The 55,442-nt window shown below is 71.2% G+C and carries 56 protein-coding genes and 1 pseudogene (1 of these 57 running past the window's edge); 18 read left to right on the forward strand and 39 right to left on the reverse strand.

The window, feature by feature from the left end; translation table 11 throughout:
* Nucleotides 1-459: 459 nt before the first annotated feature.
* The 7 genes from NLX86_RS26945 to NLX86_RS26975 form a co-directional block, all read right to left on the reverse strand.
* A complete protein-coding gene (locus tag NLX86_RS26945; RefSeq protein WP_254374393.1) occupies nt 460-1,353 on the reverse strand; it encodes a cytochrome c biogenesis CcdA family protein in 894 nt (297 codons plus the stop codon).
* 6 nt (nt 1,354-1,359) lie between these two features.
* Nucleotides 1,360-1,956 (reverse strand): redoxin family protein, encoded by a 597-nt coding sequence (locus tag NLX86_RS26950; protein WP_254374394.1) that lies wholly within the window; start codon nt 1,954-1,956, stop codon nt 1,360-1,362.
* 87 nt (nt 1,957-2,043) lie between these two features.
* Nucleotides 2,044-2,868 carry a Crp/Fnr family transcriptional regulator gene (locus NLX86_RS26955; protein ID WP_254374395.1) on the reverse strand — a complete coding sequence of 275 codons (825 nt, stop codon included), beginning with the start codon at nt 2,866-2,868 and terminating at the stop codon, nt 2,044-2,046.
* Nucleotides 2,869-2,954: 86 nt separating this feature from the next.
* The gene (locus NLX86_RS26960; protein WP_254374396.1) at nt 2,955-3,443 is read right to left on the reverse strand and encodes a hypothetical protein; all 489 of its coding nucleotides are present in this window, start codon (nt 3,441-3,443) and stop codon (nt 2,955-2,957) included.
* A 110-nt stretch (nt 3,444-3,553) separates the two neighbouring features.
* Nucleotides 3,554-4,342: a methyltransferase domain-containing protein gene (locus NLX86_RS26965; RefSeq protein WP_254374397.1), complete on the reverse strand. Its 789-nt coding sequence runs from the start codon at nt 4,340-4,342 to the stop codon at nt 3,554-3,556.
* Nucleotides 4,339-5,910 (reverse strand): radical SAM protein, encoded by a 1,572-nt coding sequence (locus NLX86_RS26970; protein ID WP_254374398.1) that lies wholly within the window; start codon nt 5,908-5,910, stop codon nt 4,339-4,341. The genes NLX86_RS26965 and NLX86_RS26970 overlap by 4 nt, the downstream gene beginning before the upstream one ends.
* 100 nt (nt 5,911-6,010) lie before the next feature.
* A complete protein-coding gene (locus NLX86_RS26975) occupies nt 6,011-6,406 on the reverse strand; it encodes a MauE/DoxX family redox-associated membrane protein (RefSeq protein WP_254374399.1) in 396 nt (131 codons plus the stop codon).
* 118 nt (nt 6,407-6,524) lie between these two features.
* On the opposite strand from NLX86_RS26975, the gene NLX86_RS26980 reads away from it, so the two are divergent.
* Together NLX86_RS26980 and NLX86_RS26985 are read left to right on the forward strand one after the other, a co-directional pair.
* The gene (locus NLX86_RS26980; protein ID WP_254374400.1) at nt 6,525-7,550 is read left to right on the forward strand and encodes a DUF3179 domain-containing protein; all 1,026 of its coding nucleotides are present in this window, start codon (nt 6,525-6,527) and stop codon (nt 7,548-7,550) included.
* Nucleotides 7,547-8,203 carry a hypothetical protein gene (locus tag NLX86_RS26985; RefSeq protein ID WP_254374401.1) on the forward strand — a complete coding sequence of 219 codons (657 nt, stop codon included), beginning with the start codon at nt 7,547-7,549 and terminating at the stop codon, nt 8,201-8,203. The genes NLX86_RS26980 and NLX86_RS26985 overlap by 4 nt, the downstream gene beginning before the upstream one ends.
* Here NLX86_RS26985 and NLX86_RS26990 read toward each other — a convergent pair.
* The 5 genes from NLX86_RS26990 to NLX86_RS27005 all read right to left on the reverse strand — a co-directional run bounded on the left by NLX86_RS26990 (nt 8,188) and on the right by NLX86_RS27005 (nt 10,211).
* Nucleotides 8,188-8,499 (reverse strand): DUF1707 domain-containing protein, encoded by a 312-nt coding sequence (locus NLX86_RS26990; protein WP_254374402.1) that lies wholly within the window; start codon nt 8,497-8,499, stop codon nt 8,188-8,190. The genes NLX86_RS26985 and NLX86_RS26990 overlap by 16 nt on opposite strands.
* Before the next feature lie 57 nt (nt 8,500-8,556).
* Nucleotides 8,557-9,132: an SRPBCC family protein gene (locus NLX86_RS26995; protein ID WP_254374403.1), complete on the reverse strand. Its 576-nt coding sequence runs from the start codon at nt 9,130-9,132 to the stop codon at nt 8,557-8,559.
* Nucleotides 9,129-9,437 carry a DUF427 domain-containing protein gene (locus tag NLX86_RS27000; RefSeq protein WP_254374404.1) on the reverse strand — a complete coding sequence of 103 codons (309 nt, stop codon included), beginning with the start codon at nt 9,435-9,437 and terminating at the stop codon, nt 9,129-9,131. Before NLX86_RS27000 ends, NLX86_RS26995 begins: the two co-directional genes overlap by 4 nt.
* A 98-nt stretch (nt 9,438-9,535) precedes the next feature.
* Entirely contained in the window at nt 9,536-10,003 is a 468-nt protein-coding gene (locus NLX86_RS35175) for a MerR family DNA-binding protein (protein ID WP_374213967.1), read from the reverse strand.
* Nucleotides 9,975-10,211 (reverse strand): hypothetical protein, encoded by a 237-nt coding sequence (locus NLX86_RS27005; RefSeq protein ID WP_254374405.1) that lies wholly within the window; start codon nt 10,209-10,211, stop codon nt 9,975-9,977. Before NLX86_RS27005 ends, NLX86_RS35175 begins: the two co-directional genes overlap by 29 nt.
* 307 nt (nt 10,212-10,518) lie before the next feature.
* Between NLX86_RS27005 and NLX86_RS27010 the strand changes: the two genes are divergently transcribed.
* On the forward strand, nt 10,519-10,761 hold the full coding sequence (locus NLX86_RS27010; RefSeq protein WP_254374406.1) for a hypothetical protein: 243 nt from the start codon (nt 10,519-10,521) through the stop codon (nt 10,759-10,761).
* A 207-nt stretch (nt 10,762-10,968) separates the two neighbouring features.
* Here NLX86_RS27010 and NLX86_RS27015 read toward each other — a convergent pair.
* Both NLX86_RS27015 and NLX86_RS27020 read right to left on the reverse strand, forming a co-directional pair.
* Nucleotides 10,969-11,587 (reverse strand): annotated as a pseudogene (locus tag NLX86_RS27015) (ATP-binding cassette domain-containing protein); the annotation flags it as partial.
* A 61-nt stretch (nt 11,588-11,648) separates the two neighbouring features.
* Nucleotides 11,649-13,253, reverse strand: coding sequence for a serine/threonine-protein kinase (locus tag NLX86_RS27020; RefSeq protein ID WP_254374407.1), 1,605 nt, complete (start codon nt 13,251-13,253; stop codon nt 11,649-11,651).
* A gap of 445 nt (nt 13,254-13,698) precedes the next feature.
* Here NLX86_RS27020 and NLX86_RS27025 point away from each other — a divergent pair, with 445 nt between their 5' ends.
* Nucleotides 13,699-13,926, forward strand: coding sequence for a hypothetical protein (locus NLX86_RS27025; RefSeq protein WP_254374408.1), 228 nt, complete (start codon nt 13,699-13,701; stop codon nt 13,924-13,926).
* A gap of 19 nt (nt 13,927-13,945) precedes the next feature.
* On the opposite strand, the gene NLX86_RS34850 is transcribed toward NLX86_RS27025, so the two are convergent.
* The 6 genes from NLX86_RS34850 to NLX86_RS27055 all read right to left on the reverse strand — a co-directional run bounded on the left by NLX86_RS34850 (nt 13,946) and on the right by NLX86_RS27055 (nt 18,458).
* Nucleotides 13,946-15,388, reverse strand: a complete 1,443-nt coding sequence (locus NLX86_RS34850) for an ankyrin repeat domain-containing protein (RefSeq protein WP_254374409.1) — start codon at nt 15,386-15,388, stop codon at nt 13,946-13,948.
* Between the two features lie 257 nt (nt 15,389-15,645).
* Nucleotides 15,646-15,933: a hypothetical protein gene (locus NLX86_RS27035; RefSeq protein WP_254374410.1), complete on the reverse strand. Its 288-nt coding sequence runs from the start codon at nt 15,931-15,933 to the stop codon at nt 15,646-15,648.
* Nucleotides 15,934-16,007: 74 nt separating this feature from the next.
* Nucleotides 16,008-16,454: a MerR family transcriptional regulator gene (locus tag NLX86_RS27040; RefSeq protein ID WP_254374411.1), complete on the reverse strand. Its 447-nt coding sequence runs from the start codon at nt 16,452-16,454 to the stop codon at nt 16,008-16,010.
* Nucleotides 16,455-16,530: 76 nt separating this feature from the next.
* Nucleotides 16,531-16,794 carry a cation transporter gene (locus tag NLX86_RS27045; protein WP_254374412.1) on the reverse strand — a complete coding sequence of 88 codons (264 nt, stop codon included), beginning with the start codon at nt 16,792-16,794 and terminating at the stop codon, nt 16,531-16,533.
* A complete protein-coding gene (locus tag NLX86_RS27050; RefSeq protein WP_254374413.1) occupies nt 16,791-17,936 on the reverse strand; it encodes a sulfite exporter TauE/SafE family protein in 1,146 nt (381 codons plus the stop codon). Before NLX86_RS27050 ends, NLX86_RS27045 begins: the two co-directional genes overlap by 4 nt.
* A gap of 120 nt (nt 17,937-18,056) precedes the next feature.
* A complete protein-coding gene (locus tag NLX86_RS27055; RefSeq protein ID WP_254374414.1) occupies nt 18,057-18,458 on the reverse strand; it encodes a hypothetical protein in 402 nt (133 codons plus the stop codon).
* A 217-nt stretch (nt 18,459-18,675) separates the two neighbouring features.
* On the opposite strand from NLX86_RS27055, the gene NLX86_RS27060 reads away from it, so the two are divergent.
* Nucleotides 18,676-18,822, forward strand: coding sequence for a hypothetical protein (locus NLX86_RS27060; protein WP_254374415.1), 147 nt, complete (start codon nt 18,676-18,678; stop codon nt 18,820-18,822).
* Nucleotides 18,823-18,914: 92 nt separating this feature from the next.
* Nucleotides 18,915-19,133 (forward strand): hypothetical protein, encoded by a 219-nt coding sequence (locus NLX86_RS27065; protein ID WP_254374416.1) that lies wholly within the window; start codon nt 18,915-18,917, stop codon nt 19,131-19,133.
* A 79-nt stretch (nt 19,134-19,212) separates the two neighbouring features.
* On the opposite strand, the gene NLX86_RS27070 is transcribed toward NLX86_RS27065, so the two are convergent.
* The 15 genes from NLX86_RS27070 to NLX86_RS27140 form a co-directional block, all read right to left on the reverse strand.
* Nucleotides 19,213-19,653: a MaoC family dehydratase N-terminal domain-containing protein gene (locus NLX86_RS27070; RefSeq protein ID WP_254374417.1), complete on the reverse strand. Its 441-nt coding sequence runs from the start codon at nt 19,651-19,653 to the stop codon at nt 19,213-19,215.
* 24 nt (nt 19,654-19,677) lie between these two features.
* A complete protein-coding gene (locus NLX86_RS27075; RefSeq protein WP_254374418.1) occupies nt 19,678-20,517 on the reverse strand; it encodes an ABC transporter permease in 840 nt (279 codons plus the stop codon).
* Nucleotides 20,504-21,472, reverse strand: a complete 969-nt coding sequence (locus NLX86_RS27080; protein WP_254374419.1) for an ATP-binding cassette domain-containing protein — start codon at nt 21,470-21,472, stop codon at nt 20,504-20,506. The genes NLX86_RS27075 and NLX86_RS27080 overlap by 14 nt, the downstream gene beginning before the upstream one ends.
* Nucleotides 21,473-21,498: 26 nt before the next feature.
* Nucleotides 21,499-22,257 (reverse strand): enoyl-ACP reductase FabI, encoded by a 759-nt coding sequence (fabI, locus tag NLX86_RS27085; RefSeq protein ID WP_254374420.1) that lies wholly within the window; start codon nt 22,255-22,257, stop codon nt 21,499-21,501.
* A 47-nt stretch (nt 22,258-22,304) separates the two neighbouring features.
* Nucleotides 22,305-23,009, reverse strand: a complete 705-nt coding sequence (gene fabG / locus NLX86_RS27090; protein ID WP_254374421.1) for a 3-oxoacyl-ACP reductase FabG — start codon at nt 23,007-23,009, stop codon at nt 22,305-22,307.
* On the reverse strand, nt 23,006-23,527 hold the full coding sequence (locus tag NLX86_RS27095) for an SET domain-containing protein-lysine N-methyltransferase (RefSeq protein WP_254374422.1): 522 nt from the start codon (nt 23,525-23,527) through the stop codon (nt 23,006-23,008). The genes fabG and NLX86_RS27095 overlap by 4 nt, the downstream gene beginning before the upstream one ends.
* Nucleotides 23,528-23,574: 47 nt before the next feature.
* Nucleotides 23,575-29,268 carry a type I polyketide synthase gene (locus NLX86_RS27100; protein WP_254374423.1) on the reverse strand — a complete coding sequence of 1,898 codons (5,694 nt, stop codon included), beginning with the start codon at nt 29,266-29,268 and terminating at the stop codon, nt 23,575-23,577.
* 5 nt (nt 29,269-29,273) lie between these two features.
* Nucleotides 29,274-31,076 carry a fatty acyl-AMP ligase gene (locus NLX86_RS27105; RefSeq protein WP_254374424.1) on the reverse strand — a complete coding sequence of 601 codons (1,803 nt, stop codon included), beginning with the start codon at nt 31,074-31,076 and terminating at the stop codon, nt 29,274-29,276.
* Between the two features lie 102 nt (nt 31,077-31,178).
* Nucleotides 31,179-31,814 carry a GNAT family N-acetyltransferase gene (locus tag NLX86_RS27110; protein WP_254374425.1) on the reverse strand — a complete coding sequence of 212 codons (636 nt, stop codon included), beginning with the start codon at nt 31,812-31,814 and terminating at the stop codon, nt 31,179-31,181.
* Nucleotides 31,814-33,076: a beta-ketoacyl-ACP synthase II gene (fabF, locus tag NLX86_RS27115; RefSeq protein ID WP_254374426.1), complete on the reverse strand. Its 1,263-nt coding sequence runs from the start codon at nt 33,074-33,076 to the stop codon at nt 31,814-31,816. The genes NLX86_RS27110 and fabF overlap by 1 nt, the downstream gene beginning before the upstream one ends.
* Nucleotides 33,077-33,213: 137 nt before the next feature.
* Entirely contained in the window at nt 33,214-34,779 is a 1,566-nt protein-coding gene (locus NLX86_RS27120; protein WP_254374427.1) for a class I adenylate-forming enzyme family protein, read from the reverse strand.
* Between the two features lie 187 nt (nt 34,780-34,966).
* A complete protein-coding gene (locus tag NLX86_RS27125) occupies nt 34,967-35,056 on the reverse strand; it encodes a class III lanthipeptide (protein ID WP_254374428.1) in 90 nt (29 codons plus the stop codon).
* Nucleotides 35,057-35,167: 111 nt separating this feature from the next.
* Nucleotides 35,168-35,257, reverse strand: a complete 90-nt coding sequence (locus NLX86_RS27130; RefSeq protein WP_254374429.1) for a class III lanthipeptide — start codon at nt 35,255-35,257, stop codon at nt 35,168-35,170.
* A 59-nt stretch (nt 35,258-35,316) separates the two neighbouring features.
* Nucleotides 35,317-37,998 carry a class III lanthionine synthetase LanKC gene (gene lanKC / locus NLX86_RS27135; protein ID WP_254374430.1) on the reverse strand — a complete coding sequence of 894 codons (2,682 nt, stop codon included), beginning with the start codon at nt 37,996-37,998 and terminating at the stop codon, nt 35,317-35,319.
* Between the two features lie 119 nt (nt 37,999-38,117).
* Nucleotides 38,118-38,669: a hypothetical protein gene (locus tag NLX86_RS27140; RefSeq protein ID WP_254374431.1), complete on the reverse strand. Its 552-nt coding sequence runs from the start codon at nt 38,667-38,669 to the stop codon at nt 38,118-38,120.
* Nucleotides 38,670-38,952: 283 nt separating this feature from the next.
* Here NLX86_RS27140 and NLX86_RS34855 point away from each other — a divergent pair, with 283 nt between their 5' ends.
* Together NLX86_RS34855 and NLX86_RS27150 are read left to right on the forward strand one after the other, a co-directional pair.
* Nucleotides 38,953-39,609, forward strand: coding sequence for a response regulator transcription factor (locus tag NLX86_RS34855; protein ID WP_308409646.1), 657 nt, complete (start codon nt 38,953-38,955; stop codon nt 39,607-39,609).
* A 49-nt stretch (nt 39,610-39,658) separates the two neighbouring features.
* A complete protein-coding gene (locus NLX86_RS27150; protein WP_254374432.1) occupies nt 39,659-39,913 on the forward strand; it encodes an acyl carrier protein in 255 nt (84 codons plus the stop codon).
* Nucleotides 39,914-39,961: 48 nt separating this feature from the next.
* Here the strand turns inward: NLX86_RS27150 and NLX86_RS27155 are convergent, their stop codons facing one another.
* Nucleotides 39,962-40,645, reverse strand: coding sequence for a flavoprotein (locus NLX86_RS27155; protein WP_254374433.1), 684 nt, complete (start codon nt 40,643-40,645; stop codon nt 39,962-39,964).
* Nucleotides 40,646-40,859: 214 nt separating this feature from the next.
* On the opposite strand from NLX86_RS27155, the gene NLX86_RS27160 reads away from it, so the two are divergent.
* Nucleotides 40,860-41,789 carry an acyl-ACP desaturase gene (locus tag NLX86_RS27160; protein WP_254374434.1) on the forward strand — a complete coding sequence of 310 codons (930 nt, stop codon included), beginning with the start codon at nt 40,860-40,862 and terminating at the stop codon, nt 41,787-41,789.
* Nucleotides 41,790-41,954: 165 nt separating this feature from the next.
* On the opposite strand, the gene NLX86_RS27165 is transcribed toward NLX86_RS27160, so the two are convergent.
* On the reverse strand, nt 41,955-44,402 hold the full coding sequence (locus tag NLX86_RS27165) for an alpha/beta fold hydrolase (RefSeq protein ID WP_254374435.1): 2,448 nt from the start codon (nt 44,400-44,402) through the stop codon (nt 41,955-41,957).
* Nucleotides 44,403-44,437: 35 nt separating this feature from the next.
* Nucleotides 44,438-44,812, reverse strand: coding sequence for a nuclear transport factor 2 family protein (locus NLX86_RS27170; protein ID WP_254374436.1), 375 nt, complete (start codon nt 44,810-44,812; stop codon nt 44,438-44,440).
* Nucleotides 44,813-44,987: 175 nt separating this feature from the next.
* Between NLX86_RS27170 and NLX86_RS27175 the strand changes: the two genes are divergently transcribed.
* From NLX86_RS27175 to NLX86_RS27200, 6 genes are read left to right on the forward strand one after another with little or no spacing between them, the layout of a single operon-like run.
* Nucleotides 44,988-46,457, forward strand: a complete 1,470-nt coding sequence (locus NLX86_RS27175) for an MFS transporter (protein ID WP_254374437.1) — start codon at nt 44,988-44,990, stop codon at nt 46,455-46,457.
* A 43-nt stretch (nt 46,458-46,500) separates the two neighbouring features.
* On the forward strand, nt 46,501-48,030 hold the full coding sequence (locus NLX86_RS27180; RefSeq protein ID WP_254374438.1) for an NAD(P)/FAD-dependent oxidoreductase: 1,530 nt from the start codon (nt 46,501-46,503) through the stop codon (nt 48,028-48,030).
* Nucleotides 48,027-49,052, forward strand: coding sequence for a ketoacyl-ACP synthase III family protein (locus NLX86_RS27185; RefSeq protein WP_254374439.1), 1,026 nt, complete (start codon nt 48,027-48,029; stop codon nt 49,050-49,052). The genes NLX86_RS27180 and NLX86_RS27185 overlap by 4 nt, the downstream gene beginning before the upstream one ends.
* 57 nt (nt 49,053-49,109) lie before the next feature.
* Nucleotides 49,110-50,174 (forward strand): ScbA/BarX family gamma-butyrolactone biosynthesis protein, encoded by a 1,065-nt coding sequence (locus NLX86_RS27190; protein WP_254374440.1) that lies wholly within the window; start codon nt 49,110-49,112, stop codon nt 50,172-50,174.
* Nucleotides 50,174-50,896: an HAD family phosphatase gene (locus NLX86_RS27195; protein WP_254374441.1), complete on the forward strand. Its 723-nt coding sequence runs from the start codon at nt 50,174-50,176 to the stop codon at nt 50,894-50,896. Before NLX86_RS27190 ends, NLX86_RS27195 begins: the two co-directional genes overlap by 1 nt.
* Before the next feature lie 28 nt (nt 50,897-50,924).
* The gene (locus NLX86_RS27200) at nt 50,925-51,974 is read left to right on the forward strand and encodes a 3-oxoacyl-ACP synthase III family protein (RefSeq protein ID WP_254374442.1); all 1,050 of its coding nucleotides are present in this window, start codon (nt 50,925-50,927) and stop codon (nt 51,972-51,974) included.
* A gap of 92 nt (nt 51,975-52,066) precedes the next feature.
* On the opposite strand, the gene NLX86_RS27205 is transcribed toward NLX86_RS27200, so the two are convergent.
* On the reverse strand, nt 52,067-52,981 hold the full coding sequence (locus NLX86_RS27205; RefSeq protein WP_254374443.1) for a LysR family transcriptional regulator: 915 nt from the start codon (nt 52,979-52,981) through the stop codon (nt 52,067-52,069).
* A gap of 101 nt (nt 52,982-53,082) precedes the next feature.
* Between NLX86_RS27205 and NLX86_RS27210 the strand changes: the two genes are divergently transcribed.
* The 3 genes in view from NLX86_RS27210 to NLX86_RS27220 are tightly spaced (at most 2 nt apart) and all read left to right on the forward strand, a layout consistent with a single transcriptional unit that may run on beyond the window.
* Nucleotides 53,083-54,024 (forward strand): zinc-binding dehydrogenase, encoded by a 942-nt coding sequence (locus tag NLX86_RS27210; protein ID WP_254374444.1) that lies wholly within the window; start codon nt 53,083-53,085, stop codon nt 54,022-54,024.
* A gap of 2 nt (nt 54,025-54,026) precedes the next feature.
* Nucleotides 54,027-54,656, forward strand: a complete 630-nt coding sequence (locus tag NLX86_RS27215) for an NAD(P)-binding oxidoreductase (RefSeq protein WP_254374445.1) — start codon at nt 54,027-54,029, stop codon at nt 54,654-54,656.
* Nucleotides 54,653-55,442: the 5' portion of a hypothetical protein gene (locus NLX86_RS27220; RefSeq protein WP_254374446.1), read on the forward strand. Its footprint extends 275 nt past the window's final position; the window shows 790 of its 1,065 coding nt (coding positions 1-790); its start codon is at nt 54,653-54,655; the stop codon falls past the right edge of the window. Before NLX86_RS27215 ends, NLX86_RS27220 begins: the two co-directional genes overlap by 4 nt.

Consider the following 55,442-nt stretch of genomic DNA (forward strand, 5'->3'; position numbering starts at 1 on the left):
TCGATTCACCGGGGTATGCAAGCACAACACGACCGACAACGCACTTCTGCGACCAGCACTTTCGCAACAGACCCTAGTAGGGCCGTTGGCCAGGAGGTGAGCGGTGGCTGAGGGCCCGGTTGAGCCCTGGGAGCGGCAGAGCGGTGAGTCCCCCAGGCGTTCGAGGCGTTCACCGTGTACCGCGATCTCGGCCCCGCACGGAGACTGACGAAAGCGGCACGCGAGTTGGATAAGTCCCGGACCCTGCTGGGCCGCTGGTCGCGGCAGTACGCGTGGGTGATGCGGGCGAGTGCGTACGACCGCGATCAGGACCGAGTGTCCGACCGGCCCTGACCTTCGTCGGCTGCGGGCAGCGCGTCCGCGATATGCACTGCTGCCGCTCGGCGCCCCGGGGCATCTGCGACTGCGCTCGCGGACGTGCTGCTCCGTATGAAGCTCGTCAGACTGCAACTGGTCGACTCAGGCGCTGCGCCTGGGTGTGGACCGGGAGTCGAGGTCTGTCCGCGGGGACCGGATGGCTCGCCGTCTGCGGCGGATGACCAGTCCGGCCAGGAGCAGGGCCGCGAACAGCGCGGCGATCACCGCTGGGCCGATGGTGTCCAGGTATTCGGCGATGGTGCGCTGGACGGTGCCTGCGGCGTCGATGACCGGGTCCTGGGTGGCGGGATCGCGCTGGACGCGGATTTCGTACCAGCCGTAGTAGGCGACGTACGCGCCGACGGCGAGGAGCAGTCCGCCGCCGAGGCGGGGTGCGATGGCGCCGAGACGTCGGAGCCGGGTGACGGCGGTGGTGCGGGTGAGGGCGACGGTCAGGGAGGCGGCGCCGACGATCAGGCCCATCCCGCCCGCGTACGCGGCGAAGAGGGCGATGCCTTCGCCGGTGGGGCCGCTGCGAAAGGCGGAGACGACGATGGCGAGGAAGGGGGCGATGGTGCAGCCCAGGGAGGCCGTGGCGTAGGCCATCCCGAACAGCGCCATGGAGGGCAGCGACCGGGTGACGGTGGGAGCCCGGCGGATCTTCGGGGTCAGGGCGGGCAGTTGGCGGCCGGCGAGGAACCAGGCTCCGGCTGCTGCCATGAGGAGTCCGAAGGCGATGGTGAACCAGGGCAGATGCTCTTGGACCTGTCCGGCGACCGGCTGGACGGCGAGGCCGAATATGCCGAAGAGAGCGGCGAATCCGGCGGTCATCGCGGCGGTTGCGGTCAGGGCCCGGCCGACGGCGACCGTACGGCTGGGGGTGTCGTCGCCGAGGACGAGGAGTGACAGGTAGGCGGGGAGCAGGGCGAAGCCGCACGGGTTGACGGCTGCGAGCATGCCTGCGGTGAGTGCGAGGGCGAGGGGAAGGTCGGCCATGGTGGTTCAGCCGGTGAGTCCGGCGACCTTCTCGGCCAGCCCGTCGCCGCCGGGCAGGACGCCTTCGTAGACGGTCTTGCCGTCCTTGTCGAGGATGACGTAGCGGCTCTGCTCGGTGACCTCGAACCGCTTCCACACGTCGCCGTTCTCGTCGGAGAGGTGTGGGAAGGCGCCGGTCTTGGTGTCGGAGACGAAGTCCTTCATGGCGGCGTTCTTGTCCAGCCCGGCGACGCCGACCACGTTCACCTTGCCTACGTACGTGGCGGCGACCTTGGCGGTCTCCGCTGCCTGCGCCTTGCACTTGGGGCACCACGGGGCCCAGAACCACAGCACGGTGGGCTTGCCCGCGAGAGTCCTTCCGTCGAAGGGCTTGCCGTCCACGGTGGTGGCGGTGAATTTCAGTGCCTCGGGCACTTCGGCCCCGGCGGCCCCGCTTTCGCCGCCCTCAGAGGGGGCGGGCGGCTGTGCGGGGGACGACGCCTTCGACGGTGCGGCCCCCGCATCCCCGCCGGAGCCGGAGCCGGAGCCGCCGTCCGCTCCGCACCCGGTGACGGTGAGCAGAGCTGCGGCCAGGACGGCCGGGAGGACGGTGCGGGCGCGCATGGAGGACTCCTGTGTGTTCGGGATGGTGTGACTGTAGATCCACCAGGCCCGGCAGGTGCCTGGTGGCGGTCTTACGGTTTGGTGACGTCAGCCCGCCGCGTCCTTGAGGCGGGCGGAGTCGAGGACGGTGATGCGGCCGCGGGCGAGGCGCAGCAGCCCTTGGCCGGCGTAGTCGCGCAGCACCTTGGTGCAGGTTTCGCGGGAGGTGCCGGCGAGGGCGGCGAGCTGTTCGTGGGTGAGTGCGATCTGCGGGTGGCGTCCGCCGGGTCGGAGCGGGCCGGCCGTTGGCTGGGCGGTGGTGAGGGTGGTGAGGGTGGTGGCGATGCGCTGTGCGACGGTTTTGAAGACGCTGTCGGACAGACGCTGTTCGAGGTCGGCGAGGCGGCGGCCGAGGATCGTGGTGATACGTGCGGCGATCCGGGCGTCGGAGAGCAGAAAGCGGTGCACGTCGGCGCGGCTCATCACGCAGACGCTGACGTCGTCGAGGGCTTCGGCGTAGTTGTCGTACATGTGCTGTCCGAGCAGGACCATTTCGCCGAAGATGGTGCCCGGGGTGATGATCGCGGTGGTCAGGGCGCGGCCGTCGGCGGAGACGCGGAAGACGCGGATCCGGCCCTTCTTGAGGATGAACAGCACCTCGCTGGGCTGGGCGGGCGAGTAGAGGATCTCGCCTGCGTTGTAGGTCTTCATCGGCGCGGCGGTGGCGATGGCCTCCATCTCCTGCTCGTTCAGGTCGCAGAAGATGTCGACCTCGGCCATGCACCAGGTCTTGTCGGCGTCCCCGGCGGCGTCCGTACCGGCGTCGATCATGGCGTGTGTCTCCTCGCGTCGTCCCGGTGCCCAGGGCGGGGGGGCGGCGCCCCACGCCGGGCTGGCCAGCGCATCGGCGCTGTCGGCGAGACAGTAGGTCACCGCCATACCGTTGTCGCCCATCCGATGCGGTGCTGTCCCCCGCCGTGGACTATGGGGGCCGGGTGTTGACGCGGGCGGCGGAGGGCTCATCCGTCGGCCGGGCCGGTGCGCGGCTTGCCCGCGGCCTGGGCGATCGCGGCGAACGTCAGTCCGGCGAGCAGCCCGAACACCAGGTGGGCGCCGAGGCTGGAGCGGGTGACGGCGTTCCAGTCGAAGACCGGCATGCCCATGTTGGCGGGCATGATCCACAGTGCGCCGACGAACCACCACACCGCGCCGTAGAGGAGGCCGAGGGCGACAGCCGGCGCAAGGCGCTGGGCGTACTGCCCGAGCAGCGCGCCGAAGGTGATACCGGCGAGGGTGGCGATGGCCAGGTGGATCAGCCGGCCCGCGAAGGTGTTGGTCGAGCCGAGGAGTCCGGCGACCATGGTGATCACCGCGGTGTCCATGATCGGCCGGGACACCGCCATCCAGATGCCCATCCCGACGCCGCCGACCAGTCCGGCTGCGGCGCCCCGGACGGCGTGAACCGGGATGGCGGCCGTGCTCGGGGATACCTGCATAGTGGTTGCCATGGGAGCCCTCTTCCCATACGGTGACCGCTTCTTTCGGCTCTGACGCTATGACCGATGACGGGGCGGGTATGTGAGGGCGCTTACGTACCCGGCGGTAGATCACCGCGCAGTCAGGGTGACTTCACGGCGTTCAGCACCGCGTAGCCGAGCGTGCCCTCTGCGACGGCGGCGCGGGCGGCGGCCAGAACGGCCGGGGCCCCGTCCAGGTCCACGTTCGCCTCGGCGAGTTTGTCCGGGGCGGTGATGCGCAGCAGGTTCAGCCGGGCCTCGATCTGGTCGATCATGCGGAGCATGGCCGCATCGTGGCGCTCGGTGGTGATGGTTCGCAGCCCGGCCTGGGCGAGGATCCGTGTGTACTCGGCCAGGGGGCGGGCGTCGGCGATGCAAGCGATGCGGGCGCCCAGGCCGCTCAGCTCCGGAGGAAGCCTCCCCGGCTCGGCGGTGACGTCAGTGATGCCGAGACGACCTGCGGGCTTGAGAACGCGGGCGAACTCGGCGGCGGCCCGCGCCTTGTCGGGGAAGGTGCACAGCGCGCACTCGCACACCACCGCGTCGAAGCTCGCGTCCGGGTAGGGCAGGTGCTCCGCGTCGCCGGTGACGAACACGGCCTGGTCCGCGAGATGTGCCGCCTGGGCCGCTCCTTGGGCGAGGGCGGTGTTGGCGGCGGAGTAGTCGACGCCGTCCACCCGCACTCCGTACGTGTCGGCGAGCAGGAGTGCGGTGGTGCCCCGGCCGGAGGCCACGTCCAGGACACGGTCGTCAGGCGTGAGACGGAGGCTGTCGGCGAGGCGGCGCGTCAGGGCTTTGCCACCGGGGTGGTAGGAGTCGCCGAGCAGCAGGGATACGACGTCCTGCGAGTAGGCGTCGGCGCAGCAGGCTTTGACCTCGTCGTTGTTCACGGCCGCCGCCGCTCCTCTTCCTCGGTGCCTACGGTTTTCGATCCGTACGGCGTGGTGGTGAGACGGTTCGCGAGCGGCAGTGCGTTGGGGACGACTTGGGCGACAGGGACGCCGGACATTGCTTCGCGTACCTGTTCGCGGTAGCCGACGGAGTTGTAGGCGCAGAACGGAATGAGGCGCCCGTCGGGTGTGATCTCCTCGACGCAGCACTTCATCAGTTGCTTGACGTTGAGGGTGTACGGGTCCTGGAAGTCCTGGACCACGATCATGAATGTCTTGTCGTTCAAGTCCTTGACGGCCTCGGGGAGGTCGATGCCGCAGGCCTCGGCGCAGTCCAGGGCCTCGGCGGTGGCCCGCAGCTTCTCCTCGGTCGTCTCGGTGCCCATGAAGGCGGACGCGGACCACAGCTTCTCCAGGGCCTCGCGGATCCTGGCGTCGGGCATCACGCGGTTGGTGACGTAGTCGAGGTAGTCCTCGACGTTCAGCAGCCGGGGGATGGGCACGACGGTCCGGTTCCCGGGCTCGCCGTCGACCAGCAGGTAGGTGACGGAGCGGCAGGTGGGGAAGCAGCAGGGCACGGGGAAGAAGTCGCCCTTCTGGAACCACTGGGGGCGCTGGGCGTTGATCAGCTTGATGATGTCGGGGTTGGTGAGCCGGTTCAGCGGATCGAACGCGACGTGCCGCCCGGAGTGGGTGACCGGCTGGAAGGCCACCGAGCGTACGGCGGGGTGGTCGATGCCGAATTCGACGATCGCGCCGAGTTCGTGCTCGTTCAGTCCGCGTTCGACGGCGGCGACGAGGGTGACGGTCAGCCCGGCCTCGGCGCAGTTGTCCAGAGCCCGCTGCTTGAACGTACGCAGGTCGCGGCCCCGGATCTCCAGGTGGGTGCGTTCATCGAAGCCGTCGAACTGGAGGTAGATGTTCACGGACTTGCCGGGCACCTGGTTGCGCTTGCCGAGCTCGGCGACGAAGTTCTTGTCGGTGGCGATCCGGATGCCGTTCGTGTTGAGCGTGACGTTCTTGATGGGCCGGGCCTGGGCGAGGTCGATGAAGTCCAGGATGTGCTTGTGGATGGTGGGTTCTCCGCCGGAGAACATCACCACCTCGGCCTCGCCCTCGGACTCGAGGAAGACATCGAGCATCCGCTCGCACTGCTCGTGGGTGATGGAGTAGCCGTCACTCTGGTGGCCGGAGTCGGCGAAGCAGATCGGGCAGTCCAGGTTGCAGCCGGTGTTGACCTCGATGATTCCCAGGCAGGCGTGCTGTTTGTGCTCCGGGCACAGCCCGCAGTCGCTGGGGCAGCCGTCCCGTACCTCGGTCTGGAAGGTCAGCGGGATGGTGCCGGGCTTGTTGAACCGGGCCGAGGCCATGTACTCCTCGGCGTCGCCGTAGACGAGAGCTTCGAACTGTCCGTGCTCTGTACAGCGTTTGCGTAGATAGACCTTGTTCTCGCGGATGTTGACCTGGGCGTCGACGGGCGTCTTGCACATCGGGCAGATCGACTTGGTGAACTCGACGAACACCTCATCGCGGTCCACCTTGCGCCGTGGCGTGGATGCCTGGGTCATCTCGGTCCTCCATTCGGATGCCGCCGTGTTCCGTGAACCGGCCGACGGATCGCGCGTCCTGGACGGCGCTGAGGGCGAATCGCCGTGCGCCGCGTGCTGGTCACGGGACGTCTCGATGCTGCGGGGCGTCGTCCTCGCTCTGGCCGTGAGCATCGGGGTCGTGGGCATTCGAAAGGCGCGGTACGGACGGGCAGCAGTCCTTGGGCCCGGCGGTGCCACGTCGCGGCGGGTACGGCAGTGGAGCAGACAGCAGCGCCCACACCACGGCGACACTGGTGAACACCCATACCGGGGCCCGCGCGCGGGATCGCGGGCGGGCCAGAAACCAGACCCCGCACACCAGCTCGCCCACGATCAGTGCCACGGCGAGCGCGGTCGCACCCGAGCCGGCGACCAGTCCGTACCCGGCCAGAATCCCGGGCATCTGCGAGAAGGACGCGAGCTGCCCGGCCGCCATCGCGACGAACAGCGCGCCCAGCACGATCCGCAGCACCATGCTCCCCACGTTATTGCTGGGGCGGGGCGGAGAACTGTAAGCGCGCTCACCGAACACGCACCCACCGCGCGGGATCATCGCAGGTGTGGGAACCGTGTTCCGAAGCAGGTGATGCGCAGTGGACGGTCAGCGGCAGCCCAGGCGGGAGCGTCGGCAGGTCATCAAGGGTGCCGGGGTGATCGGGGGCGTGGTCGTCCTGCTCGTGGGCGGCGGCGTGATCGGCTGGCAGGCCGTCTCGGACCGCCCGCCCGAGACGCTCCCCGCTGTGCAGACGGGCCAGGATCCCTCGCTGGAGGCGCTGGCCGGTGCGGCCGTCTCCGGCGGGCCGGGCAAGGACGGAATCCCCTCGATCGACCGGCCGGAGTTCGTGCCTGCGCGCGACGCCGGCTTCCTCGCCGACGACGAGCCGGTCTTCGGGCTGGAGCGCCGCGGAGAAGTCCGGGCGTACCCGCAGCAGGTGCTGGTGTGGCACGAGATCGTCAACGACACCGTGGGCGGCGAGCCGCTTGCGGTCACGTACTGCCCGCTCACCGGCACGGTGATCGGATTTGCCGCCCCGCCCGGTGTGCCGGAGCTGACGTTCGGCACGACCGGCCGGCTGGTCAACTCCAACCTGCTGATGTACGACCGGCAGACCGGCTCAGAGTGGCCCCAGCTCCTTGGCACGGCCGTCAGCGGCCCGCTCAAGGGCACGCAGCTGGACACCGTCCCCCTGGTGTGGACCACATGGAAGGAGTGGCGCGCCGCGCACCCGGACACTCAGGTGCTGTCCACCGACACGGGCGCCCTGCGCAGCTACGGCAGCGATCCGTACGGCTCCTACATGGACCGCAGCGGCTACTACGCCGGGGGTGGCCCGTTCTTCCCGGTGCTGGCCACGAGCGACCGCTTCCCCGACAAGGACGTCGTCATCGGCGTACGGGTCGGAAAGGAGCGCCTCGCGATCCACAAGGACCTCGTCCGCAAGGCCGGGACCGTGCGCGCCACCGTAGCGGGCACGCAGCTCGAAGCCCGTTGGGACGAGACCCTTGGCACCGCCCGCGTCTTCCAGCGTGTCGGCGACCAGTGGCAGCCCGCGGACTTCCTCGACTCCATGTGGTTCGCCTGGTACGCGTTCTACCCGAACACCCAGGTGCGACAGTGAACAGGCTGCTGGTGGGCTTCGCCAGGGCTGGGGATGCCTGGGACGCCACGGTCGCCGCTACCGCGGCTACTCCTCGGCGGGTGCGTGCTGTGGTCGCCGTGCGCCGCCACCGGCGGACGGGAGTGATCGCAGCCGCCGTGGTGCTCCTGGCGTATCTGTTCTCCATCGGTGACCTCGCCGTGTCGGCCTCGGGCCGCTTCACCGGCGTCCCGGCTTTGCAGGCAGCTCCGGAGCAGTTGTTCCACGTCCGATCGCCGTACCTGTTCGAAGCGGTCGTCGCGGTGCATCCCACCTCGTACGTGGGGCTGTTCCTGAGCCCGGTCAACCTGCTGCTCGGCGCGATCGTGGCCGCGCTGGTGGGCTGCAATGTCGCGGTCGCCGCTCTCGCGGCGCGGCAGGCGGCCTCCTGCCGACGGCCCGGAGGCCGTGCCGGATATGCGCGGCTGCTCGGCGTGCTCCCGGCATTCCTGCTCGGCTTCGCCTGCTGCGTACCGACCTTCCTGCTCATCCTCGGCACCGGCACCGCCGCCGCGCTCCTGCCGCTGCTGATCCCGCTGCGCCCGGTGTTCTATCCGCTCACGCTTCTGCTGCTCATCAGCACACTCGTGTGGGGGTCGGCCCGGATCGAGGCGCCCGCTCAACGGCCGGGCTGATCCCGTCCTGAGGGCGGCGGCAGCCAGCAGAACACCGCACACCTCAGTGCCCGGACCAGCCGGTCAGCCACCCGATCCCGCAGCGATACCGAGCCGGCGGTGGAGCACTCCGGCAAGTCCGCGGCCGCGGGAAGGCCGGCCAGCACAGCGCCCAGCTGATCCTCTGTACGAGCCGCCACAGTCCGTCCGACGCGGTTCTCGAACTCCGCCTGGTCGAGGCGCCCTTCGGCGAATGCCGTCTTCAGCCGTTCGAGGGCCTGCTCCTGTTCGGCGTGACCAATCCGCAGTGACGACATGACGGACCTCCTCCCTCCACGTTATGCCCGTATGGGCGGAGAAGCCGTCCGTGGGTCTCACCGGCGGGCAGTGCGCCGTTCGGCCTCGTCCTTGACCGACGTCAGCGAGGCCGCAACGGTCTCCTCCCAGCGCCTGGCCACCAGATGCCCCCAGCATTGCCCGACCGCCCACAGGTCGGTGCCAAGCTCTCCCTCGTACACCAGGCGGGTCCCCGCGGCCTCCTCGTGCAGGGTGAAAGACTCGACGACGTACGGCACCGGACCGCGCACCAGGCGGAAGCCGACGCACTCGGGCCGGGTGAACCGCACCGTCTCCAAGGTGACGGCCTTCCACCGACTGCTCAGCGGGGTGTAGTGGGCGGCGAGCACCATGTCGCTGCCGCGCTCCAGTACCTGGACCTTCTCCCGCATCGCCCTCGTCGTCCGCCCCAGATACGGCTGGGCGATCACGTCGAAGACGACGTCCCGGGGTGCTGCGATGTCCACGGTCTGAGGCCCGAGCGGCCGGATGCGCCGGCCCATACCGAGATCGACCGGCAGCGCGCCGGTGACCAGCCCCATGTAGCTGCCTGCGGCGACGGCTGCGGCGCCCGCGGTCCAGGCCGCCGCCCGGGCGACGCGACGGTAGGTCACGGTGCGCTCTCCGGCTCGCCCTCGACCCGCACGCCCTGCCAGAACGCGACATGGTTCTTGATCCGGCGCGCGAGCGGGCTGGGGTGCGGGTAGTACCAGGCCGCGTTCGGACAGGCCCGCCCGTCGACCGTGACGGTGTAATACCGGGCGAGCCCCTTCCAGAAGCACAACGACCGAGAGCGACTCTCGCTGAAGTACTCGCGGTGCAGCGCCTCAGGTGGGAAGTAGTGGTTACCCTCGACGATCACCGTGCTCGCGGCCTCCGCGATCACCGTGCCGTTCCATACAGCCCGAAGCATGGCCATGCTCCTCATCGTGCGCCAGGCCGGGATGTTCCCCGGCGCTGATCACGCTATGCCTGGCCGACGGGGTGGTTCAGTGACGGCGCTCACCGTTCGCCGTGTCATTCGCCCTGATGAGGATGCGGCAGATGTCGGCGTCGGCGCAGTCGGCCGGATCGCCTCGGGGCTGCCGGCGAGGCGACGACGCGCAGGGCCGCTCGGGTGACTCGGAGTTCGCCCTGGCGCCGGTCGATGTCGGCGAGATGCTGGTCGATGAGTGCCGTGACGTGCTCGCAGGAGGCTGCTCCGTCATCCCGCTTCCGGTGACATCGCGTGCGGGCCCTCCACCAGAGGGTCGTCCGCCGGGGCGGGGACAGTCCGCTGCGTGCAGTGGGCAGCAGCGCGGCATCCAAGAGAGTCAGCCCGTCTACAGCAGCACGAACTACCCGGGCCGCTGGGACAGATAGACGTCGAAGCCGCGGCGAACGCCTGTACCGCCAGCGCGCTCCAAATAAGAGAGACGCTGAGAAGCAGCTTCTTAAGCGCGCCTCCGCGCGCTGCTTACCGCCGGTTCTTGCGCAGCACGTCAATCAGATCCTGGACGGTCACGACCTTGTCCCCCTCTTCATCGCTGACCTCGATCTCCAACTCCTGTTGGGCATTAATGATGAGGTCAACACGATCCTCCTCGGTTCCGCCAAGGTCATCGATGAACGCGTCGCTGTTCTTGATGTCGGCTACGTTCACACCCACTAGTTCGGAAGTGACGTCCTTGACGTGGTTTTCGATGTCATCCATGGCCGTACTCCTCCGATCGGGGGGCGGCACCCTTGCGGCACCCGAGATGACTCTAACCGTAAGTGACCTGTCGCACACTTTACGCAATCACTTGCTGGAGGCCCTCGGCGCGTCGGCGGAGCCGGGGGTGCGAGCCGTAAGCGAGTGATCCGAGAGGCTGAACTCCCGGCTGCGCTGCGTCGCCATACGGTCACCAATCAGCTCTTACGCCTGGTCAGGCGTACACTTCACGTGTAGCCGCGTGGGAGGCGTCATGCGTCGGACAATGCGAACCGGGCGGTTTCGTGTCGGATTCGGTCGCCGTCCGGTGCCGCCGATTGACGGCTCCATCACCCGCGAACGCTTCGCCATAGACATCGCGGAGGGGTTGATGGGCGTCGGGGTCCCGTTCAGGCGCGGCTGCAGCGCCCTCGGGTTCCGCGTGGTCGTCACAGACAGGGACAGCGGTCGGCGCCAGTATGTCTCCGAGAACTACACCCACGACCTCGCGTACGTCGACGGTGAAAAATACGTCACCAAACTGATCACTGGTACCAAGAGAGTGAAGTAGACCCTTCGGTCAGCGCAGCCGGGGTCGACGAAGGGCACGCGAGAAGGCCCTTCCGGATGACGAGTTGATGTGTCCGGGCTGCGACGGCTCGTTGCGGCTGTGGGGGTGGGCACGTTCGCGCGTTCAACGTCGCCCAACAACCACCCGTGATGCTGCTCAGTCCCGTCGTACCGCTGGTGCGTGCGGGCGAGAGGCGGGCGGTCAGTCGACGACAAGCACCGTCGTGGTACCCGCCGCCCCTTCGACGGTGTCACGCAGCGCCGCCTCGTTGACGCGTCGAGCCGGCCGGTGGCCTCGTCCAGCAGCAGGAGCCGAGGGCGGCGCACCAGGGCACGGGCGATGGCGACGCGCCGGCCTTCGCCGCCAGAGAGCTTGGTGCCGCGGTGGCCGACCAGCGCGTCCAGGCCCTTGGGGAGACGGGCGAGCAGGCCGTCGAGGCGAGTCGTCTTCAGCACCCGGCGCACCGCGGAGTAATCCCCGTCAGGGTTGCCGAGCAACAGATTGTTGCGCAGGGTGCCGGACGGCACAGGGGCCTGTTCCACGTATCCGATGGCGGCGCGGAGTTGGGGTATCCCCCGGTCCGCGAGGTCTCGGCCCTCCGCCTCGACGCGGCCCGACATCGGTTCGTAGAACCGCTCGATGAGGGAGAACACTCTGGTCTTGCCTTCGCCGGAGGGGCCGACGAAGGCGGTCATGCCGCGCCGCGGCACGCTGAAGCTCACGCCGTGGTGGACGGGAGGCAGGTCTTCGGCGTAGTGGAAGCGGACCTGCTCGTCTCCCGGCTGGGCAGCGGCACCGCCTCTGCGGGCGGCTCGGCCGGTAGCCGCTGTTGCGAGCCGTTCCGACCCCGTCGTGCCGCGGTCGATCTTCAGGAACCCAGCGGACCTTTAGAGTTCCTGGATGTTCAGGTGCTTCACCACGTCCTGGAACAGCCGCTCGCCGTCCTCGGCGGCCTTGCCCTTGGCGGGCATCGTCACTTCCAGCCGCCAGTAGACGTTCCTGTCGTTGACGTAGAGGTGATCGCGCCGACGGTGGCTGAGGTCCGTGGCGGAGGCGCCGTACCACTGATAGACCGTGGTGATCTGCGCAGCCGGTCTGCCCTGCTGGGATGCCTTCCGCGTCGAGGCCCTGGCCTTCTGCATGGTCTTCTCGGCGCCGGCCTCGTAGTAGTCCTCCCACCACTTGGCCTCCTCGGCGGCCGTACCGGTGTCCTTGCCGCCCGCCACCCGCTCCAGATGGACGGTAAAGATCCCGCTGGGGTCGTTGAACACGATGTAACCGTCGTTGGCCCCGTCCACGTTGCGCTGGTAGTCCCTGGGCAGGGCCAGAGACGCCTTGACAACCTCGCCCTCCTCCCTGACCACCCAGTGGGCGGGCGGGTCCTCGCTCGCGAAGGGGTTCGCGAGGAGCAGCACCAGGGCCAGTACTACGGCCAGCACCCCGCTGCCCAGGCCCAGTTGAGCCTTGCGACTGATCCGACGGGTCTGCCGACCGCCCCCCGGGCCGCCGTGCGCGCCCGCGGGGAACAGTCCGGTCGACTCCGGGGTGGACCGTGGCGGCCGCGCCACGCTCTGCAGCGTGTGACGGATCTCGGCGGCGGTCGGCCGCGCGGACGGGTTTTTGCGGAGCAGCTGCGTGAGGAGGATGCCGAACTCGCCGGAGCCGCGCGCGGGCGGTGCGGGCTCGGCGGAGAGCACGGCCTGGAGCGTGGCCGGGGTGGTGGAGCGGCGATACGGCGACATGCCCTCGACCGCCGCGTACAGCACCACGCCCAGCGACCAGAGGTCGGACTCGGGCCCCGGCCGCTGCCCCAGCACCCGCTCCGGGGCTATGAATTCGGGCGAGCCGATGAATGCGCCGGCCTCGGTCAGCGCCTGCTCGCCCTCGATCTGCGCTATGCCGAAGTCGGTGAGCACCACCCGGCCGTGGCGGCCGAGCAGGACGTTGCCAGGCTTCACATCGCGGTGCAGGACTCCCTCCTCGTGCGCGGCGGACAGCGCGCCGAGGATGTCGAGGCCGATCCGGGCCGCCTCGCCCGGGTCCATGGTGCCCTCGGCAAGCTGGTCGGCGAGCGAGCTTCCGCGCACCAGTTCCATGACGATCCAGGGCCGTCCTTCCTCGACCACAACGTCGTGGACCGTGACGACCGACGGGTGGTCGATCTTGGCGGCGGCCCGCGCCTCACGCTGCATCCGCTGGTAGACGGTCTGGCGCTCCCACTCGGCCAGGTGATCGGGAACGCGCGGCTCCTTAACGGCGACATCGCGGTCAACGACGACATCATGGGCCTTCCAGACGGTGCCCATACCGCCGTGGCCGAGGCGGGACTCGAGCCTGTAGCGGCCGCCTATCAGCCGCCCCGCGCCCGACTCGGCGACGCCCTCCCCGTGGCCGGGCGCCCGAGCGGCCCGCGTTGGCTCGTAGCTGCGCTGCGCCGGCGGCTGGAGACCGTAGCTGGTGGGCTTGTCCACCCCTCGCCCGTCGTTCGTCATGCGCCCATCATGGCCTGAGCGCCCGCGGCCGTTGCCACCGGGCCGCAGGCAGTTGTGCTTCCGAGACACAGGCCCGGCTCGGGCATTTCCGGTGGATCTTGCCCGGGCTCGGGCCGCCGCTCTGCTCCTGCCAGGCATGTGGTCAGGAGGAACCATCTCACTCGTACGGCCCCCGCCCGCATACCCGCCCCGCCGGGATGCCGGCATCGTGGCTGTGTAGCTGTAAGCCCGAATTGGGTGACGCGAAAGCAGCATGAAGGTGGGATGATCGCAGGTTTGCGCCCGCTACGCTGATCATGCGGCGCGGGGCCGTCTATGGGAGGGAACTGCCCCCGATGGTCCTGCGTCAACTCGTGATCGATGCCTGGTCGTGGCTGTCGTACAAGCCGGTGATGGCCGATGCCGGCCGCCCTGGGAACGGGGCGTTCCCCGAGCTCGCGGCGTCGTGGCTGCGCTGGAGCGGCGCGAGCTGGGGGACGCGGCGAATTTGGTCGACACGGCGCTGGGCTATCTGCTCGGGTCGGATCAGCAGATCGCGGTGGCGGGCGCGGAGCACGCGGACGAGGAGGCCCCGGAGCCGGGCGCGACGGAGGCCGCTGCCGCGCAGGAGCGGATGCGGAAGTGGGCTGCGGTCACCCCGGCCTGCTGCCTGGTCAGTCCCGGCCGGGACTGACCAGGGAGTTTGCGATGCCTTATGCCCCCAGGCCCCGCAGGTAAGCCGCCACGCGGTGCTTGCCGCCGTGCTCGGCCCAGCCGAGTGGGGTCGAGTCGTGCTCGGTGTTTTTGATCGTAGGGTCGGCCCCGAGTTCGATCAGCGTCCGGGCAGTCTCCACGTCGTCGTTCCAGGCCGCTTCGTGCAGCGGGGTGCTGCGGCGCAGGTGGTTCACGTCGAAGCCGAGCCCGGCGAGCAGCCGCACCGCCGCAGGCTTGCGCTGCTCGGCCGCACTGTTGATCATCTCCGGGGACCGGGCACGGGCTCGCGCCAGCAGTTCCGGGCCGAATCCGGCCACTGCGTCGGCGTCGGCGCGCATGCAGGCGGCGGTGAACGCGTCCATCTCGTCCAGCACCGTTGAGGCGCCCGCCGCGGCGAGGATCTTCGCGACCTCGGTGTGTCCGTGCAGCAGGGCAAGCTCGTACGGTGTGCGTCCGCCGTACGCCGGATGCCCGCCGAGGCCGTCCACTTCGGCGCCGTGTGCGAGGAGCAGCCGGGCCCGCTGCGGGCCGCCCCGCAGTGCGGCGGTGGCCAGTTCGTCGCGCAGCAGCTGCTGCGGGGACTGCAGCGTCGGGCCCAGCCGGGCCTTCCACGGCCCGCCGTCGCCGCGTCCGAGGCCGAACTCCAGCAGCAGCTCAAGGTGGGCCGTGTCGTCCGAGAACGAGCCGCCGAGCCCAAGGTTGTACAGGGTCTGGCTGTCGTTGGGATCCGCCCCGGCTTCCAGCAGCAGCCTGGCCAGCGCCAGGCCCTGCGGATGAGGTGGCTGGTCGCCCTCCCCGCCGCCGAACGCGCCGGTGAGCGCGGTGAACGGGGAGGTCAGCCCGTCCCACAGGAATCCGGCGTTCGGGTCGGCTCCGTGTTCGAGGAGGAGGCGGGCCGCCTCCACCGACCGTCCGGGAGACGCAAGGCGCGCGTAGGTCAGGTACAGCAGTGGCTCCCACCGGAAAGGACCGCCCTCCGTCCGGGCGCGCCGTGGATTCCCGGCCAGTGCTTCTGCGAGCGCCTCAGCCGATCCAGTGGCCGCCATCGTGAAGACGTTCGCGGTGGGCAGTTCTGGATGCCGGGCCTGGATCAGATCGGCCTCCCGGGTCCGGCCCGGGGTGTCCGCGCCGTAGGTGAGGCAGGCGAGCCGCAGGAACTCCTCCGGCGGATCGTCGCTCGCCGGGGCCCGGTGCGGCGAGCGGGAGCACCGCTCGACGGTGCCGATGTGCTCCTTCAGCCTGGTCCAGCTCGAAAAGCCGTACATGCGGGCGGTGACGAGCTGCGCGTCGGACAGCTTGAGCGTCTGCGGCGGCCGGGGATGGAACTCGGTGACGAGGCCGAGCGCCGCAGGCACTCCCGCCTTCACATACTGAAGGAGCGTCTTGGCCTGCTTGCGTAGCCGCTCGATGCTGGGGTTGTCGGGCAGGCAGTGAATGGGCACAAGGGCCTCCCTTCCGTCTGCGCCTGGTGTCCGCATGATCAGGCCGGAAAAGAGGTCGGGCCGGGGGGTCGACGAGCATCAGGTGGGCTTTGCCCTTCCCGCGGACCGGACGCGCCCTGAGCGCACGCCCACCCTATGCCAGCAGGCGCACACCTGCGCAGGCTCTCCGCCAGAGTCCGTGCGCGCCACGAAACCGCAGGGCGGTCCACCGGATCTCGTCGCGAGCCGGGAGATCCACGTGGTCATCTCGGGGTCGGCTACGACGAACTGACGGCTCCCGACGCAGCCGAGCGGGCCCGCCACCCCGCTCTGGTGGCGTGGATTCGTGAGCAGGGCGCGAAGTCCGCCGCCGACAGGGCACAGCAACCTCGGCCCGCGGCGCGCCGAGCCGCGGCCGGGCCGTGCACGTTGCTGCCGGCCCGGCGCAGCCCCGGGTTGGTGGCCAGCAGCGTCAGCAGAGGGCGCAGCAGCCAGAGCTTGACGCCGGGGGCGCGGTTGACGGTGTCGGTGAAGCGGGCGGCGATCTTCTGGGTGTCGGTGTTCACAGCGGGTCCTTCCCTTCCCTGACAACGGACGGGTCTGATGCATTCCGACCGTAGGGTCTGCCCCGGGGTGAGGGTCAAGCCCGCAGGTCGCAGCCGCGCGGATCACCGGCCCAGCACAGGTCGCCCTCCGCCAACTCCGCTTGGTGCACGGTCTCGAACTTCTCGATCCGGTCGAGGATCTGCTGCTGGGCGGCGATGCGCTGCCGTAGCCGCTCGCGGGAGCGGTGCAGCAGCTCGGCCAGGTGCGAGCCGACCGGCCCGTCGGGGCCGTCGAGATAGGCGGTGGTCAGCTGGCGGATCTCGGCCACGGTCAGCCCGAGGCCGCGCAGCTCGCCGATGAACCGCACACACCACAGGGCATCGGTGTCGTACAAGCGGTAATTCGAGGGACTGCGGCCGAGGGTGTAGATCAGCCCGAGATCGGTGTACTCGCGCAGGGCCTTGACGGGCACGCCGGTGCGGCGGGACAGCTCCCCGACCGTCATCGCGCGCGTACGAACCACGGGTCGGCTCGTCTCCATGAGTGCCTCCGTTCCGTCGCCGTCCGCTCAGCCCGCGCAGCAGGAGAGCTTGGCGACGTCCGCGGGCACGTGCAGGTCAGTGGGCGATGCGCGCGGTGTAGTCCCCGGCCACTTCCACCGCAGCGACGAGCGCAGCGGTGTCCACGTTGCTGCCCTCTTCCAGGAGGACGACGCTGCGTCCGGTACGCACATCGGTGGCGGCCGAACGCACTCCCGGGAGGTCCTCCAGCTCGTCGTCGATGATCAGTCCGCAGCTGTTGCAGTGCATGCCCTCGATGAGAAGCACCACCTGTGGGGCGGTGTCGGCTTCGGTCTTGCCCTTGCGGCTGAACAGCTTCATCGCAGGTCCTTCTTGAACTCGATGGCGCCGGTCTGCATGCCCATGGCGCAGGAGAAACGGAGGGTGCCCGGTTCGCGGGTGCCCAGGTCGATCTCGGTGTCACCGTCGCGCTTGACGATCTCCTGCACGCCGAGTTCGGGGATGGTGAACGCCCGAGCGCACCCGCCGGAGTCCTTGCCGTGCAGTACCAGCGTGGTGGGCACCCCGGCCTTAGCGGTGAACTGGGTGGGGACGTAGAAGTCCGTCACGGTCAGGGTGACGATCTGCTTTCCGGATGCGTCGATACGTACCGGGGCGACGGCACCCGCCGTCTCCCCACCTCCAGAACCGCCGTCGGCACTGCCCTGGTCGCCGCCCTCGACAATGAACGGTTCACTCGCCGCAGCCTGCTTCTCGGGGGCGTCGAACGACACCCAGCCGCCGGCCTGCAGCGCGGAGGCCATCGTCCACGCGGCGACGGCCAGCACCACCACACCCGTGAGCGCGGCCAGCTGACCGGACAGTGCCTGGCTGCCACGGCGGAAGAGGTAGCCGAGCAGGGCGAACAACGGTGCCGTGCCGAGAACGAACCCGGCCATCACCGCGGCGCCGGCCACCGGCGACCCTGAGGTGATGGCCAGCAGCTCCATCGACAGCGTCACCCCGCACGGGACCAGCACCGTGGCGAAACCGATCAGAGCCGGAGTGGCAACCGAGTCGGTCCTGGCGCTGCGCCGCATCAGCCGGCCGAACGACGCGGGCGGGCGGGGCAAAAGCCTCCCCACCCACTTGACGCCGAACAGGTCCAGCGCGAACAACGCCATGAGCAGCCCCGCAGTCAGCAGCAGCACTGCCTGGGTACGAGGGCTGGGCTGCAAGGCGTCACCGAAGACGCCCAGCAAGGCGCCGAGCACGGTGTGGGAGAGAAGCTTCCCGGCCAGGAACGCCCCGACCGGCGCCAGCGGCGCGGCGGCCCCCTGCACGGTGGTTGCGGAGCGGGAGGGCTTACCGGACTGCTTGGGGGGAGTCTTCTGCGGGGCGGGGGTGCGGCGCCGGGTCACGGCTCCGGCGAGCAGACCCCCCTGTACGGCGGCGCATGAAGCACCACCGGCGAGCAAACCGGTGCTCGCACCAGTGATCAACAAAGCGACGGATGACGGCATGCGTCGTTACTCCTGCTCTGCGACGACACGCTCGTACAGAAACAGCGTGCCGAGGCGGACGTGCGGACGTGCGGAACGCGGCGTCCCGCAAGGCAGTGGGGCCTCACGGGCGGCAAGCCGTCACGTCCGAGACACGCACAACCGATGCAGATCAGGAGGGGCGGCCATCGGTGGCGGGGCGTTGGGCTGCGCCACCGGGAGCGTGGGGATGCAGACCGTCGCGCGCGACGCGCCCGCCAGCACGTGGCCCGACGGTACGTCCTGGGCGAGGGTGGCCTTCGGTGCCACACACTGCTCGTGGGTGGCGGGGCAGTGCGGACTGTGATCCGGTTCCTCGGCCATGGCTGAAGCCGCGGCATGTTCGGCGTGTGCGCCGGACGCGACGGGTGGGGCCACGTCCATCGGCCCCGGCATCGCCATCGCCATCGCGGGACGCGCCAGCCCCGACAGGCATACGAAGAGCGCGCACACAAGCAGCGCCCCGGACCACGTCCGGAGCGGCGGCAGTGCGCGTGGCGACATGGGCGTCATGCTAAGCGATGCCCAGTCGGCCGCCCCGCCGATCATGGACGGGTCCCTCTGGTCCCTCTCTGCTCTCGGCAACCAGAGCGTCGCTCCGGCGCATAAGCGCGCATGCTGGAGGAAAACCCCAATTTCAGACCAGACGGGCATTGACCTTGCCCTAAGGGGACGGTTCTAGCGTCGTCGCGTAGGCAGTGAGCGGGAGGGAGGTCACCTGATGGCATTCACCGAAGGCGAGGTGTACCGATGCCCGGACCCCGAATGCGGCTGTGAGATCACCGTCACCAAGGGCGCGGCTCCCGGCCAGGGTGGGGACCAGAACCCCACCTGCCGCTGCGGACTCCCCATGGAGAGGGTCCACTGAGCCAGTTCGGGCTGTATGGCGAGAGCGCGAGGCCCCACTGTCACGACCTGCCCCGCTGCCGAACACACACAAGAACACCGGAAGGACCTGTGATGGATCAGCTGCTGTACATCCTTCCCGCGCTTGCCTGCCCCGTCGGCATGGGGCTGATGATGTGGTTCATGATGCGCTCCCGGCACTCCTCCGAAGCCCGGCCGGTGCACCCCGCGCCCACCCAGGAACAGGAGCTCCTCCGCCTGCGCACGGAGGTCGAAGCCCTCCGTGGCGGGCTCGACACGAAGCCCAACCTCCACAAGGACTCCCCGGCGTGACCGGCATCTGGCTCCCCCTGGCCGCCACGGCGCTGGCCGCGGCCCTCACCTACGTGTGCTGCATTCCGTCGGGACGGGTTCAGGCCGGGGCCAGCACCACCGTGACCACCGTGTACACCTCGGTGTCATGCGCGTCGCGGATCTCACTGTGCAGAGTTAGGCGCTCATAGCCCCCCACAGACGCGGCCGACCGGAGCACGGCGGTGGTGGTCAGCCGGTCGCCGGCCACGATCGGACGGTGCTGGAACAGTTTCTGGGACTCGTGGATGACCTGACGGCCGCCGAGGCCGAGCGCCGGGTCCCGCAGGATGCGCCGGGTGACCATGCCGGAGACCGTCACGGCGAAGGTCGGCGGTGCGATGACGTCGGCGTACCCGAGGGCGCGCGCCGCGGCGGGGTCCCGGTACAGCGGATTGTGGTCGTCGACGACGGCGGCGAACGCGCGGATGTCGCCGCGGGTGGCCTCGTACGGCTCCTCGCTGCTCAGCGTGGTGCCGACGAGTTCAGGATTCACGGGCATGGGGTCACCGACGCCGTGCGGGCGTCATCGCACTCGGCACCGGTAGGCGCGGACGGTCAACGGAAGGAAGATGGCCAGGATGGCGGTCGACCAGACCAGCGCCCCGGCGATCGGATGCCACTGCGGGTCGCCGGCGACGAGCGAGCGCGCCCCGTCGGTGACCCACGTGACCGGATTGACCTCGGCCCACACCCGGATCCAGCCGGGCATGCCGTCCGTGCTCACCAGGGTGGAGCTGCCGAAGGCCAGCGGGAAGAGGATCACCGTCGCCAGGGTCTGCACACCGGACGCCGTACGGGCGGTGAGCCCGAGCAGGGTCCAGATCCAGCACAGGGCGAACGCGAACGACAGGATGAGTACGCAGGCCAGGGCCGTGCCCGCCGAGCCCCCGGCCGGCCGGAAGCCGATCGCCGCGCCGAAGCCCGCCATCACGGCCAGGGACAGAGCGTAGCGGACCAGATCTCCCAGGACCGCCCCGAACAGCGGGGCGAACCGCGAGATGGGCAGCGTCCGGAAGCGGTCGAACAGGCCCTTCTCCAGATCGGTGTTGAGGGAGAGCCCGGTGCCGAGAGAGGCGAGGACGACCATCTGGACGGCGATGCCCGGCAGGGCGAAATCCCGGTGCGCCTGCCAGCTGCCGGAGATCGCCTCGCCCATGACGAAGACGAACAGGACGACGTAGATCACCGGTTGCAGGATGAACCCGGCCGTCTCCTCCGGTACGGTCCGCAGCCGGGTCAGACTGCGCCAGGCGAGGGTGAGCGACTGCTGGAAGGCCGCGCTCACCGATCGTCGCCGGCCGCGTACGGCCGCCGGGAAGGATTCGCGGAAGGCTCCGGGGAAGGCGATGTCAGACGGGGGCATGACCGGCTCCTTGCGGTGAACGGCTGACCTGCGGCAGGCCGGTGAGGGACAGGAACACCTCGTCGAGGCTGGGGTGGCCGAGCGAGATCTCGGTGCCCGCCAGCCCGGCGGCCATCAGGCGGGCAGCCAGGTCCGGGAACCGGGCCGGATCGTCGAGCGGCACCCGGACGGTGTCCCCTTCGGCTACCGCGGCCCGGCCGGTCCAACGCGTCGCGGCCACCACCGCCTCCGGGACCAGGGAGCCCTGCGGCGGGCGGAACTGCACCCGGTGGCCGCCGACGCCCTGTTTGAGGTCCCGTGGCGTGCCGGTGGCCACCACCCGGCCGCCGTCGAGCAGGGCGATGTGGTCGGCGAGCCGGTCGGCCTCCTCCAGGTACTGAGTGGTGAGCAGCACGGTCGTGCCACCGCCCACCAGGTCCCGTACCACCTGCCACAACTCGCTGCGGCTGCGCGGGTCCAGACCGGTGGTCGGCTCGTCGAGGAGCAGGACCCGCGGCTCGTGCAGCATTCCCGCCGCCAGGTCCAGCCGCCGCCGCATGCCCCCGGAGTACGTCCGGGCGAGCCGGTCCGCAGCGCCGTCCAGGCTCATCCGCTCCAGCAGCTCGCCGGCCCGCAGGCCCGCCTGACGGCGGGAGAGCCCGATCAGCCGGCCGACGAGGAGCAAGTTCTGGTAACCCGTCATGAGTTCGTCCACGGCGGCGAACTGGCCGGTCACACCGATGGCGGCGCGCACCCGGGAGGCATCCCGGACCACGTCGAACCCGGCGACGCGGGCCGAACCGCCGTCCGGGCGCAGCAGTGTCGTCAGGGTGCGCACCACGGTCGTCTTGCCCGCGCCATTCGGGCCGAGCAGGCAGAGCACGCTGCCCGGCTCGGCCCGCAGGTCGATGCCGGCCAGGGCCTCGGCCGTGCCGTATCGCTTGACCAGCGACCGTGTCTCGATGGCGTAGTCCACGTCGTCCCCCGTCCCCCGCCCGCCGGTCAGGCGCCGGTGGCGTGGACGCCACCGTCGACATGGACGATCTCACCGGTGGTGGCCGGGAACCAGTCGGACATCAGGGCCGCACAGGCCCGCGCGGTGGGATCCATGTCGTCGGCCCGCCAGCCCAGCGGCGCCGCCTCGTCCCACGAGGCGGCCTCGAAGCCGGGCACGCTCCGTGCTGCCACAGTCTTCAGCGGTCCGGCCGCCACCAGGTTGACCCGGATGCCGTGCGGCCCCAGATCCCGCGCCAGATAGCGGGCGCAGGACTCCAGGCCCGCCTTGGCGACGCCCATCCAGTCGTAGCCCGGCCAGGCCCGCGAGGCGTCGTAGTCCAGGCCCACCACCGAGGCGCCCGGCCCCATCAGGGGCAGGCACGCTGTCGTAAGCGCCTTGAGGGAGTACGTCGACACGTGCAGCGTGGTGGCCACGTCCGGCCAGGGCGTGTGCAGGAAGTTCCCGCCCAGCGCGGACTGGGGAGCGAAGGCGATGGCGTGCAACACTCCGTCGAGTCCGTCGACGTGGTCGCCGACCCGCTCGGCCAGGGAGCCGAGGTGGCCGGTGTCGGTCACGTCCAGTGCCAGGACGGGCGCGGGCCGGGGGAGCCGGGCGGCCATGCGCCGGACCAGGCTCATCCGCCCGAATCCGGTCAGCACGACCTCGGCGCCCTCTTGCTGGGCGACCCGGGCCACGTGGAAGGCGATCGAGGCGTCTGTGAGGACGCCGGTGACGAGGATCCGCTTCCCCGCGAGAATGCCCATGCCCACCGTTTCTCCTTCTCGCTCGTGCGGCCGGCCGGTCCGCGCGCTCACAGGCCCATGGAGGAGCCGCCGTCGACCGGGACGACGGCCCCGGTGACGTAGCCGGCCTCCGGGCTGGTCAGAAAGCTCACCACGTGGGCCACTTCCTGCGCCTCGGCGCTGCGGCCGAGGGGGATCTGCTTGATGTACTTCTGCCGTAGTCCGGCCGGCAGGGAGGCGGTCATGTCGGTCTCGATGAATCCGGGCGCGACCACGTTCACCGTGATGCCGCGCGGGCCGAGTTCACGGGCCAGGCTGCGGCCGAATCCGATCAGCCCCGCCTTGGACGCCGCGTAGTTGGCCTGGCCCGCGGCTCCGCTCAGGCCGACGACGGAACCGATCAGCACGATGCGCCCGCGCCTCATCCGCAGCATGCCGCGGGTGGCCCGCTTGACCACCCGGTAGGCGCCGGTCAGGTTGGTGTCGAGGACGGAGGTGAAGGCCTCCTCGGGCATCCTGGCCATCAACTGGTCACGCACGATGCCGGCGTTGACGACCAGCACCTCGACGGGGCCCTGCTCCTCCTCCACCCGGTGGAACGCCCTGTCCACCGCCTCCGGGTCGGTGACGTCGCACAGCACGCCCGCGAGGCCCTCGGGCGGTACCCCGCCGCGGTGGGTGACCGTGACCCGTTCGCCGGCGGACCGCAGAGTACGGGCGACCGCCAGGCCGATACCGCGGTTGCCGCCGACGACCAGGCACGAGCGGCTCACTCGGCGCCGCCGGTGTTCAGCCGCGCCGCGATGTGCGCGTTGAGCGCATGCCGGCCGAGCACATCGGAGGGCAGCCGACGGGCTCCGGAGACGCTGCCGACGCAGTCCTCGGCGGCGCACAGGCAGTTGAACGGGCCGACCATGTCCCACTCGGTCGAGGGGTAGAAGAAGGTGAGCTCCTCGCCCTCGGCGATCGGGCGCAGCGCGACGACTCGCAGGGCGGTGGTGTCGACGTAGGTGTTCGGTGCGCAGGAGTGGTTGAGGTAGCGGACTTCCGGACCGTCGATGTGCCGCCCGTCGCCGAGGTCGATCGTGTAGATCGAGGCGGTGCCGAGCACCTCGCAGCCGACGAGGTCGAAGACGACCTGGCCCTCGGCCAGCGGCCGGGCCGTGGTCACGCCCCTGCCGTACGGGCGATCCTCCACGAGGGTGGTGGCGGCCGGGGACTGCGGCGTGGACAGCGGCGCGGACGCCGGGGCCGGCGCAGCGGACAGGAACGTGGACGGTGACGCGGACAAGGGATTCCTCGCAGGGGAGTAGGGATGGTGGGGGGTGCCGGGCCGGATCAGGTGGCCGGGTCCAGCAGGTCCATAAGTGCCTCGGTGAGACCCGCCACGGTCGGGTTGTCCCGCAGGGCCTGCGGGCGCAGACCGGGGACGACGGCCTTGAGGCGGCGGACCAGGGTCATGGTCAGCAGGGAGTCCATGCCGAGATCCCAGAAGCGGTCCGCCGGATCGAGCGCGCGACGCGAGGACAGGCCGAGTACCGAGGCCACGGTCTCGTGCACGTACCGGTGCAGCAGCCGCTGTCGCTCCTCGTCGCCGGCGGCCGACAGCCGCTCCCGCAGCTCGGCGGCCGGCAGCGGCTCCGGCAGCCGGCTGGCGACCGGCTCCGGCCCCGAGAACGGGCCGGCCGGGCCGGACAGGTCTCCGGGGCCCCCGGCGCCCTCGCCGGCCGCGTCTTCGAGGTCGGCCAGCAGCGGCACCGGTGTCCGGGTGGCGTAGGCGGCGGCCAGCACGGGCCAGTCGGCGTCGGCGACGACCACCTGCGCGGCAGAGCAGCCGAGCACGTGGTCGAGGGCGCGCACCGCCCGGGCTCCGTCCATCAGCCGCAGCCCCGACGCGGTGATCGCCTCGGTGACCGCGGTGCCGGCCAAGCCGTCGCTCCAGGTGCCCCAGTTGACGGTGTGGGCCGCTTCGCCGCGCTCGCTGCGGAGGTGGACCAACGTGTCCTGGAAGCAGTTGGCCGCCGCGTAATGCGCCAGCCCCTGGGAGCCGAGCAGCGCCGTGGTGGAGGAGTAGCAGAGGAACTCCGCCACCTCGTGGCCGGCCGACAGCCGGTGCAGCAGGGCGGTTCCGGCCACCTTGGCGCGCAGCACCGACTCCAGCCGGGCGTCGTCCAGTTCCGCCAGCGGCGCGACGTCCTCGGCGAACGCGGCGTGGTAGATCCCGCGCAGGGGCGGGAGCCCGTCGCCGAACCTGGCGAACAGCTCCCCCATAGCCTCCTCGTCGGCCACATCCGCGGCGACGCCGGTGACACCGACACCCTGGGCACGCAGGGCGTCCGCGGTCTCCTCCGGTATGCCCCGGCGGGAGACCAGTACGAGATGCCTCGCACCCAGGTGGATCAGGCGCTCCAGCAGCAGCGGGCCGATCCGACCGGTCGCGCCGACCACGAGGTGCGCGCCCTCGGGGTCCACCGGCCGGACCACGGGAGCGGGCAGCGGCGTACGGACCAGCCGCGGGACATGGCGGACCGCGGCGCGGTACGCGCTCTGCCCGCCGGCCGGCGCGGAGCCCAGCTCGGCCAGCAGGGCGGCCGCGCAGGCCTCCGGATCCGCGGGGTCGTCGAGGTCGACCAGACCGCCGAACCGCTCGGGGTCCTCCAGCGCCAGGCAGCGCCCCAGGCCCCACAGTTGGGCCTGCGCCGGGCTCAGACCGCCTTCTCGCGCCACCGCCTGGGCACGGCCGGTGGCCAACCACAGCCGTGCCCGGGTGTCCGGTTCGGCGAGCAGTACCCGGATGAGCCGTACCGCGGACGAGGCGAGCCGTACCGCGCGCGCCGGGTCGGTGCCCTGTGCGGGGCCGGTGTCCAGGCCTGCGCAGTACACCAGGTGCCGCACCTCGGCGAGATCGCCCAGCGCCGTGCGCAGTGGGCTCTCGGCCAGGCCGTCCAGGTCCGCGGCGGCCACGGTCCGGCAGGGCACCCCCGTGGCGCGCAGCCGCCGGGCCAGGGCCTCGCCGACGCCCGCTCCGTCCGCGACGACCAGCACCGGGCCGCCGACCGGGGCGTCCGGATCCGCGAGCGGCTCGAGCCGCCAGCGCAGCGCATGCGCCCAGGAGCCGGGCACGCCGGCCGGCGCGCCGCCGGCCCGCCGCACCCGGACTCCGTGCGCCGCGGCCACCCGCCGCCCCGCCCGGTACCAGTCCAGCGCCGCGGTGAACGCGCCGTCGCCGTCCTCTTCGAGGCGTGCCCGTACGTACAAGGGGCCGTCGGTGCCCGGCTCCGCGGCCGCCCGCGGCATCCGGAAGCCGTCGGCGCCAGTGACCAGGAAGCCGCCCGGTTCCGCACCGGCCGCGCCGGAATCCGGCAGGCAGGCGGTGAGGGTCTGGAAGCCGGCCTCCAGGAACAGCAGCAGGGGGTCGGCCCGGTCCGGCTCGGCCGGCAGGGCCTCGCCGATCGCGGTGGCACCGGAGCGCCACAGCCGGCGCAGCGTGCGCAGCCGCGGCCCGTACTCCAGCCCGCCGGAGGCCAGGCGCGCGTAGTGCCCGGACACGTCGATCCGTTCCATGTCCCCGACGGCGGCGGCCGGTTCAGGGCCGGGGCCCGCGCCGAGGGGATCGGGGTCCGGGTGCAGCCGGGCCGAGGCGCATCGGGTCCATGCCGCGCGGCCGGTGCGGGAGTGCAGGTCCAGCCGGGCGGGGGCGGGGTCGGCAGCGTCGCCGGCCCGCAGCAGAGTCTGCAGTGCGGGCGCGGCCGCCTCGGCGGCCTCATCGAGTACGACGGGCGCGTGCACGGTCAGGTCCCGTACCGCGTGCTCCGTCTGCTCCGCGCTCCCGGCCCGTTCGGCCGCGCGCAGGGCGATCAGCAGCGGGGCGGAGAGCGGCAACAGGGGCCGCCCGCCGACCCGGTGTTGGTACAGCGCATCGTGGCCGCGCCCACGCAGCTCGGTCTCCCACAGCCAGGCACCGGGCAGCGCGCCGAGCGCGGTGGCCGTTCCGGGGAGCGGGGCCGTGGCGGGGAGTGCGGCCGGGTCCGCCGGCCGGGTCTCGGGCGCGGGGGCCGCGGCGGCGCCGGACCGGGTCCAGTGGCGCCGGCGGTGCCAGGCCAGCCGTGGCAGGTCGGTGAGACCGCCCGCGGGGACCAACCGCTCCCAGGGCAGCCGGACTCCGTGGCAGTGCAGCGCGCCGAGCGCGGAGGCAAGCGCCGCACCTGGGTCGGTGTCGCGCCGCAGCGTCGCGACCACCCGGGCCCGGGAGGGGGCGCCCTCGTCGAGTGTCGTGGCGATGTCGCGGATCAGGACGGGATGTGGGCTGACCTCCTGGAAGACTCGGAACCCGGCCGCCTCGGCGGCGCGGACGGCGTCCGCGAGCAGGACCGGGGCGCGCAGGTTGTCGGCCCAGTAGTCCGCGTCGCAGGCCGGCGCCCGGTCCTCGCGTCCGCCGACGGTGGAGAGGAAGGGCAGCTCCGCCGCCCGCGGCGTCAGCTCCCGCAGCGCCTCCCGCAGCGGACCGAGAAGCACGTCCATCTGCGGGGAGTGCGAGGCCACGTCGACCTGCACGGTGCGGGCGTTGACCTCCTGCCGCTGGCATTCCTCGACCAGCCGGCGGATCGCCCCGGGGTCCCCGGAGACGACCACCGAGCGCGGGCTGGGCACCACGGCGACCTCCACCCCGGCGCCCGCCCCGGCCGCGAGCGCCCGGGCGCGCTCCAGGTCCGCCTCGACCACTGCCATCGCGCCCTGCCCCGCGACGCGGGTGAGCAGCCGGGAGCGGCGGCAGACCACCTGTACCGCGTCGGGCAGGCGGAGCGCGCCGCAGACGACCGCAGCGGCCACCTCGCCCATGGAGTGCCCGATGACCGCGCCTGGGCGCACCCCGCGTGAGCGCAGCACGGCGGCGAGGCCAACCTGCATCGCGAACAGCACGGGCTGAACCACGTCCACCCGGGTGGGGACGTCGGACGAGTTCAGCACCTCGCGCAGCGAGAAGCCGCCCTCGGCCGCGACGAGCGGCTCCAGTTCATCGACGCACCGGGCGAACGCGGACTCCTTGCGCAGCAGTTCACGGCCCATGCCGGCCCACTGCGAGCCCTGGCCCGAGAACACCCACACCGGTCCGTCCTGCTCGCCGCCCGCCTCGGTGGTCCCCTCCGCCAGTCCGGGAACGGCCGTACCGGCGGCGAAGGCGGAGAAGCGCGCCGCCAGCGTCCGCGTGGAATCGGCGACCACCGCGATCCGGTGGCTCTCGTGGGAGCGGCGCAGCGCCAGTGTGTGCGCCACGTCGGCCGCCGGCACGTCCGGGTGGGTGCGCAGCCAGTTGCCCATCCGGCGGGCCTGTGCGCGCAGCGCCTCGGCCGACCCGGCCGACAGCGGTACGAGCAGCGGCCCCGGCACGGCCGCGGGCCGCGCGTCTTGCGCCGGGGCGGGGGCCTCCTCAAGGATCAGATGCGCGTTGGTGCCGCCGAAACCGAAGCCGCTGACTCCGGCCCGGCGCTGCCGGTCCCCTCGCTTCCAGCCGGTGACCTCGGTGACCACGCGAAGGGGCAGACGGTCGAAGGGGATGTGCGGATTGGGCTCGTCGAAGTGGAGGCTCGGCGGCAACGCCCCGTGGACCAGGCTCAGTACGACCTTGATCAGCGAGGCGATTCCGGCCGCCGCCTCCAGATGACCGATGTTGGTCTTCACCGAGCCGATCAGCAGGTCGCTCCCGCGCGCGGTACCCGTACCGAGCAGGGCCGCGGCGATGCCCTCGACCTCGACGGGGTCGCCCAGTTCGGTGCCGGTCCCGTGGGCCTCAACGTAGTCCAGGGAATCGGCCGTGACCCCGGCCGAGTCCAGAGCCGCCCGGATCAGCCGCTCCTGGGCGCGCGGGCTGGGCGCCATCAGGCCGTTGGAGGCTCCGTCCTGGTTGACGGCGCTGCCCCGCAGCACCGCCAGCACCGGATCGCCGTCGCGCAGCGCCCGGTCCAGCCGCTTGAGGACGACGAATCCGCAGCCCTCGCCGCGCCCGTAGCCGTCGGCTCCGGCAGCGAACGTCTTCGAGCGGCCGTCGGCCGCCATGACGCCCGCGTCCTCGAAGTTCACCGTGACGGCCGGGGACAGCAGCAGGTTGACCCCGCCGGCCAGCGCGACGGACGACTCACGTGCGCGCAGGCTCCGCATCGCCAGGTGTACGGCGACGAGCGAGGAGGAGCATGCCGTGTCGACCACCATGCTCGGCCCGGTCAGGCCCAGGGTGTACGAGATCCGGTTCGCGATGACGCTCAGGGCGGACCCGGTCCCACTCCACGCGTCCACGCTCGCCAGGTCGTTCATCTGCAGGCTGCCGTAGTCCGAGGCGGACGCACCGACGAACACTCCGGCGGCGCTGCCCGCGAGCGAGCGCGGCGGGATCCCGGCGTGCTCCAGGGCTTCCCAGGCCACTTCCAGCATCAGCCGCTGCTGCGGGTCGACGGCCGCGGCCTCCCGGTCGGACAGGCCGAAGAACTCGGCGTCGAACGCGGCGAGATCCTCGGTCAGGAAACCGCCCCGGGCGGGCGTGCGGTCCAGGACCTCGCGGGCATGCGCTCCCTGCGCGGCGGTGTCGGACCAGCGGTCCGCGGGCACGCTTGCGGTCGCGTCCCGGCCTTCGCGCAGCAGCCGCCAGTACGCGTCCGGGCTGTCGGCGCCGCCGGGCAGGCGGCAGGCCAGGCCGATCACGGCAACGGGAGCCTCGGCCGCGTCCGCCTCCGGCCCGAGGGCGGGCGACAGCAGCGGGCCGGGCAGCGGCTCGGCCTGCGGGTCGATGAGGTGGCGGGCCAGGGCCGCGACGGTCGGCGCCCGGTAGACGACGGTCGGCGGCACCTCCCGGTCCAGGAGCTCCTCCAGCTCGCCGGAGAGCTGCACCACGGACAGCGATCCGAGGCCCAGGTCCTGGAAGGGCTGCGTGGGCCCGACCTCGGCGGGGGCGATGTCCAGCTTCGCGGCGAGCCAGTCGGTCAGCCAGCGCCTCAGCGACTGTTCCGTGTGCGGGGCAAGTTGGGGAATGCGGTCGTCCATGGGTCTCACCAGTCCGCGCTGAGGTCGGTGTGCAGGGAGCCGGCGGTGTACCGGTCGGCGCAGGCACGGCGGCGCACCTTGCCGCTGCTCGTCCTGGGCACCGTGCCGGGCCGCAGGAACAGCACGTCGGCCACGTCCACGCCGTGCTGCGCCGAGACCGCGCGGCGGACGACAGCCACGGATTCGGCCCGGGCCGGCAGGCTCTCGCTGTGCGGGGCGCGGCGCAGCTCGACGGCCACCACCAGCCGTTCGGCGGAGCCGCCGTCCACCGAGAAGGCCGCGGTGGCCGCGGGGCTCAGCGCCGCCAGCGCCTCCTCGACGGTGGCCTCCAGGTCCGCCGGGTAGTGGTTGCGCCCGTCGACCACGATGAGTTCCTTGCTTCGGCCGGCCAGGAAGAGTTGGCCCTCGTGGATGAATCCCAGGTCGCCGGTGCGCAGCCAGACCGGTTCGGTGCGGGCGCCGCCCGCCTCGGTCAGCACGGCACCGAAGGACTCGGCGGATGCCTCGGGCCGGCCCCAGTACCCGCGGGCCACGTTGGGCCCGCTGACCCAGATCTCGCCGGTCCGGTCCATCGGGCGTTCCCGGCCCGTGTCCGGGTCCGTCACGGCCACGCTCACTCCGGGCATCGGGACCCCGCAGCCCACCAGGTCCCACGCCTGTGGGCTGTTGGGCGCGACCGGCACCACCCGGCCCCCGGCCAGCGCGTCCCGGTCGAAGGACCGCACCAGGGCCCCGTCGAGCGCGGTGGTCACGCCGAGTGTGGCCTCGGCGAGCCCGTACCCGGGGGCGTGCCCGGACAGGGTGAAGCCGCAGGGTGCGAAGGCCCGCGAGAACGCCTCCACGCTGAGCGAGCGGACCTGCTCAGCGCCGTTGCACAGGGTGTGCAGTGAGTCCAGGCGCAGTCCGGCCCGCTGCTCGGCCGAGACCCGCCGGACTGTCAGGTCGAGGGCGAAATTGGGGGCTGCCGTCCAGGTCGCGCGGTGGTCGCTGATGAGTTGGAGCCAGCGCAGAGGCCGCTGTACGAAGGCCATGGGGCTCAGGTGTACGGCGTGCGCACCCGCGCTCAGCGGCATGGCCACGCCGGTGATCAGCCCCATGTCGTGGAAGTAGGGCAACCAGGACACAATCACATCGCTGCTGTGCAGCTGGGACTGGACGGCGCTCTGCACCGCGGCGGCGAGCAGGTTCGCGTGGCTGACCACGACGCCGCGCGGGCGGCGGGTGGATCCCGAGGTGTACTGGAGGTAGGCGACGGCCTCTGGGCCAACCTCCACGGGGTCCACGTCCACGGTGCCCGGCGTTTCGCGCGCTTCGGCGTCGTCGTCCGCCCGGTCCCACAGCAGGTCCGTTTCGACGACCGGCAGCCTCCGCCCGGTGGCCCGCAGGCCAAGCGCCGCGGTTGCGTCGGCGTACTCGCCGATCGTCAGCAGGCAGGCCGGGTCGCAGTCCTCCAGGACCGCGAGCAGCCGGTCGTCACCGTGGTACGCGTCCGGGGCGTGCAGCGGCACCGCGATCAGGCCGGCGTACAGGCAGCCCAGGAAGCCGACCAGGTACTCCAGCCCCTGCGGTGCCGCCAGGGCCACCCGGTCGCCCGGCTCCGCATAGCGGCGCAGCTCGGCCGCGGCCGAGCGGGCCAGCCGGTCCAGCTGCCGGTACGACAGGCCGCGGGAGCGGCCGCGCCGGTCGGACGCGTAGTCCACGAACGTGAACGCGGGCGCCTCGCCGGCAGTATCGGCGTGCCGGCGCACCAGGCTGACGAGGTCGCCGCCGAAGAGGCCGGGTGGGGCCGGACGTCCCGGAGCGGACATGGGCATCGTGAACAGCCTTTCTTGCCTGGGATTCACCTGGGATGTGCCTGGGGCATTCCTGGGACGTGCGTGTACGTGCGTGTACGTGAGGGGGAGCGGAGGTCAGCGTTCGAGGAGGTCCAGCAGATAGCCGGCGGACCGGCGCTCCAGGTGGTCGGCGAACATGCTGCGCGCCGCCTCCTTCTCCTCGGCCGGAACCGTGTCGGCGGCCAGGCCCAGTTCGGAGTCCTCGGCCAGCGCGTAGAACTCCGAGCGCAGCAGGGAGCACGTGACGGCGTCGAAGTGCCGCCCGTCGACGAAGAAGTAGTCCCGCAGGATGCCCTCGACGACGAAACCGCCGTGCATCACGATCTGCACCATGTGCCGGTTGTGCATGCCGAGGGTGAGCTGCACCCGGTGGGCGTTGAGCGCGTGGAACAGGTGGTTGAGCAGGAGCACGTTCGCCTCGGCGCCGTACCCCTGGCTCCACAGGCCCGAGGCGCCGATGGCGGAGCCGATGGTGTAGCTGCCCTGGTAGGCGAGCGGACCCCAGTTGACCGCGCCGATCCGCTCACCCTCGTGGGTGACGACCATCATGTAGTTCATCCCGCCCTGCCGGGCGGCCTGCCGGATGTCGGCGCCGCCGAGCAGCTGCGGCGATCCCGAGGAGTAGGTGCTGACGGAGCTCAGGGCCCAGTCGGCGATGCGCTCGTAGTCCTCGTCCGTGCAGCGCTGGAGGGAGACGAAGTCGCCACGCATCACTGCTCCCAGCGGGTGACGGCGAGCACCGCGTTGTGGCCGCCGAAGCCGAAGGAGTTGCTCAGCGCCGTACGCACCTCGTGCCGTTGCGGCGTGTGGGGCACGAAGTTGAGCTCCGGGTCCTCGGGGTTGTCGCAGTTCAGGGTGGGCGGCACGATGCCGGTGGCGATCGTCCGCAGCGTGGCGATGAGTTCGACCGTACCGGCGCCCGCGATCAGGTGGCCGATCATCGACTTCTGGGAGCTGACGGGGATCCGCTTCGCGTGCTCGCCGAGCACCGCCCAGAGCGCCGCGACCTCGGTGGCGTCATTCAGCACGGTGCTGGTGCCGTGCGCGTTGACGTAGTCGACCTGCGTGGCGTCGAGTCCCGCGTCGTCGAGCGCCATGCGCAGGGCGCGCTGCGCGCCGAGGCCCTCCGGGTGCGGAGCCGTGGAGTGGTACGCGTCGGTGGTCGCGCCGTATCCGACGACCTCGCCCAGGATCGGCGCGCCGCGCCGCAGCGCGTGCCCGGCCTCCTCCACGACCACGATCCCGCTGCCGGATCCGAAGACGAAACCGTCGCGGTCGCGGTCGAACGGGCGGCTGGCGCAGCCCGGTTCGTCGTTGCGGCGGCTGAGCGCACGCAGATTGGCCATGGCCGCGACATCCAGTCGGGTGATGGGGTCGTCGGCGCCACCCGCGATCATCGCGTCGGCACGGCCCGCCTGGATCATCTGGACGGCCTCGCCGACGCAGGTGGTGCCCGTGGCGCAGGCAGTGATGATCGCCCCTGTCGGTCCCTCGGCCCCGAACCGCATGGCGACCTCGCTGGACGGGTTGTCCGGGGCGCCGCCGATCGCGTAGTTGGCGTTGATGCCCTTCGGGCCGCGCTCGCGCATCCGCTCGACGGCCGCGATGCCCGCGATGTTGGCGCCGTAACCCGAACCGATCAGCACACCGAGCCGGTGGCCGGTGCCCTCGGCCATCTCCAGCTTCGACTGCTCCATCGCCTGAACGGCGGCGGCCATGGCGAACTGGCCGAAGCGGTCCATGCGCCGGCTTTCCCGGCGCGACATGTAGGGCGACGGGTCGAAGTCGCGGACCTCCGCCGCGATTCGGGTCGGCAGGTCGTGGGGGTCGAAGGCGGTGATCGGCCCTATGCCGCTGCGCCCTTCGAGGAGACCGGCCCAGAAGGTGTCGACGGTGTGGCCGATCGAGGTCACGACGCCCGCTCCGGTGATGACGACGCGTCGACGGGAGCTGTGCTGGGTGCTGCGAGGCATGGTGGTTCCTTCGTTGTGGCGGTGGTCTCGGCCGGCCGGGGTGGGCGGCGGGTTCGGGCCGCGTGGTTCCGCATGCGGTGGGCGGGCGCGGGATGCGCCGGGCGCCCATGTGCCCGCGGGCGGCCCGCGGGTGCCGGTCAGTCGAGCGCGGCGGGTGCGGGTACGGGCTGCCGGGACTGCTGTTCCGGCCCGCTCCGCAGCCGCGCGGTCACCCAGGCGCGCAGCCGGAGCACGTCGGTCTTCCCGTTGCGGTTCAGCGGGAAGCGGTCGGTGACGAGTACGTGGTTGGGGTGCTCGAAGGAGGCGAGCTGCCGGCTGACCCGTTCGCGCCAGACCCTGGGATGGCCCGACTCGGGGTCCTCGATCACGAACACGAGCTCGTGGCCGCGGCGTTCGTCGGCGAGCGCGATCACCTTGACCGGCCGTCCGCATACCTCCGCCTTGCGTTCCAGCACCTCCGGGTAGAGGGTGTGGCCCAGCCGGTGCACGGCGGACCTGCGGCCGGCCACGTGCAGGTTGCCCCCCTCATCGAGGTGACCCAGGTCGCCGGTGCGGTAACCGTGCGAGGCCGGCGCCGGGGCGATACCGCCTCCGGCCGACAGGTAGCCCTCCATCAGGTCGGGGGTGTGCAGCCAGATCTCGCCGACCTCACCGGGTGGCAGTGCCCGCCGCCCGTCCGGGCTGAGGATGCGCACCTCCAGCCCGTCCAGAATCCGGCCGCATCCCACCGGGTTGTCGGGGGTGGCGAAGGCCACATTGCCCGCCTCGGTGCTGCCGTAACCGTCCAGCAGCGGCCGGCCCGTCGACTCCCGGAAGTGCCGGCCCAGGTTCCGGTCCATCGGCGCGCCTCCGGTGCACCACATCCGCACTCCGCGCAGGGCGGTCAGCAGCGCCGGTCGACGGTTCATCAGGTTGAGGGCGCTGCGGTACGTCGCGGGCGTGGCGTCGACCACGGTCGCCCCGCAGCGGGCGCCGGCGGCCAGGGCACGGTCCAGGCGGGTGTACGGGACCACGACCAGGTCCCCGCCGCTGAGGTGCGCGAGCAGGATCAGCGAGATCCCGTACTGGTGCGAGAAGGGCAGCAGCGGCAGGAACACGTCGCCGACGCCATAGGCCATCAGGCGGCGGGTGCGTTCGAGGTTGTCGAGGAACGCGCGGCCGGACTTCACGATGCCCTTGGACTCGCCGGTGGTGCCGGAGGACCAGATCACCAGGGCGTCGTCGCGGCAGTACCAGGCCTGGGTGGAGAAGTCTTCGGAGGTGTCCGGGTCCGACTCGGGATTCGTTCTCGGGTCCGTGCCGGTGCCGGTGCCGGTGCCGGTGTCCGGGCCGGCCGGCTCCCGTGCCGCCCGGTACAGCTCCTCAACGGTCAGGCCGCGGATCCCGGCCGGCACCGGCCGACTCCGGCGGTCCGTCAGTACGAACCGGACCTGGGCGGCCGTCAGCGCGCGCAGGGTCTCGGCGTCCGTGTGGTGGTTGTCGAGGAGAACGAGTGACGCCCCCAGGTGGACCAGGGCGAGCACGGCCACGACCTGCTCGACGGAGTTGTCCGCCTTCACCAGGACTCGGTCGCCCGGCCTCACCCCGTGGGCCCTCAGCACCCGCGCGGCGGCCACAGCGGCGGGGCCCGCGTCCTCGGCGGTGGCCGGTGCGCGGCCGTCGATGACCGCCATGGCGCGACGATCGGCTCTCACCTGCTCCATGGGACGTACTCCTCGGGCTTGGTCGCGAATGTCTGTCGGAATCGCTCTCGCGACAGCCGATGCGATGGCTGGTAGGGGGCGGGGTGGCCGGGCGGGGCCGGTGGCGGGCATTCTGGGGGTGGCGTGACCCGAGTCGCTTTCGGGTCACGCCACCCGGCTACGGACTCACGCCCGTCCAGGCCTCGCGTCAGCAGCCGTTGCTGACGGTGCTGGCCGCCATCAGGGCGGACTCCTCCTCAGAGGTTTCCAGCTCCTGCAGGTCGAGAATCGACTCCATGTGTGTCACCTCCTTCGCGTGGTGATGCCTGGCCTCGCCGTTCGGCGAAGCCGGGGTTCAGGAAGGCATGAGCGGCGGGCCCTACGGCCGCGTCGCTCACCGGGCCTCACGTCAGCAGTTGTTGCTGACGGTGCTGGCGGCCATGAGGGCGGACTCCTCCTCAGAGGTCTCCAGCTCCTGCAGGTCGAGAATCGACTCCATGTGTGTCACCTCCTTCGTGTGGTGCGGTACGGAGGCCTCGCCGGTCGGCGGGCCAAGTCTCAGGGGGTGGGCGCCGGGCCGGTGCCCACCCCGCCCTCCTGCGGGCGGGGGCTGAGGAAGGGCAGGAACGGGGAACTGCCGTCCAGGGCAGCCGTGATGCCGAGGAGGATCCCCGCGGTGCCGGTCGCCAGATCGGCCGAGAGCCGGTAGGACTGCTCGCCCGCGAACGCCAGATGTCCGCGATAGGACAGCTTGTGCCAGGTCAGGCGCCGCAGGTGGAGGTCCACGGCGTCCCGCGCCTCCGTCCCCGGGTCGCGGTGGGCCAGTCGGGCGACCACGGCCATCAGGCCGCTCCGGCCGTTCAGCAGATGCGGCTCGACCACGAACTCCGCCTGGCAGGCGCGCCGGACAGACGTCAGCAGATCCGCCGGCACGGCGTCCTGGCGGTACGTCAGCAGCTCGTCTGCGACCAGGGCGATGCCGCCGCTGCCGACGTCCAGGTAGGCAAGGGTCCGCACCCCCCGGTCGGCCACCTGCAGGCTGCCGTTGCTCTGTGGCACGCAGCCGGCCAGGTCCCGGTCGAGGGCGCGTACCGCCAGGTCCAGTTGGCGTTCCTCGCCCGTGGCCTCGTACATGCGCAGCAGGAACAGGGCCACGCCCGACCAGCCGCGCATCAGTCCGGCCTGCCCGGGGCCGGGGCCCCACGAGTCGGCGGGCTCGCGCACCAGATCGCTGAGGCGGCCGGCGGCCTGTTCGGCCTGTGCCAGGAAGCCGTCGTCCCCGTAGCGGACGGCCAGGTCCAACAGGCCCAGCCCCGCCCCGGCCAGGCCGTCGAAGAGACTCGCGTTGCGCAGCCGGCCGAGGGACGGCGCAGCCTGTTCGGCCAGGGCGCGGGCCTGCTTCTCGTGGCCGAAGCCGGCGAGTACGTGGGCGATACCGTGCAGTCCGGTCCAGAAGCCGGGCCGGGCCGGCAGCCCGCGCTCGGCACTCGCCAGCAGCCAGTCCTCGTGCTCGGGGAACCGGCCCGCGCCGCAGGCGTCCAGAGCCCACAGCACTCCTGCGGCGCCGTGGCCGAACGCGGACCCCCCGTGCACGAACTGCTGTACGTCGCCTGGGAAGAGCCGGTCCTCACGGTGCGGCGTGGCACTGAGCAGGATGCCCGACACGAGGGAGGCGCGGGCCGCCGCCCAGTCCACGTGCGGCGCGTCGAGGTCCACGTCCAGCGGCAGCCCGAGCAGGGCGTCACGACGGACCAGCCGCGCCGGCCGCCCGCCGGCGGGCGGCGTGTCGGGCGCGGGGGTGCGCGAGGTGGGTGCGGCGGCCTGCTGGGGGGTCATCCCGGTGCGCATGGCGGCGAGGAACTCCGCCCCGAGCACCGGTCCAAAGCGCTGCTCCACGGCGTCCGCGAACTGTTCCTGGCGGCCAGGAGCCAGCGGGAACAACCGGTTGACGGGCAGGAAGAACCAGCCGCGCAGCGCGCCGAGCGCGTAGTGGTCCACGGCGGTTCCGGTGAACCCGGGCGGCGCCATGAACCCTTGGGCGCCGAGCGCCGGCCGCCCCGCGCCGCCGTCGTCGGCGGGGAATGCCGCCTCGAAGTCGACGAGGGAGAGCCGCCCGTCAGGGGTGACCAGGATGTTGCCGGGATGCAGGTCGCCGACGACGACCCCACGGGCGTGGATGGCGTCCAGCATCCGCTGCACCCGGGCGGCGAGCTCCTCCACCCGGCGTGCGTAGCCGGCCTCGTCCCGTGCACCGGTGCCGGAGAAGAGCAGTGGGTGGTACGTCGCGACCCACAGCCACAGCATCTCCCCCTCGCGGTACTCCATGGCGAGGAAGTGGTGGCCGCCGGACACCACGTGCTCGTACAGCTCGGGTACGCCCTCGACACCCGCGAGCCGCTCCAGCGCCCAGCGCTCCCGGTCCAGCCGCTCGACGGCGTCGCGGCCCTCGGAGTCCACACCCGCACCGGGACGGGCTTCCTTGAGAACCACCCGGCGGCCGTCCGCGAGCCGCTCGGCGAGGTAGACACCGCCGCCGTTGGAGAAGTGGAGGGCGCGCTGGACGCGGTACGGGAAGTCGCCGGTGCCCCGGGTGCGGCGGGTGACCTGGGGCGCCAGGAAGCCGGGAACAGGGACCCAGGAGGGGGCGTAGTGGCCGGGGCGCCGTTCGTCCGGTACCAGGGTGCCGTCGGGCCGCTCCATGGCCAGGACCTCCCGGCCCTGGTCGTCGATCAACTGCCGCTTGCGGAAGGCGCCGTAGCGCACGTGCAGCGGCCCGTCCTCCCAGCGCAGGTCGGTGAGGATGGAGGGCCCGGGCCGGTCGGCGAGGAGCTCTCCGAGGCCGGCCAGGGCGGCTTCCAGCTCCGTCTCGTCCGACGGGTAGACCGCGATCAGCTTTCCGCTCGCCTGCCGCGGCATGTACTTGGAGTTGAAGAGCTCGAACAGCCCGTGGCTGCGCAGGAACTTGAACGACAGGCCGTGGGACGTGCAGTAGTCCCAGACCGTGTCCACGACGGACTCGGCGTGCTCCGCAACGGCGGAGACATGGATCTTCCAGCCCTGGTCCGGCAGCCGCAGTCCGTCCGGCGACATCACCGTCCACACGTCCCGCGCGGTGCGGGCCCAGCCGGCGGGCGGCTCCCGGGTCGTCGCCGCGAAAGGGACCTCGTCATCCGTCCGCTCACCGGGGGACTCGTGGAAAACCGGATCCACCCACCCGTAGAGGTGGCGCTGCTCGATCATTTCCTGCCTTCCCGACGGGTGGAGTGAACACGGTGGATTGAGGATGCTGGCGAATTGGCGAAAGACGTGGGCGGAATGGCTCGGAATGCAGCACGTCCCGGGAATTCCGGCCGGTCGCGCTAGGGACGGCCCTCGGCTTCCGGTACTTCCTCGGCAGCCCGGCCGGGCCGGATCGTCACGATGATCGGCCAGATCAGACTGTAGATCAGGATCTTCGTGAGCGGATTGAGCCAGACCAGGACGGGTGCGCCTCGGTCGATTCCTCCTACGAACCAGACCATTGCGAAAAGCAATACACAACTCACAGCGTAGGCAAGGAGGAACCGCAGCCACGACCGCCATTCCTGGACGATCCGAGCCCGCCCGTACAGGGCCGGCTTCTTGACGCGCGGAGCGCCGCCGAACCGATGGCCGGCCTTCTCGTCCGCCCATTGGATCGTCTGATGCCCAAAAGCCACCGTAAAGCCCAGGTAAGCGGCGGAGAGGCCGTGCCAGACGTCCACCTCGGCGCCGTCCCGCAGGCTGACGACCGTGGCGGCCAGCAGTACGACGTCCAGCAGGGGAACGCAGAGCAGCAGGGCTCCGCCGAGACGTCGCCGGCCTGCCTTATAACGGACCGCGAGGCCCGCCACGAGCAGGACCCAGAACACGACGTCGCAAGCGATGATCAAGTAAAGAATGGCCGGTTCACCTCTCCGCTGAACGTCCTGAGCGCCGGCCGGTGGAGCTGTCCGGCACCCAGGACGAGTATCTGCGGCGGCCGGTTGCCGCCGCATCCTCCTGATTGACGAGTCAGCCTAGTTCTTTGGTTGACCTGAGGATTCGCCTTGCCTCGAAGTAGTCTGAGATTGGCCGACGTGCGATGATCGACAGGTGTGCGGCCGCGCCGCCGTGCCCAGTTGGACCTGGCGCTGCCGACCGAACCATTTTGGGGGAAGGTCAATCAGTGTGACAGTGAGGGTTTTAGTTCTTCACGGGGAGAGTCTTGTGCGAACGGGACTTGTGCATATCTTGAGAGGGTGTCCGGAGCTGGACGTGGTCGGCGAGGCTGCAGAGGCCGTGCAGGCGGTCCAATTGGCCCGGATTTTATGCCCTGATGTCATCGTGATGGATTCGGGAGTCCGAGTCTCTGACAATGCCCGGGTGATTGGGGCGATCAGACGGCAGACCCAGGCGGACGTCCTTGTGATGACCACACAAGGAGTCGACCGTGATGTGCTGCGGGCGCTGTCCGCCGGCGCCGTCGGGTATCTGCTGAGTGAGTCTTCGGCGACCGAACTTGTCAATGCGGTGAGACTCATCGCGCAAGGACAGGGCTTCATCGATCCGGCCGCGGTGCGCAGACTCGCGGGCGCCGTCGCCGACCGCACTGAATTGCTGCCGGCGGAAGTGGACGAAGAGCAGATCAGAAGTCGTCTGACGTCAAGAGAGATCGAAGTTCTCGGTTACGTCAGAAGCGGGTTGTCGAACTTGCAGATAGCCAACCGGCTCGATGTGTCCGAGAACACGATCAAGACACATGTCAGCCGCACGCTGACCAAGCTCGGACTCCGCAGCAGGGTCGAAGCGGCGCTCGCCGTACGCGATGTCCAGCTGCGCGCCGCCAGCTGAATCCGGATACCGCACAGCGCGGTTGAGAATCAATACGAAAGGTTTCTCGATGTCCTCCACCAAGACCGATCAGGACCTGCTCGCCGCTATCGCGTCGCTGCTCGACGAGATAGCCGAGATACCCGCGGACTCCGTCCAGGCCGACAGCCGGTTCAAGGACGACCTCGACGTGGACTCGCTGCTCATGGTCGAGCTCAGCGCGGCCGTCGAGGACACGTTCGGGGTGGACATCCCCGACGACGAGTTCGGGCACATCCGCACGGTGGGCGACCTGATCGCCTGTATCCGGCGTAGCCAGTCCTGACAACGGTGTCCGGTCGCCGACGAGCCTTGCCGGCGACCGGACGTTCCGTCAGGCGGCCCCGACCGGGGCGGCGTCCGCAGGCGCTTCCGTGGCGGCGACTGTGGAGACGTCCCCGGCTGACCGCACGATGCCGGCCGCGAAGCGCAGCACGGTGGTGATGTTCGGCATCCCCGAGGCGATCTCCATCCCCTTGTGCGCCGACACGGCGGGCTGCATCGGCGCCACGTGGAACCCGTCCTCCCTGACGAGCTCGAGATTCCGCTGCACGGACCGCCGACTCAGCGTGTGCTCCGGAATGCTGGGCGCCATCACCACCGGCGCCCGCGTCGCGAGCACGGTGCTCAGCGCCAGGCTGTCGGGCATCCCGACGGCGCACTTGGCGATGAAAGCCGTCGTCGCGGGGGCCACCACGACCAGGTCCGGCCATTCGGCCAGCTCCAGATGCGGGACCACACCGTCGGCGGTGTTCCACTCCGGGCCCGCCACCGGTGACCGGGTGGCGGCGGCCACCGCCTCGCGCGAGACCAGCCGGTCCGCTGACGACGTCAGGCACGCCCGCAGCGACCACCCGTACCACATGCGCATCAGCAGCGCCCAGCTCGGCAGCCCGGTCACTCCGAACGCACCGGTTCCCACCAGCAGGACGCGTCCCCGTGGCAGTGCGATCTCCGGCCGCCCCTGCGCGGAGCCGCCGCCGGCAGGTACCGTCCGGTCGTTCTGAGATGTCGTCATGGGCTGTCCTCCGGGGAGACGGCAAGGGGCTTTTTCACCATCAGATCAGCAGTTCACAACATGTCTGATCATCCGGTGAGGGGATGTCCCGTCACCTTTCGAGTGACGCGCCGGACGCACATTCCGCATAGGATCCGTTCGCCTTGCCGATGCCGGGAGCGACCCTACAGTCCGCATCTCCCGTGCCTAATTCGGAGCGGGAGAAACGGATTTCATGGAACTGACAGGCACGCAGCTCCTGCACGGCCTCGAAGAAGTGGTGGAGAGGGAACTCAATCGCCATCTCGGCGCCGCCAAGGAGTGGTTTCCCCATGCCTATGTGCCGTGGAGCCGCGGACGGGACTACGACGGGCCGCTGGACGGCTCGCCCTGGTCCCCCGAGGACTCCCCGGTCTCCGCCGCGAGCCGGCGGGCCCTGGTGGTGAACCTGCTCACGGAGGACAACCTCCCCACGTACCACCACGAGATCGCAGCCACCTTCGGCCGCGACGGCGCCTGGGGCACCTGGGTGCACCGCTGGACCGCCGAAGAGGCACGGCATTCCGCCGCCATCCGCGACTACCTCCTCGCCTCCCGGGCCGTGGACCCGGTGGCGCTGGAGCGAGCGCGGATGCAGCACATGTCCCGGCAGGCGCCGGACGGCGATCCCGACGTGCTGACGTCCATCGCCTATGTCGCCATGCAGGAACTCGCCACTCGGATATCCCACCGCAATACCGGACGCCTCTCGGGGGATCCGGTCTGCGACCGGCTGCTCGCCCGGATCGCCACCGACGAGAATCTCCACATGGTGTTCTACCGGAATCTTCTCGGCGCGGCCATGGAGATCGCCCCCGAGCAGACCACGCGGGCCATTACGGATGTGATCGCGTCCTTCGAGATGCCCGGCAACGGAATGCCCGGATTCGAAAGGGCCTCGGTCCAGATGGCCCTGGCCGGCGTCTACAACGTACGCATCCATCTCGACGAAGTCGTCAAACCCGTTCTGCGTAAGCTCGACGTGGTCGACCGGGCCGGCATGGGCCCGGCGGGCCGGCGGGCGCAGGACGAGCTGGGCGCGCTCCTGGCATCCATGGAGACCGAGGCCACCCGCTTCGACGACCGCCGCGCCACCACCCTGGCCCGCCGCGGACTCATCCCCTGAGCCCGCCCCTGCCGTCGGCGCTCGCCGTGACCTTGGTTATTTCCTTTTCCCGGTCGCCGTGCAGGGGAACGCGGCGGATATCCGGTCAACCGACAGGGATGCAGCACCGGATATCCACCGCATCTTCCTGCGCCTTCGCCTTCCCGCTGGGGAGCGGCCCGGCTACTACTTGGCGAGGAAGTTCTCGAGGAGCGTCGCCAGGGCGACGGGTGTCTCCACCATGGGGTAGTGGCCCGCGTTGCCGATGACCGCCAGCTCGGCGTTCGGATAGTGCTTCATCCAGGTCTCGTTCATCGCGTCGGCCGTGACGGCGGGGTCGTTCTCCCCGACCACCGCGAGCGCGGGGACCTCGGCGCCGGTGATCCGCTCCGAGAAGTCCGTGGTGCGGAAGGAGTCCAGGTAGCCGCGGAAGGCCACCGGGCCAACGGCCCGCATCGAGGTCTCCGCCCAGGAGTCGACCCAGTTCGCGGAGAGCCGGTTGCCGGTGGTCAGGTCGATGATGATGCGCCGGTTCTCCACCTTGTGGGCGGCCTCCGCGAACAGCGGGAAGTCGGAGTCCGGGATCGGCATGCCGTTCGCGGGCACCGGGCTGAGACCGATCAGTTTGCGTACCCGGTGCGGGGCCTTCAGGAGGACCTGCTGGATCGGCTGGCCGCCCAGCGAGTGCCCGATGAGCGAGAACTCCTGCCAGCCCAGGTGATCGGCGAGGGAGAGTACGTCCGAGGCGATCTCGTCCGTGCTGTACGTGCCGGTCGTGTCGATCGCGTCGCCGAAGCCCCGCGCGTCCATGAACGCGTAGCTGTAGCGGGTTCCGTCCAGGTACGGCCACAGGCTGCCGAAGGAGTCGTGCCCGCCGAACAGCGAGTGCAGCACGATCACCTTGTGCCGGCCTTCGCCGACGATGTGGGCGGGCGGAACGTACTGGCTGGGGGCGGACATGGTTTCCTCCACAAGGGAATCGGGACGGGAGTCCGAGACGGGTTCGTCGCGGGCTATGAGCAGTCGGCCGAGCGTTCGGTGCAGTTCGCCGAGATCCTCGCGATGGCCGTGCAGGACGATGTGCCCGTCCGGTCGTACGAGGTGGAAGCCGGCCCGGCCGCAGTGCAGTTCGCGGGCGGCACGGCGCGCCAGGTCCACGCCGCGGCGCCGGGAACCGGACGTGGTCGCGTCCACGACGCGGACCTGCCCGCGCCACGGGCCGGTCAGGTGGCGTACCGCGCCGTCGAGACCGGCGCCGGGGCCCTTGGCGTCGGCGAGCACCACCAGCGAGTAGCGGCCTGGGTCGGCCGAGGGGCCGGCCACGCCGAGTTCCACTGCGAGCTGCCGCGGCAGCGCGGCACCCTCGCGGGCGTGCCGGCGCAAGGAAGACCTGACGGAGCACCAGTTGGCCCTGGAGCCACCGCGCCTGCTGCGCGCCGGCTCGTCCTGCGGAGCCTCGTACACCCAGCGCCGTCCCGCCGCGATCGGCAGATAGAAGCGGTCGAGGGCGCGGGTGCGGTCGAGGGCGCGCATGGTGACGTCGCGCAGCGCGACCTGGCTGCTCCTGGACCACATGGCGGCCCGCGTCTGCAGATCGGTGTCGCGCACCACCGCGTCGGCCACCGCGGCCCGCTCCGGCGTGTACGAGGCGAGCAGTGCGGTCCTGGAGTCGCCGCGGATGACCGAGGCCAGTTTCCAGGCCAGGTTCTGCGCGTCCTGGATACCGGTGTTCAGCCCCTGGCCGCCCATCGGGCTGTGGGCGTGAGCCGCGTCCCCCGCCAGGAACACGCGGCTCAGCTGGAAGGAGGCCGCCCGGCGCCGGTGCACCCGGAACGTGGTGACCCAGTCCGGCTCGATCAGCTTCAGCCCGCCTGGCCCGCGCAGGTCCACCAGGTGCTGCATGTCCTCGAGCGTGCCGTCGCTCAACTCGGCCGGGGCATTGGTGAAGAACCGGTACAGCCCGTACGGCTGGGGCACGATGGCGAGGACGCCGATCCTCGACTGGTAGTAGTGGACCTCGTCGGGGTCGAGCGGATTGTCCTGCACCCGGGCGTCGGCGATGAGGAAGCGGTTCTCGTACGTCGCTCCCTCGTACGCGATGCCGAGCTGGTTGCGTACGACGCTGGTCGCGCCGTCCGCCCCGATCACCCAGGGCACGTTGATCCGCTCGATGGAGCCGTCGGCGTGCTCCAGGGTGGCGCCGACGTGCCGGCCGGGTGTGATGGCGCCGGAGAAGTCGACCCCGTGCAGCGCGAGGAGACTCACTTCGCGCTCGATGGTGCCGCCCAGTCCCTTCAGCCCGGTGGTGAGGATTTCCTCGGTGAGCCGCTGGGGGAGGCAGTAGGGGGCCAGGTCGTCGGTCATCCGGATCCGGGTGACCGGGCGCTTCTCCGAGTAGTAGTTCATCTGGCGCAACTTGACGGCCGTTCCGTCGACGACTCCGGACAGCCCCAGGTCCTCCAGGATGTCGAGCGTGCGCGGCCACACCAGCATCGCCTTGGAGTGCACGCTCGCCCGGGGGGCGGCGTCGATCAGCCGGACCTTGACGCCACGCCGCAGCAGTTCGCAGGCCGCGGTGATTCCGGTGGGGCCCGCGCCGACGATGAGCACGTCGCACCCGTTCTCGCTGAACATGAAATCCTCCTGCGCGCTCGCCTGTCGGATTTGGCTCAGTGGAATGCCAACGAGATGGCGTAGCTGTCTTCGTGCATGTGGTAGCGGTCGATCATTCCGTCGGTGACCCGGAGTTCGAGCGCGAATTCGGAAGCGAAGGTCTTTCCGGTCGCGTTGACCCGGTACTGGAACCGGCCGAGGACCACGGCGAACCGGTCGACCGCGATCGTCCGGCTGATCTCGAAGGATTCGGCCGTCATGTTCTCGCCGGCAGCCTTGAAGAACTCGCGTATTTCCGCACGGGTCGTTCTGTGACCCATCCAGGGAATGAGTTCGGTGGATCCGGGAGTGAACCAGTCGACGGGCTCGGCGATGAGCTCGAGTGCGCTTTCGATATCGCCGTTGCTGATGCGCCGGAGATATTCACTCACGACGTCTTGGGTGTGTGTGGGCATGTCTCGAACGGTATTCACAGTCGGCGCGCATGAGACAGACCCAGCCAGTGGTACCCACCGCAGCCATATGAAGCGGCGGGTACTGGCTCGCCCCGGCTCCTACCCCGGAGGCTCATCACGGAATCAACCGACAGGAAGCGAAGGGTCTCTCATGTCAACGGTCAACAGTTCAGGGGAAACCCCGACCGTTCAGGCGCTGCCGGTCGAGCCGGCCCCGGAGCGGATGACACGACGGCAGACGCTCGTCCTCGTGCTGCTGCTCGGCGCCCAGTTCACCCTCGCCGTGGACTTCTCGATCATGAACGTGGCCGTCCCGGTCATCGGCCGTGAGCTGGGCTTCGCCCAGGAGAACCTGCAGTGGATCGCCACCGCCTTCGCGCTGAGCGCCGCGGGCTTCAGCCTCTTGTTCGGCCGCATCGCCGACCTGGTCGGAGCACGCCGGATCTTCCTGGCCGGCCTCGGCCTGCTCACCCTCGCCTCGCTGGTGGGCGGCCTCGTCGACGCGCAGGGACCGCTGCTCGCGGCGCGGGTCGCCCAGGGCCTGGCCACCGCGATGGTGACGCCGGCCGGTCTGGCCCTGCTCATCACGTCCTTCCCCGAAGGGCCGCTCCGGGACCGGGCGTTGGGCCTGAACGGTGCGATGCTCTCCGCCGGATTCACCTGCGGCGCGATCGTCGGCGGCATGCTCACGGACGTACTGAGCTGGCGCTGGGGCTTCTTCATCAATGTGCCGATCGGCGTGCTGCTGATCGTGGTCTCCCCCATGCTGCTCAAGAAGAGCCAGGTCCGGCAGGGCGGCAAGCTCGACATCCCCGGCGCCGTCACCGTCAGCGCGGGTCTCATCGCCCTGGTGTACGGCATCTCCGCCGCGGGCCAGTACGGGTGGGGCGACTCCACCACGCTGCTCTCCCTCGGCATCGGCGTGCTGCTCCTGATCGCCTTCGGTCTTGTCGAGCTGCGGTCTCCGGAGCCGCTGGCGCCGCTGCGCATCCTGGGCCGCCGCACCATCACCTGGGGCAACATCGGCGGAGCCGCGACGTTCGTGGGTTTCACCGCCATGATCTTCCTGCTCACCCTGTACCTGCAGGAAGTCCTCGGGTACTCCCCGATGGTGACCGGCCTGACGTTCGGCGTGCTGGGTGTCGGCGCCTTCCTCGGCGGTGTCACCGCACCGCGCTGGATCGGCGTCCTCGGCAGCAGCCACGCGGTCCTGGCGGGCGGCCTGCTGATCCAGGGCATCTCGGTCGGAGTCCTCTTCTTCGCGGGCGACGACCGCGGCTGGCTCGTTCCGGTCCTCGCCCTGGCGTTCCTCAGCAGCTACAGCCATGTGGTGGCCATCGTCGGGTTCATGGTCACGGCGACCTCCGGGCTGCCCAATGAGCAGCAGGGCCTGGCCACCGGCATCGCCACGCTGACCCAGCAGGTGAGCATCACGGTCGGTATCCCGATCATGAGCGCCGTCGCCACCGCCCAGATCCGTGCGGCGGACGGGCTTTCCCTGGAAGCCGCCACCCTGCACGGGATCAATGTGGCGATTCTCGTCAACGGCCTGATCGTGGTGGCGGTCGCCGTCCTGGTGGCCCTGTTCGTCAAGAGCCGCCGCGCCGCGACAGCCGACTGAGCTGCCACCCACTCCCACTGCCCCTCCCGCGTAAGGGAATCCGATGAACCGTCACACTGCGGCCGGTGCACCGCCGGTCCCGGACACCACCGATGTCCTGATCGTCGGCGCCGGACCGACCGGTCTGATGCTCGGCTGCGAACTGCGCGCACGGGGCATCGAGTGCACCGTGGTCGACGCCGCCCCCGGCATCGACCGCCGCACCCGCGCGGTCATGGTCCACGCGGCAAGCCTGGAGGCCCTCGAAGCACTGGGACTCCGCCGCGAGACCGAGCGGCGTGGGCTGCGCCAGCAGCGCATCTCCTTCCATGTGCACCACGGCGCGGTGCACACCGTCGAGTTCGCGGGGCTCGACACCCCGTACCCCTACTACGTCAACGTCCCGCAGCCCGAGGTGGAGGAGGTGCTCGCCGAGGCGCTCGCCGAGCGCGGCGGCCGGCTGGTCAGGGGGGTGCGCTACGACAGCCACCACGAGGATCCGGCAGTCGACTCCCTGCGGGTCGAACTGTCGGGTCCGGCCGGGGAACTGACCGTACGCGCCCGCTATCTGGTCGGCGCCGACGGTGCGAGCAGTACGGTCCGTGAGCGGCTCGGCGTGGGCTTCCCGGGCGTCACGTACCCCATGAGCTATCTCCTCGCCGAGGGCGAGCCGCTGCGACGGCCCGACCCGGACGCCTCGTCGATGTACATCGGCCCCGGCGGCGCGGTCTCCCTGCTGCCGCTGCCCGGCGGCGTCGTCCGTGTCGCGGGACCGGTCTCGGCGGACTCGCTCGACCGCGGCGCCGCGGTGAGCGACGCCGCGTTCCGGTCCGCCGTCGACCAGCTGGGTTTCGGCTCGGTCCTGCGGCTGCGCTCGGTGGGCCGGCCGGCGCACTATCAGGTGCACGAACGGCTCGCTGAGCGCTTCCGCAGCGGCCGGGTGGTACTCGCCGGTGACGCGGCCCACCTCAACTCGCCCGCCGGCGGCCAGGCCATGAACACCGGGTTCGCCGACGCGGCAGCCCTGGCCTGGCGGCTGGCCCGGCTGGTACGGGGCCAGGGCGACGACGGCCTGCTCGGCGACTACGCACGCGAACGGCGCCGGGCGGCGGCCGATGTCGCCCGGGCCACCGGCGTACTGGACCTGCTCCAGGCCATGCGGGACGCGGTGTCGGACGACAGTCGGCGCGCCGTGCAGGAGTCGCTCGACGGCTGCCCCGAGGTCTGGAGCCAGCTCTACACGACCTACGCCGCCCCCGACGGCGGCAGCACCGCACCGCTGCCGCGCCGGGAGACGTACCGGCTCGACGTGGGCGCGCGGCTGCCCGGCCACCTACCGGCTCCCGACCGCTTCACCCTGCTCCATCACCCGGGAATCCCACCCCGGTCGCGGCAGCGACCGCCCCACCTGCCGGACGGAACCCTCCACGGAGTGCTGACGACCCGGCAAGCCGCCTGGCTGCCGGCCGGTGCTGCCGCGCTCCTGATCCGGCCGGACCGCCATGTCGCCGCCGTCGTCCCCGCCCAGGAGCAGCCCGCCCAGGGGCCGGAAGTCCAGCCCGCGGCACACCGAATACGCGAGGTACTCGCATGACCATGTCCGGCCTCACCATCACCGGAACAGGCAGCTACCTGCCCGACACCCGTCTGGACGTGGCGACGGCCGCCGGGCGTTACGACGGCGAAGGCGACCGCATCCGCGGCACCGGCTACGACACCGTCTGCGCGGAGGAGAAGCTCTACCCGGCGGACATGGCGCTCATCGCGGCCCGCCGCGCACTCGAGGCCGCCCGGCTCGAACCGTCCGACATCGATCTGCTGGCCGTCACCGCCATCCACCGGCACGGACACAAGCGGCTGTGGTCGCCGGCCTCCTGGCTTCAGTCCCGGCTCGGCTGCCCACGGGCTCTGCCGCTCACCGTCAACCAGGGCTGCAATGCGCAGATGCTGGTCCTGGAAGTGGCCGGTGGCTACCTGTCGGGACGGCCCCGGGGCAGCGCGCTCGTGGTGGCGGCCGACCAGTTCGCCTCCTCCGGCTTCGACCGGTTCACCGCCGACTACGGGATCGTGTACGGCGACGGCTCGGCAGCCGCGGTGCTCACCAACGGGCTCGCCCCGGGCCAGGCCGAGGGAAGTTGGCGCGTACGGGCCGCCCATACGGTCTCCGCCCCCGAACTTGAAGGGCTGCACCGGGCCGACGCCCCGGCGCCCGAAGACCCCGAACTGCTCCACGCGGAACACGACGTACGGTCCGCGAAGCGCCGGTTCCTCTCCGAGCGCGGCCGCGAGCTGCTGAAGGATTCCACTCGCTCGGCCGTCCGCGAGATCCGCGCGTCGCTGCTGCCGGACGGCGACCACCCCCGGCTGCGCCGGATCGTCTACCCCAACCTGGGGCTGCCGCTCCTGGAGGAGAACTACTTCCCCGAACTGCCGGGCGGCGCCGAGAAGTCCCTGTGGGACTTCGGGCGCACCGTCGGCCATCTCGGCAGCGGCGACCAGATCGCCGGCCTCGACCACCTGACGACTCACCACACGTACACCGCCGGGGACCAGGTGCTGCTCCTCGGCGCCGGTGCCGGATTCACCTGGACGGGGACGCTGCTCGAACACGGCTGAGCCCGCACAGCGTCCTCGTCCGCTCCACCCGACACACTTGGAAGGCAGGCCCTGACCATGACCGCCACACTCCCCGAGCAGCCCGTGCTGAGCTACACCCGCACCATCGACCGCGGCCTGGTGCACCGCGACTCGCTGGGCGAGGTGTTCCTCACCGATCTCCAGCCGGTCAGCGGGACGGCCTACGCGGCCGCCGCCCAGCTCCCCCGCTCACACGCGTACTACGGGGACCACCTGCTGCGCCCCAGCACCTACGACCCCGTCCTGCTCCTCGAAGCCTGCCGCCAGTCGGCGCTGGCCGGCGCCCACGCCTTCTACGCGGTGCCCGAGGACCACAAGTTCATCCTCACGCATCTGCGCATCCACCTGGAGCGTCCCGAGCGGATCGCGGTGGGCCCGGAGCCGTGCGCGCTGACCCTGCGGGTCACGGTGACCGGCCACCGTAAACGCGACGGCCGCACCACCGGCCTCGATTACGACATCGACCTGGTGGCGAAGGGCGTCGGGATAGGCAGCGCCTCGGTGGGGCTGCGCTTCAAATCCCCCGAGGACTACCAGGAGTTGAGACTGCGCAACCGAGAGGGGAAACCGCTGTCCTCGTCGGCGGCGTATCCGGCGACCCGTCCCGGCAGCACCATCGCGCCGTACCTGGTAGGCCGCTCCAATGCCGACAACGTCGTGCTCGCCGACGTCGTGAGTGAGGCCGACGCGGCCCGGGCGACGCTCCGCGTGCCCGGCGACCACCCGAGCATGTTCGACCACCCGCAGGACCACCTGCCCGGCATGGTGATCGCCGAAGCGGCCCGCCAGCTGGCCCTGTTCGCGGCACTCGACGTACGGGGCATGTCTCCCTCGCGGACCTTCCCCACGGACCTGGCCGTGGTCTTCAGCCGATTCGGCGAACTGGAGCACACGACGCTGCTGACCGCCGAGGTGGGCGAGCAGCGCCGGGCCGACCGGGACGGCACCGGGGCGTACTACACCCAGGGCGGCCTGGTGGAGCTGGGCGAGGCCGATCCGGGAGGCGTCGACCAGCTGCCGGTACATATCGGCGCCACCCAGAACGGCGAGTCGCTGTGCGTGCTGTCCCTTTCGCTCACCCGCGTCAGGGCGCACCGGTGATGGGCGCGCGGAGCGCGGACACCCGGCCCGCGCACTCCGGGGCCGCGGCGTTCTTCGACGTCGACGAGACGCTCATCACGGTCAAGAGCATGTTCAGCTTCCTCCGCTTCCACCTGGCCAGGCGCGGTGAGCCGGAGGAGACGTACGAGCGACTCACCGCACCCCTGCACCGGGACGCCGCGGGGGATGTGCCGCGCCGGGAGGTCAACCGCCGCTACTACCGGCTTTACGCGGGGGAGAGCGCGGCCGGCCTCGCCGAGGCGGGCCGCGCCTGGTTCGACGAACAGCTGGCTCTTGGCGGGCTGTTCATCGAGGAGCCGCTGGAGCGGCTCCGACGCCACCGGGCCGAGGGTGACTTCGTGGTGCTGCTCTCCGGGTCCTTCTCGGCCTGTCTGGACCCGGTCGCCTGGCACACCGGTGCCCACTGGGCGATCGGAACGCGCCCGGTGGTCCGCCGGGGAGCCCTCACCGGCGAGGTGGTGACGCCCATGATCGGAGCCGCCAAGGGCCGGGCGGCCCACGCAGTGGCGGCGGTGCGGGGGCTGGATCTGGCTGCGTCCACCGCGTACGCCGACCACCACAGCGACCTGGAACTGCTCACGGCCGTGGGCACCCCCGTGGTGGTCGGCGACGACGCCGCTCTCACCGAGCACGCCGCGCGCGCCGGCTGGGAACGGCTGACGCCGGTGCCACAGCGGCCCGGCGCCACCCTCGCCGGCTGAGGGCCCTTTCGAGCGTCGGGAGGCGCCAATGCACAGTCCCACCGGAATACTCAGCACGGGCTCCTACCTCCCCGAGGAGGTGGTGGGCAACGAAGAGATCGCCCGCGGGGCGGGCGTCACCGACGAGTGGATCGTCCGCAAGACGGGCATCCGCGAGCGGCGCAGGGCGGCCGCCCACGAAGCCACCTCCGACCTCGCGGCCGAGGCGGCCCGGCGAGCGATCGAACAGGCCGGCCTGGAGCCGTCCGACGTGTCGTACATCGTCGTCGCCACGTCCACGCCGGACCACCCGCAGCCGGCCACCGCCTCCCTCGTGCAGAACCTCATCGGAGCGCACGGGGCGGCCTGCTTCGACATCAACGCGGTGTGCAGCGGCTTCGTCTACGCCCTCACCGTCACCGAACGGATGCTGCGGGCGGACGGGGGCACGGGACACGGGGTGGTGGTCGGCGCGGACATCTACTCCCGGATCCTCGACTACACCGACCGCAAGACGGCGATCCTGTTCGGCGACGGAGCGGGCGCCGCCGTCCTTGGCCCGGTGTCCGACGGGCACGGAGTGCTCACCACCGAACTGCGGACCCGGGGTGATGAGCACGGCCTGATCAGCGTCCCCGCCGGCGGCAGCCGGCTGCCCGCGTCGGCCGACACCCTCGACGGGGGCGGGCACTTCTTCCGGATGGACGGCCGGGGGGTGCGCTCCTTCGTGCACGACAACCTGCCCGGCGCGGTCCGCGATCTCCTCGTACGGTCGGAACTGCCCGGCGACCGCGTCGCCCACTTCGTTCCCCACCAGGCGAACGGGGTGATGCTGACGGAGGTCTGGCCGGAGCTCGGGCTCGGCTCCGCGACCCTGCACCTGTCCCTGGAGCGGTACGGGAACACCGGCGCGGCATCCGTGCCGGTCACCCTGGACGCCGTACACCGGGCGGGCCTGCTGGCCGAGTCCGACCTCGTACTGCTGGCCGCGTTCGGCGGCGGCATGTCCCTGGGTGCCGCCCTGCTGGACTGGGCACCCACCGCGCACGCGGCGCCACCCGCCCTCGGCCGCCCCCTGGCCGCCACCGGGGCGCACTGACTCCGGGGCCCTGCCTTCCCCCCAGGGCCCCGGTATCCCTTCACGGCCCGGCCGGCCAGGTGCCCCCGGCCGGGCCGTGAGGCTGTCCGCGGTCAGCCGGGGAGCCAGCCCTCCCGGCGCGCCAGGGCGATCGCGACCTCCTCGAAGCGGGCAGCCACCGGCGTCAGCGCGCCCTCGGGCAGCACCAGCTCGACCCGCAGGGGCGGCGTCCCGGTCAACGGGATCCAGCGCAGCCACTCCGCCTGGTCCTCCGCGACCGCTTCACCGACCAGAGCGATCGCCTCGCCGTCGCGCAGCAGCCGCTGCGTGGGGTCGAAGGCCACCGGCCGCTCCACGAAGCGCGGCCGTACGCCCGCCTGCCCGAACAGTTCGAGCAGCCCGTCGTAGTGGCCGGGATTGGCCTCACGGGCATGCACGAGCACCGGGAACCCGGCCACCGCCGCCAGGTCCGTGCCTTCCGTACCGGCCGGCGTGACGAGCGGATGGTCCGCGGAGACCAGCACCCCTCGGCGCTCCTGTCGCACCTGCCGCAGCCGTACACCCGGGACCGGCTCGGGGGTCCGCGCCACTCCCGCGTCCGCCCGGCCGTCGAGCACCGCCTGCGCGATGCCGGGCGTGCTCAGCACCTCCGCGCCCACCTGGATGTCCGGGTAACTCAGCCGTACCGCCTCGACCAGCTGCGGCACGGTTCCGTACCCGGTGCTCGCGCTGTACACCAGCCGCAGCCGCCCCAGTTCACCGCGTCCGGCCCGCCGGGCGGCATCCCACACGTCGTCCAGTGCGGCCAGCGCGGCCGGACCGCGCTCCTGCACCGCCCGCCCGGCATCGGTCAGCCGCACGACCCGGGTGGTCCGGAACAGCAGCCGCACCCCGAGCCGGCTCTCCAGCCTGGCGATCTGCGCGCTCAGCGCGGGCTGCGCGATGTGCAGCCGCTCGGCGGCCCGGGTGAAGCTGGCCTCCTCCGCGACCGCCAGGAAGTACCGCAGCAATCTCGCTTCGGGTATCACCCCGCCCACCCTAGGCCGCGCAAGCATTTATAACCGTGTCGTTTGAATCCATAGTCACCTGGTCTTTCCCTCGGCACGGTGTGCGTTCCTACCGTGAAGCCATGACCTCCACTCCTGTTCCCGCGGCCATGCGCGCCTACGTCGGTACGCCCGATGGCCCTGATCTGCGCAAAGTCCCCAGCCCCCAACCTGCTGACCACGAAGCCCTGGTGCGGGTCGGCGCATTCTCCGTCAACCGGGGCGAGTTGAACCTGTTCGCCAAGCGTGCCGAAGGCTGGCGGCCGGGGCAGGACCTGTCCGGCGTCGTCGTCCAGCCGGCGGCCGACGGCAGCGGACCGGCGGCCGGAACCCGTATCGCGGCGATGTCCGACTTCGGTGGCTGGGCCGAGTACGCGGCTGTCTCCACCGACCGGATCGCGACCGTGCCCGACGGCGTCCCCCTCAAGAAGGCGGCCACGCTCGGCGTCGCCGGCCTCACCGCCCTGCGGGCCCTGCGCCGCGGTGGCCAGCTGCTCGGCCGGCGTGTCCTGATCACCGGGGCCAGCGGCGGCTTCGGCTCCTTCGCCGTGCAACTCGCGGCGGCCGAGGGCGCCGAGGTGACCGCGCTGACCGGCAGCCGCCGCACCCTGGACCTCGCGGCGCTCGGCGCCACCTACGTGATCGCCTCGCTCGCCCACGCCGAGGGCGACTTCGACCTCATCCTGGAGTCCGTCGGCGGCGAAGTGCTGGTGGCCGCACTCAAGCGGCTCTCGCCGCTCGGCCACATCGTCATGCTCGGCACCTCCTCGGGCCGCACGGCAGCCCTGTCGATAGCCTCTTTCGTGCCGCACGTACGCCAGACCCTGCACCCGTTCTGGGTGTTCGGCTCCGGTGAGGACGTGCGGGAGGACCTCCGTATCCTGCTGCGCCTGGCGGACAGCGGGAAGCTCGACCCGGTTCTGGGCCGCACCGACTCCTGGGAGCGGCTCCCCGAGGTGATCACGGACCTGCGTGAGCGCCGACTGGCCGGCAAGGCCGCCCTCCTCGTCGACGGCACGGTGTGACCATGGCGCGTCTCGCCATCGCCTCCTCGTGGTTCAAGCTGTCCACCGGCAGGATCGTCGCCGAACACGCCGCCGTCCGCGGGCACGACGTACGGCCCGTCACGGATCTCGAAGACATCGCGTCGCTGCGTACCGCACTGCTGGGCGCCGACGCGGTCGTGCTCGTACCGAAACGGGGCGACGCGCGCCGCCACACCGAGCAGGCCACCCGCACCGTGCTGCGGGAGGCCGCCCGGGACGGCGCCTCGCCGCATGTCGTACTGCTCAGCTCCTTCGCGGTGGGGCACGGCCCGGCCCACCCCCTCAACCGCACCAGCGGCGCCCTGCTGCCCGGCCGGATCGCCGCCGAACGGGCACTGCGCGGCAGCGGCCTGCCGTACACCGTGGTGCGCGCCACCTGGATGACCGACGATCCGCCCGCGTCCCATGCACTGACACTCAGCCAGGAGCCGTACGTGGACGGCATGGTGGCCCGCGCGGACATCGCGGACACCATCGTCGCCGCCATCGAGTCGCCCGGTGCGCGCCGGACGACTTTCGCGCTGTTCAACGAGCCCGGTGAGCCGCTCACCGACTGGGCCGCGGCCTTCGCGCGGCTGCGCCGCGACACCGACGATGAGGACCTGACGTGACCGAGCTGCCCGCCGCCCAGCACGCCTGGGAGTCGACCTTCCGCACCGACGAGGACGGCCGCCCCCTCGCCCCGCGCTTCCACCGGCTGCTGATGCTGGACGTCGCGGGCGATCCCGCCGCGGCCGACGTGAAGCATCTGGAGTACGCCCTGCGCGCGCTCGAAGAGCAACTCCCCTACGGGCCCGGTGGATTGCTCACCTGCCTGGGATGGGGGCCCGGCTGGTTCGAGAACCACACCCCGGCCCGCTCACCGGTGGCGCGCCCCGTCCCCATGGCCCGCTGGGAGAACCCACGGCTCGAGAGCTTCGACGCCTGCCTGCACCTCGCCTCGGACGACGAGCACACCCTGGCCGAGGTCACCGGGCAGCTCTTCGGCGACGGCCCACTCGACCAGCGGGAGCGGCTGCGGCTCACCGAGACCCGGACCGGTTTCGTCGGGCGGGGCCTGCCCGCGGAACGGCGCCCCGGCGCGGCCATCCCCGACCGGGCACCGCTGATGCTCGGCTTCCACTCCGGGCTGCGCGGCAATCAGGCTCCGGAGGACCGTGTCACCGTCGCCGCCGGGCCGCTCGCCGGCGGCACCACCATGCACGTCAGCTATATCGAGCTGGACGTCGACAGCTGGTACGAGCAGGACCCCGACACCCGCAGCGCGCAGATGTTCTCACCACGGGTGACGGCCGATGAGGCGGAGAAGCTGGTCGACGACGCGAAGAGCGACGCGGACAGTCTGCCGGCCCTGGCCGCGGTCCACGGCCGGGTCGGCCACGCCCAGGCCACCGGCC

The organism is Streptomyces sp. A3M-1-3 (genome assembly GCF_024213665.1).
Taxonomy (GTDB): Bacteria; Actinomycetota; Actinomycetes; order Streptomycetales; family Streptomycetaceae; genus Streptomyces.

Bases quoted from the DNA above. Each gene is read 5' to 3' on its own strand.
- NLX86_RS26945 (WP_254374393.1), bottom strand. From the start codon at position 1,353: ATGGCCGACCTTCCCCTCGCCCTCGCACTCACCGCAGGCATGCTCGCA.
- NLX86_RS26950 (WP_254374394.1), bottom strand. From the start codon at position 1,956: ATGCGCGCCCGCACCGTCCTCCCGGCCGTCCTGGCCGCAGCTCTGCTC.
- NLX86_RS26960 (WP_254374396.1), bottom strand. From the start codon at position 3,443: ATGGCAACCACTATGCAGGTATCCCCGAGCACGGCCGCCATCCCGGTT.
- NLX86_RS26970 (WP_254374398.1), bottom strand. From the start codon at position 5,910: ATGACCCAGGCATCCACGCCACGGCGCAAGGTGGACCGCGATGAGGTG.
- NLX86_RS26975 (WP_254374399.1), bottom strand. From the start codon at position 6,406: ATGGTGCTGCGGATCGTGCTGGGCGCGCTGTTCGTCGCGATGGCGGCC.
- NLX86_RS26990 (WP_254374402.1), bottom strand. From the start codon at position 8,499: ATGTCGTCACTGCGGATTGGTCACGCCGAACAGGAGCAGGCCCTCGAA.
- NLX86_RS27000 (WP_254374404.1), bottom strand. From the start codon at position 9,437: ATGGCCATGCTTCGGGCTGTATGGAACGGCACGGTGATCGCGGAGGCC.
- NLX86_RS27005 (WP_254374405.1), bottom strand. From the start codon at position 10,211: ATGGATGACATCGAAAACCACGTCAAGGACGTCACTTCCGAACTAGTG.
- NLX86_RS27020 (WP_254374407.1), bottom strand. From the start codon at position 13,253: ATGACGAACGACGGGCGAGGGGTGGACAAGCCCACCAGCTACGGTCTC.
- NLX86_RS27040 (WP_254374411.1), bottom strand. From the start codon at position 16,454: ATGGAGACGAGCCGACCCGTGGTTCGTACGCGCGCGATGACGGTCGGG.
- NLX86_RS27045 (WP_254374412.1), bottom strand. From the start codon at position 16,794: ATGAAGCTGTTCAGCCGCAAGGGCAAGACCGAAGCCGACACCGCCCCA.
- NLX86_RS27050 (WP_254374413.1), bottom strand. From the start codon at position 17,936: ATGCCGTCATCCGTCGCTTTGTTGATCACTGGTGCGAGCACCGGTTTG.
- NLX86_RS27055 (WP_254374414.1), bottom strand. From the start codon at position 18,458: ATGTCGCCACGCGCACTGCCGCCGCTCCGGACGTGGTCCGGGGCGCTG.
- NLX86_RS27060 (WP_254374415.1), top strand. From the start codon at position 18,676: ATGGCATTCACCGAAGGCGAGGTGTACCGATGCCCGGACCCCGAATGC.
- NLX86_RS27065 (WP_254374416.1), top strand. From the start codon at position 18,915: ATGGATCAGCTGCTGTACATCCTTCCCGCGCTTGCCTGCCCCGTCGGC.
- NLX86_RS27070 (WP_254374417.1), bottom strand. From the start codon at position 19,653: ATGCCCGTGAATCCTGAACTCGTCGGCACCACGCTGAGCAGCGAGGAG.
- NLX86_RS27075 (WP_254374418.1), bottom strand. From the start codon at position 20,517: ATGCCCCCGTCTGACATCGCCTTCCCCGGAGCCTTCCGCGAATCCTTC.
- fabI (WP_254374420.1), bottom strand. From the start codon at position 22,257: ATGGGCATTCTCGCGGGGAAGCGGATCCTCGTCACCGGCGTCCTCACA.
- NLX86_RS27100 (WP_254374423.1), bottom strand. From the start codon at position 29,268: ATGGACGACCGCATTCCCCAACTTGCCCCGCACACGGAACAGTCGCTG.
- NLX86_RS27105 (WP_254374424.1), bottom strand. From the start codon at position 31,076: ATGTCCGCTCCGGGACGTCCGGCCCCACCCGGCCTCTTCGGCGGCGAC.
- NLX86_RS27110 (WP_254374425.1), bottom strand. From the start codon at position 31,814: ATGCGTGGCGACTTCGTCTCCCTCCAGCGCTGCACGGACGAGGACTAC.
- fabF (WP_254374426.1), bottom strand. From the start codon at position 33,076: ATGCCTCGCAGCACCCAGCACAGCTCCCGTCGACGCGTCGTCATCACC.
- NLX86_RS27120 (WP_254374427.1), bottom strand. From the start codon at position 34,779: ATGGAGCAGGTGAGAGCCGATCGTCGCGCCATGGCGGTCATCGACGGC.
- NLX86_RS27125 (WP_254374428.1), bottom strand. From the start codon at position 35,056: ATGGAGTCGATTCTCGACCTGCAGGAGCTGGAAACCTCTGAGGAGGAG.
- NLX86_RS27130 (WP_254374429.1), bottom strand. From the start codon at position 35,257: ATGGAGTCGATTCTCGACCTGCAGGAGCTGGAGACCTCTGAGGAGGAG.
- lanKC (WP_254374430.1), bottom strand. From the start codon at position 37,998: ATGATCGAGCAGCGCCACCTCTACGGGTGGGTGGATCCGGTTTTCCAC.
- NLX86_RS27150 (WP_254374432.1), top strand. From the start codon at position 39,659: ATGTCCTCCACCAAGACCGATCAGGACCTGCTCGCCGCTATCGCGTCG.
- NLX86_RS27155 (WP_254374433.1), bottom strand. From the start codon at position 40,645: ATGACGACATCTCAGAACGACCGGACGGTACCTGCCGGCGGCGGCTCC.
- NLX86_RS27160 (WP_254374434.1), top strand. From the start codon at position 40,860: ATGGAACTGACAGGCACGCAGCTCCTGCACGGCCTCGAAGAAGTGGTG.
- NLX86_RS27165 (WP_254374435.1), bottom strand. From the start codon at position 44,402: ATGTTCAGCGAGAACGGGTGCGACGTGCTCATCGTCGGCGCGGGCCCC.
- NLX86_RS27175 (WP_254374437.1), top strand. From the start codon at position 44,988: ATGTCAACGGTCAACAGTTCAGGGGAAACCCCGACCGTTCAGGCGCTG.
- NLX86_RS27180 (WP_254374438.1), top strand. From the start codon at position 46,501: ATGAACCGTCACACTGCGGCCGGTGCACCGCCGGTCCCGGACACCACC.
- NLX86_RS27185 (WP_254374439.1), top strand. From the start codon at position 48,027: ATGACCATGTCCGGCCTCACCATCACCGGAACAGGCAGCTACCTGCCC.
- NLX86_RS27190 (WP_254374440.1), top strand. From the start codon at position 49,110: ATGACCGCCACACTCCCCGAGCAGCCCGTGCTGAGCTACACCCGCACC.
- NLX86_RS27195 (WP_254374441.1), top strand. From the start codon at position 50,174: ATGGGCGCGCGGAGCGCGGACACCCGGCCCGCGCACTCCGGGGCCGCG.
- NLX86_RS27200 (WP_254374442.1), top strand. From the start codon at position 50,925: ATGCACAGTCCCACCGGAATACTCAGCACGGGCTCCTACCTCCCCGAG.
- NLX86_RS27210 (WP_254374444.1), top strand. From the start codon at position 53,083: ATGACCTCCACTCCTGTTCCCGCGGCCATGCGCGCCTACGTCGGTACG.
- NLX86_RS27215 (WP_254374445.1), top strand. From the start codon at position 54,027: ATGGCGCGTCTCGCCATCGCCTCCTCGTGGTTCAAGCTGTCCACCGGC.